Source organism: Psychrobacter sp. APC 3281 (assembly GCF_030407815.1).
Classification (GTDB): Bacteria; Pseudomonadota; Gammaproteobacteria; order Pseudomonadales; family Moraxellaceae; genus Psychrobacter.
Window position 1 is genome coordinate 57,672 of record NZ_JASDCS010000003.1, and the last position, 57,671, is coordinate 115,342.

Sequence of the window (57,671 nt, forward strand, 5' to 3'; positions counted from 1 at the left end):
ACGCCAGATTGACCCGCGAAGATCACCAGCTTTTTATCTATATAGCGTTTTAGCTCATCAAGGCCTTCTTGCTCATCGCTATCAGCGATATTTTCAGGACAATCGACCGAAGTTAGAACACTTTCATAGCCAAGCGCGGCATACTGTGCCAATAACTCATTGGTGTCCACGCCGTTCTCTTCTGCCAATAAGTCGGCTTTGTTGAGTACTAATAATGGTTTGACACCTGCATGATGGCATACCACGAGATAGCGATCGATCAGCGTTGGTGCGGCGGCAGGCAGTGGCGCAAAAACAATCGCCAAAATATCGACGTTGGCGGCAACAGGTTTGAGCTTATGATAGCGGTCAGGACGAGAAACCAGCGATGTACGCGGTTTGACCGCTTCGATACGACCAAAGCCAGTATTAGAGTCGGCATTCCAACGTACTTGATCACCAGCAGCGAGCATCGGTAGATTGGTACGTACATGACAGCGCCAGATATCATTTAACTCAAGCGTTTGCCAAAACGGCTCAGGATCATCAGGGGCAATCTCTGGCTGCTCAGGTATAACAGCAGGCAGGCTAGTGACTTGTACTTCTAGTTGCTTACCGTAATGCGCCATGACCACGCCATCCATCAAACTGTCATCAATACTATCTTGATTAGACAGTTGCTGCTTGTCGATGCGACGAATCTGTTGTTTAGTCAGTTTGCGTTGCCGGATTAATGCCATGGGTTTTTGACCTATTATAAAAATATTGCTAAGTGTAGCGTGAAAATTTGCTAACATACAGCCTAAAGCGTCTGCGGCAGACAGTGGTTTTGTAATATTTTGGCTGCTTGCTAGATTTTTTGAATCAATCAGTGCATTACAATGCTGCCTGAATATGAGTATTCAACCGCAATACGTTTTTCAAATTATGTTTAAAACTGTCCCAAAATTTAATGACCATAGGATATTGTATGACTACCGGTGACCATCCCAATAAGATTAAAATCAAAAATCAAGGCAAAAAAGGGCTGGTGTGGATTGATTTAGAAATGACCGGACTTGATACCTTAAATGATGAGATTATCGAGATTGCTACTGTCGTTACTGACGAAGATTTGAATGTACTTGCTGAAGGGCCTGTATTTGCGATCAAGGTATCGGATCAAGTCTTAAACAAAATGGATGACTGGAATACCAAGCAGCATGGTCAATCAGGGTTGGTCGATCGTGTACGTCGTAGTACGGTGACATTGGCAGAAGCCGAAGCTGAGACTATCAAGTTCCTAAACAAGTGGGTTGATAGTGGTAAGTCGCCAATGTGTGGTAACTCTATTTGCCAAGATCGTCGATTTATGGCGCGCCAAATGCCAGAGCTTGAGCGATTCTTCCATTATCGTAATCTTGATGTGTCGTCAATTAAAGAGCTTTGTTTCCGCTGGCGTCCTGATATCTTAAAGAATTTCGAAAAAGGTGGCAGTCATTTAGCCTTAGACGATATTCGTGACTCTATCCGTGAGCTAAAGCACTATCGTCAACATTTCTTTAAGTTAATACCTTAAATAGCTAGCAAGAGATAAGCTATTTAAAAGTGTAGTAAAAGAATTGTAGTAAAAAAACAAAAGGGTCTGTTGATATTTCAACAGACCCTTTTTATTTTTAAGCTAGATTCAACGATCAAGTCAAACAAGCATTGTAAACTCAAACAATCCAAACTCAGCATCATTACTGCTTAAATCGTTACTACTAAAACCGTCATTTGAACGCTGGTCATCTGTTACTGCGCCAATCACAGCACTGACTTTCGGCTGGCGAGTGTCTTTATCTAACAATCGCCAGTCGCCAAGCACGTAGCGCTTTTTATCATCAGTCGCCTGATGAATGTCTGGACGATGGGTATGTCCGTGCAACAATGCATCGCTACTAGTAATGGCTTGACGTACGGCTTTATCATTCACGTCCATGATATGCGCAGCTTTGTTCGCATTATTCTGTTGGCTTCTTTTACGCATGTTGTCTGCAATTGCCAAGCGTTTTTCTAATGACTTATTGAGCAGATACCACTGAGTTAAACGGTTACGCATAATTTTGCGAAAGAACTGATATTTTTTATCATCAGTACAGAGTGCGTCACCGTGTTCTAAGCGGTAATTCTGCTGACCAATAGACAAAGTATATGGCTCGTTGATTAGCTCACCGCCGAACAGATTACAAAACGGCTGACCCAACAAGAAGTCACGATTACCGTGCATGACCAATATCTCACAGCCATTGATACGTAGCTGCTTGAGTTTAGCTATGAGCGGAGTTAGCCAATGTTTTTTCTGCTCATCTCCTGACTCCTTCTCTTTCGATAGGGACAGATACGTATCATCACCTAGCCACACCTCAAACCAATCACCCAATATAAAGAGGCGTTTGAGCGCTGGCAGGGCGAGACAGTCATCTAATAGCGCCAAAAAAGCCTGCACTAAGGCAGGCTCCTGAGGCGATAAATGCAAATCGCTAATCAATACTTGCCGCACTTGATGAGGGCGGGTCGTGATTAAGTGATCAAAACTTTGCATTTATCTTGGTCCTTGTGACTTATCGTATGGCGAGCATGATTTAATAAACTCTACTAGAAAATGCTCGCTCATTCACAGCTATCGCTAAGTAACTATTACTGACTAGCAGCTATTGAATGACTATTACTGAGTAATGATGGTTGCTGAGTTGATAACAACTGGCTCTTTTGGCACATCAGCATGCATACCGAAACGACCCGTTGGTACGCTGCGCATTTTCTCGATAACGTCCATACCGCTTGTTACTTTACCAAATACGGTGTAACCCCAACCTTGCATGTTTTTGCCAGAGTGGTTTAGGAAGTCGTTGTCTTTTACGTTGATGAAGAACTGGCTAGTCGCTGAATGCGGATCTTGGGTACGCGCCATTGCGATAGTACCTTTGTCATTTTTTAGACCATTGTCCGCTTCGTTTTCGATAGGCGCATTGGTTGGTTTTTCATTCATCTCAGCGTCCATTCCGCCGCCTTGAATCATGAAACCATCAATGATGCGATGGAAAATTGTACCGTCATACTGACCAGATTTTACGTAGTTTAAAAAGTTTTCTACGGTTTTCGGTGCTTTTTCTTCGTTGAGTTCGATAACGATCGCACCCATATTGGTTTCAAGTTCTACTACTGGTGGCATGTCTACCATGAGATATTCCTTTTTGATTGCAGCGCCTTAAATAGCACTATTGTGAGTGGTGGTTAAAAAGTTACGGGTAGTCTAACGGCTTTTTTATCCCGTGTCATGTATCAGGCTGTTAATGCGTTTGCGAAACCTGATAGAATAACGCAACTTTACCCATTTTTGACAAATTTTGATAATGCGGTCGCACTATCTAAGTTTTTATATTCTCGCTTTATTTTAATACTTTAGTTTAAACGTTTCGTGATGCGTGATGGCACGCACCATGAACTGACAATTTGCGTTAGGAGCAATGCCCGATGAGTGATCACTCAAGCAACAATGCACAAAAAGATGAACCAAAAAACGATTTTATTCGTAATATCATTCGTGACGATGTCAATGCGCAAAAATATCAGCAAATTGTAACGCGCTTTCCGCCTGAGCCAAATGGCTACCTGCATTTAGGCCATGTGAAATCTATCTGCTTAAACTTTGGTGTGGCCAAAGAGTTTGGCGGTGTGTGCAACCTACGTTTTGATGACACTAACCCAACTGCTGAAAAGCAAGATTACATCGACAATATTAAAAACGATGTGCAGTGGTTAGGTTTTGAGTGGGCAGGCGAGGCACATCATGCCTCAGGTTATTTCGATCAGCTACATGCATGGGCAATCCAGTTGATTGAGCAAGGCGACGCTTATGTTGATTTGCAAACCCCTGAGCAAATCAAAGAAAACCGTGGTTCATTCAATGAAGCGGGAACGCCTTCACCATATCGTGATGCCAGTGTTGAAGAAAACCTAGCGCTTTTCAACGATATGAAAGACGGTAAATACGCTGAAGGAAAGGCTATTTTGCGCGCCAAGATTGATATGGCCAGCCCAAATATGAACCTGCGTGATCCTGTTATCTATCGCGTGATGCATCAAGCGCATCATCAGACTGGTGATAAATGGTGCATTTATCCAATGTATGACTTTGCTCATCCACTCTCGGATGCGTTAGAAGGAATTACCCATTCATTATGTACGCTTGAGTTTGAAGATCATCGTCCATTCTATGATTGGGTCATCGAAAAAATCGGCTTTGACGTACCGCCACATCAGTACGAGTTTAGCCGCTTAAACGTTGATCATACATTGACCAGTAAGCGTAAGCTAAAGCAACTGGTAGATGAAGGTATCGTCAGTGGTTGGAATGATCCCCGTATGCCAACCGTCGCTGGCATGCGTCGCCGTGGTTATACGCCAGAGGGCTTGCGCGATTTTTGTGAGCGTGTGGGGGTGACCAAAGCGGATAGTGTGGTTGATTTCCGTTTGCTAGAGTTTAGTGTTCGTCAATCGTTAGAGACGACTACTGGTCGCGGTATGGCAGTCCTAAAGCCATTAAAAGTGACCATCACTAACTTTAGCGAAGCGGTCAGCAGCTGGGAGTCGCAAAAAGCCGATAGCGTTAATGCGCGTTTTGACGATGCGACTCAGACACTTTGGTTGACTCAGCCGAACCATCCTAACGTCGATATGGGTGAGCGTGAGATTCCATTTACCGAGACGCTATACATCGATCAAGGTGATTACGAGATTGAACCGCCTGCAGGCTATAAGCGCCTATCACCAGAAAAGCCAGAGATTCGTCTGCGTAACACCTATGTGTTAGCCGTCACTGAGCATATCACTGATGAAAGTGGCAATGTCGTTGAGCTAAAAGCGACGATTGACCCTGCTACTTTGGGCAACAACCCTGAAGGGCGCAAGGTCAAAGGTGTGATTCATTGGGTATCAGCCAGTCAAGGTGTACCAGCGACCGTGCGCATGTATGAGCAGCTATTCAGTGCTGAAGACCCAAGTAGCGTCGCTGATGTTCATCAAGCGCTAAATCCGAACTCGCTCACTGAGCTAAACGCAGTGGTTGAGCCGTCTTTGGTCAATGCAAATGCTGGTACGCGCTTCCAGTTTGAGCGTGAAGGTTACTTCATCTCTGATAGCGAAGATCACAGCACGGATAAGCCAGTATTCAACCAAATCGTTAGTTTGCGCGATAGCTATAAGCCAGCTTAATTTATACTGGCTTAGTATGTAAAAGTATCCTTATCCAAATGGATATTTTGAAATAATACTGAACAATAGTAGTTTGCAAGTTAGCCTATTTCTAGTACGCTAGGGATGGGCTTTTGTGTGTGCAGTTATAAAGTTAAGTATGATTATGGTGCGAATTTTGCTTATGGGATGCAGGGATGGTGGTTTAAGAAATAATTGATATATCTACTTAGGGTTAAATGGAATAACCGCATTACAATCCGTCACAAGACATTCATAACCAGTTTGTTAAGATAAAGTCAGTTTTTACGGATGTGCTTTATGTTATATTTGATAGCTGAGCACATCGATGATAATAATAGAGCGCGCGGCCAACGGGTCGATACAAGCGTTCATCAACATAGCTAAGGAATCAAGCATGGCACATTTACGTTTAGGCGATACCGCACCAAACTTTGACGCTGCGACCACAGAAGGCGATATTAATTTCCACGAGTGGGCAGGCGATCATTGGGTGGTTTTTTTCTCACATCCTTCAGATTATACGCCAGTATGTACCACTGAGCTTGGTCGTACCGCAGCACTAGGCGGTGAGTTCCAGAAGCGCAATGTTAAACCAATTGCGCTATCGGTTGATGGTTTAGAAGATCATAAAGGTTGGGTAAGTGACATTGAAGAAACCCAAGGTACTGCTGTCAATTTCCCTATCATTGCAGACCCTGAGCGCAAGGTTGCAGATCTTTATGACATGATTCATCCAAATGCTGACAATACAGCGACGGTCAGAAGTGTGTTTATTATTGATCCTAAGAAAAAAGTACGCTTAACACTGACTTATCCAGCCAGCTGTGGCCGTAACTTCGATGAAATTATCCGTGTTATTGATGCGATGCAATTGTCTGATGAATATAACGTAGCAACGCCTGTTGATTGGAAAGATGGCGACGACGTTATCATTCCTCCAAGCGTGAAAAACGAAGATATCGCTGCTAATTATCCTAAAGGTCATACCGAAATTAAGCCTTATTTACGTACCACACCTGCGCCTAACAAATAAGTTAAATGCATGTGGTATTGATAAGTGATTAAGAATTGCTCAAAAATTAAAAGCCCTATAACTGAATGTTATGGGGCTTTTTGTTATTCAAACTCTCATCAGAACAGCGAGCTCAATAAGGTTTTGCTATGATGAGCAGAGTAGGCTATAACTGTTATATAGCGTGTTGATATTCTGAGCCATACGCTATATGCAATAACCATAATAAAGCCTATCAGCGCTAAGTCGCTTTGAGTCCAACTTACAAGGAGTTTGCCATGAAAAAACTATACGTCACTCGTACTGCCCCCAATCCACGTAAAGCACTTATTCTATTAGCATCGAAAGGTATCGATGTCGATGATATAGATGATATCGATGTGATCGATATTGATTTTGCGGCAAATGAGCAAATGTCAGAAGCCTTTACGCAAATGAATCCGATGCAGACAGTCCCTGTCTTAACACTAGACGATGGCACCGTGCTCAATGACTCACAGGCGGTCTGCGAATATCTGGATCGCGTCTATGGTGAGCGTTCAGTTATGGGTAATGATGTGGTACAGCGTGCGCAGGTTTGTTCTATGCGCCGTGTTGCAGAGTTTGAAGTGATGTATAACTTGATGCTCGCGTTTCAGCACAGTCATCCATCTAAAGCACAACGTGTTGAGCAAGTGCCCGAGTTCGTCGCACCATCAATTGCTCGTGCGGTCAAAGCCATGGCATATTTCGAGACGATATTAGAAGGTCGTGAATACCTAGTAGGTGAGCAATTAAGTTTTGCGGATATCGTGCTATATCTAAGCTTGGATTTTGGTAAAGTATTGAAGATTAATCCTAATGAGCAAGGCGAAAACCTAGCTCGTTTTTATCAAAAGATGAATGAACGCTTTAGTATTAAAAATATGGCTAAAGCCAAACCTGCAAGTGTGAATGACTAAAAGGTTCTAGGGCGTGTCCTCAATTCAATCGATAGTTATCTAAATGGGTTAAAAATGGCTAAATCTTGCCAAATGGCGTCAAATAGCTGACTAATATCTCGATATTATCTGCGCTATTTTCCTTGTTTGACTGCCATTTATCTCATTTTCATCACCATTTTTAAAATGAGGATACGCCCTAGAAAAATAGTTTAAATCATAAAATCTATCTATTAACCTGTTTGGTAAATTGATCGCTATAAAGCAAAACAGCTAACCTCAATCGTTAGCTGTTTTTTTATGAAATATAATAAAAATCAACATTTCGTTACATAGGTTAATAGTGCCAAGGTTATAGTGGTTAATCTAGCTTAGTTATATCAATTATGTTTTTAAAACGTTTATTTAAGAAGAATGCTTTTAAATTATGACTTCTTTTGAATAGGTTTTTTAAAATATAGATGGTACGCGAGATAAGTTGTACAAGCTTACTAAGAGGTATGTAATATGGTAGGTAGCCGAAATAAGCCAACGTTAAAATTACTGCTATTACCCAGTATGATGGCAGTTAGTCTGATGCTAAGTGCGTGTCAAAAAGAAGCGGCGTCTAGTGAAAATGATACATCGCAGAATGCTGAATCTGGCGAGATGACAGACTTAGCCGTAAGTGAAGGTCTGGTATCTAGTATGAGCCCTACATCAGACGAATCTGAACCTGTTGAATTAACCGCTCAAGAAAAGCTGACGACCACCTTATCTCATCATCGTTGGACGTTAGTAAATGCTGTTGACGCCAATGAACAACCTATGGCTGAACTCGCGAATATCAACAGTCAGGTAACGCTGGCGTTTAACCAGTATCAAGGGCAAGACACGCTAAGCTATAGCGTAGGCTGTAATACGATTAGTGCTGGCTATCAGTTAAAGGGCCATACCTTAACTACTGAAGAGGGTATGAGTACGAAGATGTCTTGTGGCGAGCTAGATGTGGCAGAAAACACCTTGAATACGTTGATGCAGGGCAGTAGTGAGTTCAAAATTGATCAAGGCGATATTCCAGTATTAACGCAGTTTACTGACAATGATGTAACTCTGGTTTGGAATGGTAGGCTTACTGCGCAAGCAAAATATAACAGTAAGGGTGAAACAGTATTTTGGGCAGTAAACTCCGAAACAGTACCTTGCGAAGCAGGTAACTCTGAGCAGTGTCTACAAGTTAAGCCTATTACTTATAATGATCAGGGCATTAAAACTCACGAAGGACAGTGGCGAGTATTCGTTGGTGAAATCGATGGCTATCAGCATGATAGCAAACACGAAGAAGTATTGCGCTTACAACGCTATCCACTACATATCGATGAATTATCAGAGATCAGTGAACCAACTAAAGATGATACTGCTGATGAAAAGTATGCTTATATATTAGATGCTGTCATTGAAAGTGCAGTTGTAGAGTAGCTTACTGTAGTTTGAGCTTTGAAATACTCATAGTCATAAAAAAACACGTGTCTAATAGCGCGTGTTTTTTTATGGGGCGTCTAATTTGCTGTTTATCTATTTTGACGCTTTTCTGCTTCAACACCTCATTATCTTAACGCCTCGCTATTTTAACGCTGATCTTTAACGTAAGTTACCCAAATCTTCTTCCGTTAAACGCCAACGACCTTTCTTCTTAGAAGCACCGCGGCCACGCATGGCGCTATTCAATATCAGTTTGTTCATTGAATGGCTTGAGTGAGCATGACAGATGGCGCAGGCAAGACCATCGGCAGCATCTTGTTGCGGTACAACTTCTAACGCTAATATCCGGCACACCATCTCTTGTACTTGTTCTTTGGCCGCCGCTCCATAGCCACAGACGGCTTGTTTGATTTGCCGAGCCGTATATTCTGACACTTCTAAATCTAGTGCAACCATTGCTGCAATCGCTGCACCTCTCGCTTGCCCGAGCTTAAGTGCGGAGTCAGGGTTTTCTGCCATAAATACTTGCTCAATCGCTGTATAGATAGGCTCGTCAGCATATTTTAAATGATGCTGTGTGATACGGGTTAGTCCATTAAAGATACGCTTGAGGCGTTCAGGCATCTCTTTGGTATCTGTGCGAATCGTCCCTGCATCGATATAGGTCAGCTTGTCACCTGTCTGCTGTACTATCCCATAACCAGTCATGCGTGACCCTGGATCAATGCCTATAATAATTGCCATAATATTCCGTCTTGCTTACCTATCGTTTTATATTCAATACAATATAGATTGGATACGGAGTCAGACTCGCTCAGCATACTATTCGTAGTACTGTCTTCCGCCTTCCTTCTATCCAAATTATATCGTACCGACTATATGGCTTAAAAATTAGCCTTAAGTTTGATAGTATAGCAACCAATCCCCATATACATCATATGTTAGCCATTTTAATTTTCATGGCGCTCAATTTATTGGTTTTTATTTTATAGGACGACACTTTATGGGTCAGATAGTTGGTATAGCCATCGTTTGGTTTATTATCGAGATGCTACTGTGGTATTTGCTTGCTCAGTTTATGAGCGGCTGGTGGGTGTTTATGTGGTTTATTATCGCCGCGGTTATCGGTATCTCTTTGATGCGCAAAGGTATGGCTGCTCTTAATCCAATGGCACAGCAAATGAAAGCTGGTGGCATGATGAACCCTGCGATGCGTCCGCCAGAGACCACGATGATTAAGAGTATCGCGATGGCAGCTGCAGGTATTTTATTGCTTATTCCTGGGGTACTTAGTGATTTGATGGCGCTGTTGGTGGTATTGCCACCTGTGCAGAAAAAGCTAAAAGACTTGGCCAATAATTACGTCATGAATAATCAGCAGAAAATGATGGAAATGATGGCGAAGCAGATGGGTGGTCAAATGGGTGGTGGTCAAAATCCATTTGGCGGTGCTGGTGGTATGGGCGGTCAAAACCCGTTCGGTGGCGCAGGTGGCATGAATGGCCAGAATCCGTTTGGTCAACAGCAGCAAAACCCATTTGGTGACGTGTTTAAACAGCATACTACGGTTGATGGTACTGCCAAAAACATCCCTAAAGATGTAAAGAAAATTACCAAGTCTGCTAATGACGAATAACTATTCAGTTAAATCGTAAGCATAAAAAAAGCCCCTCTCGTCGATGACGAAAGGGGCTTTTTAGTGGTAGTAAATAAATTATAAGAAATATATTTACTAACCGAATGAAACAACCGAAGTGCCGCTGTAAGATGGTGACCCATGAACCGTGAAGTTCAGGGCGGATGCGTCATCATCTCTGCAGGTTTCCTGATACACCGCAAGCGGTGCAGGCATACACAATGAGACAATAGGTACCACATCCTGGTAAAGCATTATCGGCTCAGGGAATAAACATCTACTAGCCAACACTTCAGAATAGTTTTATCTTAACCAATGAAAAGAGTGATTGCAAGTCTGAATTACAGATTGATACGTAGCTTGGTTGGTTGGCCGCACTTATATTGTCTTATCTAGAAAAAACGTCATAAGATAACCCTATAAAATTATTCATAAACTCACGAAAAATGCTCAGTTTTTCAGCTATTTCAAGATGTGTGTTAATATAGAGGGCTTTATATTCCCTTACACAGCATTATAGGCGTTCATTCACTCGAGGAGCGGTAATATATGACCAGTACCCAACAAGCATCAGACTCTATTGATAATAATAAAACACAGCTTAGCAATAACCAAGACGGTGCACAGAATAAAAAAATACCGCATGTCTTGATGATATTGGACGGCTTTGGTCATCGTGAAGAAGATAAAGATAACGCCATCGCTGCCGCTAATATGCCAAATTTAGACAAGATTTATCAGCAATATCCTCATGGGCTGATTTCAGCTTCAGGGGAAGATGTTGGTTTGCCAGATGGTCAGTTTGGTAATTCAGAAGTTGGTCACATGAATTTAGGGGCGGGGCGTGTTCTTTATCAGGACTCAACACGTATCTCAAGTGAACTTGCCAATCGTGAATTCTATAAAAATGAAGCATTGGTCAATGCCGTAAAAGCGGCTAATGAGCGTGGCGGTAACGTCCATATTATGGGCTTGCTCTCTGATGGCGGCGTCCACTCACATCAAGACCATATCGAAGGCATGTGTCATTCAGCATTGGTCCATGGTGCCAAGAATGTCTTTATTCATTGTTTCTTAGATGGCCGTGATACCCCGCCTAAATCTGCTGATAAGTACATCAATCGTCTGCGCGACTATATTGATAAATTGAATGCTCATTACGAAGGTGGCCGCGTACAGATTGCAAGTATCATCGGTCGCTACTATGCAATGGATCGTGACAATCGTTGGGATAGAGTGCAAAAAGCTTATGAGCTGATTACTGAAGGGAAAGCTGATCGTCTATCGACACGGGCAGATGGCGCTGTTCAAGCTGCTTATAAAGCGCGTGAGACCGATGAGTTTGTCAGTCCAACGACTGTAATTGGACGTGATGAAGTGCCATATACTGTCAATGATAACGACGCACTTATTTTTATGAATTTCCGTGCTGACCGTGCTCGTGAGCTTGCCCAAGCATTTGTTCTGCCAGATCATGAGTTTTCTGGATTTGCACGTCAAAAGCAGCCAAAACTGGCGGCATTTGTGATGCTAACTAAGTATTCAGATGTCCTAGCTGACAATCCAAAAACCAGCATTGCTTACTACCCAACATCTTTGGCCAATACATTGGGAGAGTACTTGCAGGATCAAGGAAAAACCCAGCTGCGTATTGCTGAAACTGAAAAATATGCGCATGTGACGTTTTTCTTTAGTGGCGGCCGCGAAGAAGAGTATCAGGGTGAGACCCGCATTTTAGTACCATCTCCAGACGTTGCAACTTATGATTTACAGCCTGAGATGAGCGCGCCTGAAGTCACTGATAAATTAGTAGAAGCGATTGAGTCTGGTAAGTATGATGTATTGGTGGTCAATTATGCCAATGGTGATATGGTTGGACACACAGGTATATTTGATGCAGCGGTAAAAGCGGTAGAAGCTCTGGATGTATGCGTTGGCCGTATCGAGTCAGCAGTGCGAGCAGCTGGTGGTGATATGCTTATCACAGCCGATCATGGTAACTGTGAGCAGATGCAAGACTATGAAAGCGGACAAGTACATACACAGCATACGACAGAGCATGTGCCATTGATTTATGTGGGCGAGCAAAAGCTGCAAGTGCGCCGCGGCGGCAAACTTAGTGATGTGGCGCCGACTATTTTATCATTGATGAATGTCGATGCCCCTGCTGAGATGACAGGTGAGAGCTTATTGGTTCCAGCAGTCTAAGCCAGTCGAGTTAAACCACAGTACTTGAATGACTGTGGTTTATACTGACTTGACAGCTGTACCAGAAGATATCAAAAAGGAAAGGATAACCTATTATCCTTTCCTTTTTTTGTGATACATTTTACTTAATTTACTTGCAATACTATGCTAGTTCGAAATATACGTTTGGTGCTATCTTATAAGTCGCTATATAACGATAAATTCGTCTTCTCTATTATTCAAATGAGTTTTTTTATGCAGCCTATTTCTTTTGCACGTTCTTTTTTATCCAAAGGGTTAAGTAAATCAGTAGGGAAGGCATCAGTCGCGTCCAAGATTTTGCAGCCTGCAATTTTAATAGGTGTGCTTGGTTGTGCGATTAGCGTAAATGCACAAGCCGCAGTGGGAGCTTCTACAAATAATGATAATCCTACGAATGGTCTACAGCTCATCAGTTTGAATGCAGATGAGATAGCGGATGAAAACGACGCTGATAATTTATCTAACATTGCTGATATGCTAGATGTCGCTGATGAGCCAGATGACTCGATAGATAGTGTGCCAGATGAAAGCGCGCTAACGGATGATGCCGATGATATTGATACGGAGATTCCAGCAGAAGTTGCACAAGTATCGCTAAATGCTATCTCTCCTGAGACGCTAAAGACATTTGTGGCTGTTGTAGATTTAATACGTCGTCAATACGTCGATGCGGTCAATGATGAAGAGTTATTTAGCAATGCGATGAGCGGTATGCTGACCAAACTTGATAGCCATGCTGAGTTTTTGGACGCAGAAGCTTATGAGAATCTGCGTGCTTTCACTGAGGGCGACGTTGGTGATATTGGTATTAAGGTTAATTACCAGCCAGAGGCGGGGTATTGGGTCGTGACAGAAGTTATCGACGACTCACCTGCAGACAAAAAAGGCATCGCAGTTGGTGATTATTTGCATCAGGTTGATGAGTTCAAGCTAGACGAAGGACGACAGGTCAATGATGTTGAGCAGCTTTTGACAGGTATTGCCGGTACGCAGGTAGATATTATCACTTCCAAAGCTGGTCGCCGTAAGCACACAACGACGTTGCAGCGTAATAATAGTCATCCGCAGATTATCGAGACCAAACTGGTTGATGGCATTGCCATTGTTAAATTACCGGCGTTTCAAAACAATAGCCGTGAGAAACTACTAGAAGGTTTAATCAACCTAAACGCTCCGATATCAGGCATTTTACTAGATATGCGTGATAATCCAGGTGGCGTACTGACATCAGCAGTGAGCGTGGCCAGTTTATTTATGGATGATACTGATGTGGTGCAGGTGCAAGCACGTCAAAATAAATCACGGGTACTATCGACCCAAGGTGATGCGATACTTAAGCCTTTGCCTTTAGTGGTATTGCAAAACCGCTATTCAGCATCAGCAGCAGAGGTGCTTGCCAGTAGTTTACAAGCACAAAAACGCGCTACTATTATCGGTGAAGTTAGCTATGGCAAGGGCTCAGTACAATCAGTCATACCGTTAAACGATGAGCAAGCCGTCAAATTGACTGTGGCCAATTATATGACGGTAGCAGGCAAACAAATAGACGAGATCGGCGTAGAACCTGATGTGACTTTATCAGGCAGCGAGAACACGTGGGAGCAGCAAGCATTAGAAATAGTAAAGGCGCGCGCGCTTGATTCGGGTATTCGCTTTGTTAGAAAAAATGCTACGAAAGAATAGAATTTCGTAGCAATTAATTAACAGCACATACCATTCAACGCTTAAAAATATTTGATGATGACGTTCAAAAGAAACTAGTCGAACGCATCTTCAGAAATTTCGAGCTTTTTCATACGGTAGCGTAAAGAGCGAAAAGTAGTTCCTAATAACTCAGCTGCTTGGGTTTTGTTCCAGCCAGTTTGTTTGAGTGCCGTGATAATCAGCTGCTTTTCTTGTTCCTGCAAATAATGCTCTAACCCTTGAGGCGGTAGTTGACCGTCGAACAATTCTGATAAACCTGATATGTCTTTAGAGGTTTCTTGTTGGACGTTGGAGTCAAGGAGCGACTCTTTGTCATGAGTACTTGCTACGTTGGTTGACGAACTGTCATTACTAGCTGACGAATGCTGCACCATTGAGGGGTAGTGGTTGGTATTAGTACGATAAGGATGTAAATTGGTTGCCCTTTGCTCAACCTGCGTCGCTATATTGCGACTAGATTGAATGACTTGCTCACCGTCTTTTGTAGATTGGTCTGTAGATTGAACGTCTATTTGATTTTCTACGTTACGGGGAGGTGGCTCAGAGCTATCGATAGCTGAGCTATGATTTTGCTCTTGTGTATTTATAAGCTCAGGTTCAAGGTCAGGAAGACCTAAATGACTAACGTCAATGTATGAGGTTTCAGCTAACGTAACTGCACGCTCCAATAAGTTGCGTAGTTCACGGACATTACCCGCAAAATCGTGGCGCTGTAAGCGTTCGCAGGCTTCCATCGTCAATGACGGCGGCGACTCTAATTGCCAGTCATCAGCGATCATAGCTAAAAAGTGGTCTGCTAATACAGGAATGTCATCACGGCGTGCATTAAGTGTTGGAAGCTTTAGCTCAATGACATTGATGCGATAATACAAATCTTGTCGAAATGCACCATCTTGTACCAATTGGCTCAGGTCTTTGTGAGTAGCAGACAAAATGCGGATGTCTACAGGCACTTCTTTTGTATCACCAATTGCCCTTACTGTTTTTTCTTGAATGGCACGTAACAATTTAACCTGCATGGCTAAAGGTAAGTCCGCCACTTCATCTAAAAATAACGTGCCGCCATTGGCTTGCTGGAATAACCCTTGTTTATCAGCGACAGCCCCTGTAAAGCTGCCTTTTTTATGACCAAAAAACTCCGACTCCATTAACTCCGATGGTATCGCACCGCAGTTCACTGGTACAAAGCTGCCATCACGCCGTGGACTTAAATCATGGATCAATCTGGCGACTACTTCTTTACCTGTGCCAGAAGCGCCCGATAAAAACACAGGTGCCTGTGAGCGTGCTAGCTTTAAAATAGTATTTTTGAGGGGATGCATGACAGCAGAATTACCAATCAATCTACTATCTAGCATTTTTTGTTCAGGAGAGCATTCCGGTGCGGCCTGTACTTCGTTGTCTTGATGAATAACTTTTATGGCATTCTCTACCAGTTGGCGCAAACGTGGTAGTTCTAGCGGTTTATTGACAAAATCAAAGGCACCGAGTTTTAATGCCTCAATAGCTAAATCCATGCTGCCATGAGCCGTAATCACCGCTATTGGAATATTAGAGCTATTGCTAATTTCTTTTACCAGCTCAAGTCCCGAGCCATCTGGCAGTTTTAAATCCGTCAGACAGAAATCGTAGTCATTGTCTTGCCAAAATGTTCTTGCTTGCGACAATGTATAAGCCACATCACTTTTGATACCCATTTTAGTCAGGGTAATTTGCATCAATCGACATAAATCTACTTCATCATCGACGACTAGCGCAGTTGTTGTCATACATCATCTCATTGTATTTTATGGCTATAAAATCAATAGCTGGGTCTAAATGGGCGTAATAGCTTTCAAAAGGTAAATTTAGGTAAGATTTTCTTCGATAGTTTGAAATTTATTATCAGATTTAATAGAAGGTACAATTAATCGAAAGCATGTTTTCTCATGTTCAGGAATATAGAGTAAACGTGCTTGATTGGCTTCACAAAATGCTTGTGATAAATAGAGCCCCAGTCCTGTACCAGCTTTATCTGTTGTAAAAAATGGATCGAACAAAAGTTCTAAATTTCCAGCACTAACACCATCACCATTATCTAATATATCGATTATAACATCGTTGTCTGCGCAGTAAATGTCGATTTCTACATAAGCATGAGGATGAGCATAGCTGCTATAACGCAGACCATTGTTGATTAAGTTGATCAATATCTGCTCTAACTGATGAGTATCAAATGATATGATGGGTTTGGTTTTTATTCGTAGAAAAATGTCGTGTCCTTGAAAGTAATTCTCCAAAAACGATGGCATCCATTCAGCTAACTCGAGCACCTGCTGGGTAGCCGTCTGCTGACGAGACAGCTTTAAAATATCTTCGATGATACGGTTTACACGTTTTGTCTGTGAAAATATCATTTCATAAAGCTCATGGTTGCCGGTCATGGCAGCATTCGATTCACTTGTTAATGCACAGTCATCTTCCATTTGTTCTGCAACATCCTCCATTAATAGCTGGCTGGCTTGCGATATCGCTGCTAATGGGTTTCTGATTTCATGAGCAATACTGGCAGTCAGTTGCCCTAAAGAAGCCAGTTTTAATTGTTGAGCACTGGCTTGCTCACGGCGTAAGTCTTCTAATATGACAAGCTTACTATCGTCTTTTAGTGGAATAATTTGTACACGTAATTTGCCAAATATTGAGGCATTTGCCACAGCTGGCACGTCGTAGGTAAAAGCGCGTGACTGCCCAGATGCTACCGACAAGCAGGCATGAAACAGCTGGAAATGCTGTTCATTGAGTTGCTGCTCAAAATTAGAGAGAAGTGCTTTGTTCTGAGTGTCTTTTGTATCGTCAAGGGTATTCTGTGCTGTGTTAGGCGTGACAGGCGAAAGGCTCAGCAACTGATGTGCGGCAAGATTTGCTAAGACAATATGTTGCTTATCAATAACAATGACACCATTCACCATCTGCGTGATAACCTCTTGGTTGATCACGTTGAGTCGCTCGACTTCCTTAGCATGGTTTGCCGCGACCTTTTCAAGCTGTACCAATCGCTGAGAGATAGACCAACTCAAACCACCCACTGCTAAAAAGCTCGCTGACATCAGTAGCGCATCACCTAGATTAGCTAGACTCATGCTATTAGCAATAGCGTAGAAAAATTGCTGATAAATAACGAGAATGATGGCAAGTAAAGTAATAACTAATGCTTGTGAGCCATGTAGCAGCATAAAGCTAGCTGCGACAACCACCATATATAGCATGGTTAACTGCAAATCAGGGTTGCCTGTCGTGTAGAGCAGTAGACTTAATATAATAACGTCCAACGCCAGTCCGAATGCCAGTTGGCGGCGCATATGTTTTCTAACAACATAAAATAATCCAAGCAGTATCAAGCTTAGCAGTACATAGAAGCTCAGAATAGTTTGTTGTAAAAAACTTGGTAAAGACGCGCTATCACCAGTACGAGCAGAGATATATAGCATGAGCATAGAGAACAGGCTAACGACGAAGCGATAGCTGCTATAGATCAGCCCCAACTTACGCAACTGCGGCAGAGGAAGCGTATCGTCATGATGTACATAACGAGTAATGGCAGAGCTCAGATTGGTAGCAGGGTTCATAAACTGGCCGTAATAAAATAAACGCTAAAATGGTTTATGGTTGAATCAGACCATGACGAATGGCCAAATGAGTCAATTTAACATCACTATCAACCCCAACTTTTTCATAAATACGATAGCGATACGTATTAATGGTCTTGACGCTAACAAACAATTGATCAGCTATTTGCTGAGGGCTTTGACAATTAACAACCATCATGGCCACTTGTTTTTCTCTGTCACTTAATAAGTCAAAAGGTGAGTTTGCATTATCAGATAACAAAACATCTGCTAACTGTTCAGCGACATCTTGGCTGAAGTAACGACCTCCTTGATAAATCTTTTTGACCGCACGTATCATTTCATCAAGCGGCGTGCCTTTGGTAATGTAACCATTAACACCTGCTTTGATCAGCATTGAGGGATAGGGCTGTGCAGACATACTACTGACCGCCAAAATCTTGATACCCATATCAAGTTGTATCAGACGTTTGGTTGCTTCAAGCCCGCCAATATTCGGCATGTTGACGTCTAGTAAAATCACATCAGGATGTAATTGTTTGGCTTGTTTGATAGCCATATCACCGCTGTCTGCTTCACCTACCACTTCAATATCGGGGCTGTCTGACAACATACGGCTAATACCCATCCGTACCAAATCATGATCATCTACTACTAATACTTTAATCATAACCATACTCTTTATTGATTGTCAGAATGAACGCTTTATTAGGTTCAAATAGTATAAAAAACGAATATATTCCAACTATTATTCTTATTTTTGTATATTTAAAATACCGCTGATTAATATAACAAAATACGAGTAATCATAACATTCGAAGTTAAATTATATTGCTGCAGTGTGAATTGATGTTTCTGTAATATAAATTGGTTGTAGCAAAGTTTGAATGAAGCCAAAAAAAACTACTAAATCAGTTTGATAGATTAAACTTAAATGTAAACCATGATACACTAAAAATACAAAAGCTCTATGTGAGTACTTACAAACACATCTATAAACGCTACGTACGTTTTTGGCGTCAGACAATATGTAACTGGCGTAATAGCGACAGCAGGAGGCATAATGAAGCAACTACCATTAACCAAACAGCAATTGATCGCTGCTATGATTTCATTGAGTTTGGGCAGTGTTGCACAAGCCGCACTTACAATTAATGGTAGCACTGACACTGCCTCTAGTGCACGCCTGAGTTGGGGCGGCGCTGATAGCTTGTCTGAAGCTCGCAACATTATGTACAAGTCTAATGGCTCTGCTATTAAGAAAGTCGATAATGGCTACGGCACTACCAACATCACGAATACTAATAGTTTTGCTAGTAGTAATAACACCAATAGTGCCCGCTACAATACAACTTATCGTGGGGCTTTCGGTAGTAGCGATATGATTCCGATTAGTACTGATTCACGTAGTGTTGCGGTGATCGATGCTGAAACTGGCGAATCTATCTACGAAAAAGATGCTGATATCGCGCGCCCAATGGCTAGTATTACCAAGGTTATGACGGCTATGGTCGTGTTGGATGCTGGTCTTGATATGCGTGAAGAAATCACGCTTGATCCAGAGGATTTTGTTGGTCCAAAGCGTGCAAGCTCGCGTTTGAAATCAGGTGATCGTTTAAACCGCGCTGAGATGCTATTAATGGCATTGATGAAGTCTGAAAATCCAGCAGCGAAGAGTCTAGCGCGTAATTACCCAGGTGGCTATGATGCCTTTATGCGTGCGATGAATCGTAAAGCGCAAGACTTAGGTATGAATACGGCGTTTTTCGGTGATCCAACTGGACTTGATAAGCGCAACGTAGCTTCTTCAAAAGATTTGGTCAAGATGGTACGTGCTGCTGGTAACTATGATGTGATTCGTCGTTTTTCTACCACTAAGAGCTATGACTTTTTTGTCTCAAATTACTCAAGTGGTAACCGAACCTATAAAGCCAGTAATACCAGTACGTTGGTCCGTGACGGTAGCTATCCAATCGGGATTTCTAAGACAGGCTTTATCAATGAAGCCGGACGTTGTGTTGTAATGGAAACTCGGGTCAATAACCGTCCTGCGATTATCGTTATCTTAGGGGCAAACAGCTCAGCAACACGTTGGGGCGATGCTAAAAATATCTTAAATAGTTTGGCTACACGCCGTACAGTGTAAGCTATCGGTTCTAAATGTATAAAAAAGCTGTTATATCATATAACAGCTTTTTTATTGTGTTGAATTTAAGAATTAAGGATACACGCTATGGGTTATTCACCATTCTCCTCAGTTATGCCTAAGCTATATTTGTTGACCAACGATGATGAATTTAAGCTGTTGTATCAAAAGCTAGAAGCAGCCTTATCGACAGGATTGATTGCACTATTACAAATTCGTCGTAAGCAAATTCTTAATCTGCCTGATGGAGCTTTGAAGCTTTTTAATGAGGCGCAAAAAATCGTCGAATTAGCTAAAACGTATAGCGTGCCAGTTGTTATTAATGATGACGTGAAGTTAGCTGAAAGACTTGGCGTAGGAGTACATCTTGGACAAACAGACGGCAGTATCGGTGATGCTCTACAGTCTCTATCACCGCATCAAATCATCGGTCGTACCTGCCATGGTGATGTAGCGCTGATTAAAGAAGCAAAAAATGACGGTGCAAGTTATGCTGCGATGGGTGCAGTATTTACTTCTACAACTAAGCCAAATGCTAATATTATTTCACGTCAGCAGCTTGAGGAAGGGTGTCAGCAAGGCATACCAATCTGTGTAATAGGCGGGCTAACCGCAGAAAATGTCTCAGAGCTGGTAAATTTGCCCATTGCGCTTGTGGCAGTAGTCGGGGATATCATGGACTTGCCAGTAGCAGACATAGCTCAGCGCTGTCACGAATGGCAGCAGACATTTTCTAAATGGAAAATACCTACTTGAAGTACTCTTCTTAGAGAGGTTTCGGAGTAGCAATAGTCTTACAATAGAATATTAATATGACAGCGCTACTCAGCGTGTTCCATACATAAGGTGGCATAGGGTAGCGCTTCTAAGCGTTGCTCTTCGATTGGCTCGCCGCAGACTTCGCACTCGCCATAAGTACCATTTTCAATTCGACTCAATGCATTTTCGACATAGATTAAGCTTTGACGCGCCTCGCTCATCAAATTTTTGCGCATGTCGTTTTGACGATAGGATATGGCCTGATCTTCCCAGTGCTCATTAAGATCATCTTGCGGGTTTTGAATGTGATCTTCAATTTTATTAATGCGAGACTCATACTCATCTTTTAGTTCTAATAGATTTTGCTTGGAAGTGTCTAAATTGATGCTCATTATTTTCTCCTAATGGATTATTTTTATTGTCAATGTTTCTATCATAAAGAGCTTGACTGCTGAGTACCACCACGAAATGTTACGGTTTATTGACTATGCTTAAAGCTAGCAACTGCAATTGTTGCCATCGAATAACGGTCTGAGAATTTAGACTAAATATTTTAAACGTGCTGAGATTTGTGTCAGGTTGCTTGTGAGACTGCGCTAGAAAACTGGTAGAATACACCGCCGCTGAATTCTGCTTACTTGATCGATCCATCAGAGTGGTTTGATAAGTGTAAGAGCCAAGCGTTAAAAAACATTAAAAATTAATAAAGCTGATAGTGACTATATAGCACGGGTATAAAATAGCTTGGCTATATGGCAGGCGAGCGAGAATGCTACAAAATAGTAGATTGATCGAGCTTAGCACTGAATCCGATTTATATAGAGCTGACTATAACGGTCACATCAGTAACGACAGTAATCGCAAATTAACAGATATATTGATGCATAGGAGCAGGTAATGAATTTTTTGCGTATGAGTGAGTTGAACTTAACGGATAAAGTGGTCTTGATTCGAGAAGATTTAAATGTGCCTATTAAAGGCGGTAAGGTCACAAGCGATGCGCGTTTGCAGGCCAGTATTCCTACCATCAAGATGGCGCTCGAAAAAGGCGCTGCGGTAATTGTTTGCTCACATTTAGGCCGCCCAACAGAAGGCAATCCTGAAGCTGTATATTCATTAGCACCAGTTGCTGACTATCTGACGGAAAAATTAAGCTCGCAACTATCGACGCCTGTACGTCTTAATAGCGATTATCTTACCCAAGGTGCCAATGTAAAATCTGGCGAAGTGGTTCTATTAGAAAATGTACGCTTCAATGACGGTGAAAAGAAAAACGATGCCACGCTAGCGAAAAAGTATGCTGATTTGTGCGATGTGTTTGTGATGGATGCTTTTGGTACAGCGCACCGTGCACAGGCATCAACAGAGGGTGTTACGCAAGCAATGCGTCAAGCAGACAAAACCGTTTGTGCAGGGCCATTGTTAGCCGCCGAACTTGATGCTCTAAGCTTAGCGCTTGAAACACCAGCACAGCCAATGCTTGCTATCGTTGGTGGGTCAAAAGTATCAACCAAATTAGAAGTGCTACACAGCTTGGCTGAAGTTTGCACGCAAATTATCGTTGGTGGCGGTATTGCCAATACTTTCTTGGCGGCACAAGGTCATAGTGTTGGCGCCTCATTGTATGAAGCAGATTTGCTCGATATTGCGCGTGACATTATGACCAAAACTGAAATCTTACTGCCTGAATACGTCGTAGTCGCTGATAAAGACGACATCGATTTCGCTGACTTTACTGGCTCATTGCAAAAAGCTACAGCAACGATCAAATCAGTTGATGCGATCGGTGACAATGACATGATATTGGACATCGCACCAGAAAGCGCACAACAGCTTGCCGATGCTATTATCAATGCAAAAACCATCTTGTGGAATGGTCCAGTTGGTGTCTTCGAAGTCGATGCTTTCGGGCAAGGCACACAGATATTAGCTACTGCTGTAAGAGACAGCGATGGTTTTTCTATCGCGGGCGGCGGTGATACGTTAGCAGCTATTGATAAATATCAAGTTGCTGATGGTGTGAGCTATATGTCAACGGGTGGTGGGGCGTTTTTGGAGTTTGTAGAAGGCAAAGTGCTTCCGGCAGTCGCTGCGCTGCAAATAGATGCCTAACTAGTTAACGATACTCTGTAGCTTAGTAACATTAGACGTACAACTAACTTTAAATAACTAAGGTAGTCTGTAAAAATAATATTTTGGCTGTTGATTTGCTTGTTTTTATTGACATAAGTAAGCGCAATAGCCATCGATTATTATTAAGCAGTAATTATTTATTTATATACTGAAAATTATTATTGCATGTCTGATTCGCACTCTATAAAATAGCGCGACCATGTATTTTGACATGCATTATTTACGAGAGGTTTATTATGTTAAAACGTCATTTATTACTTGCTAGCGTACTTGCTGGCACCTTTGCAATCACTGCATGTAGCCAACAAACAGAAGAAAACACTGAAGCTGCTGTTGAGTCTGCTGGCGATGATGCTGCTGCAAATGTTGATGCTGCTGCCGCTGAAACAGACGCTGCTGCTGCTGAAGCTGAAGCTGCTGCTCAAGACGCTGGTACAGAAGTTGCCGAAGGCGCTGACACTGCTGGTGCAGCTGCGACAGACGCTCTAGAAAACACTGGCGATGCTATTGCTGAAAGCACTAACACAGCGGTTGAAAATACTGCTGAAGCTGTTGCTGATGGCGCTAACGCTGTCGCTGATGGTGCAAATGATGTTGCAGTTGATGCAGAGCAACAGTACTAAGCTACGCGATAACTAAGTACTATTAACTAAGCACTATAATGACTGATTTGCTAGGATGCTATCGATTGATAGATAATCATTGGTAAATAATATCTAAAAATGGTCATTGCTTTATAAGCCTCAAAATACTAGAAAAGCCTTGGTGATTGCCAAGGCTTTTTGCGTTGTATGACATTGTGGTAGTTTATAAAGTGACAGTTTATAAAAATTAAACTGGTATCAAGAGACGGTATAGACTGACAAATAGTCGGTCAACCGCTACGAAGACAGAACAATTTTTGCTATAATCACCGCGTGGTAATCATATCCAACACCATTCAAACTCTTACTAGCCTGTGTACGGTCAGTATGGTCGAATATACAGTGAAATGATTGCTATCAAGCTGTTTTTTAAAATACTATTCAAAATCTAATCAGAGAGCGTCTTATGGCCCTAATATCCTTACGTCAACTTCTAGATCATGCCGCTGAACACAGCTATGGTGTTCCTGCCTTTAACGTCAATAACTTAGAGCAAATGCGTGCAATCATGATGGCTGCGGATGCTTGTGATTCACCTGTTATTGTTCAAGCCAGTGCAGGCGCACGTAACTATGCAGGGTCAGCATTTTTGCGTCATTTAATTATCGCTGCGATCGAAGAATGGCCACATATTCCAGTAGTAATGCATCAAGATCACGGTATGTCGCCAGCTATCTGCCAACGCTCAATCCAGTTAGGTTTTTCATCAGTGATGATGGACGGCTCACTTGGTGAAGATGGCAAAACGCCAATGGACTACGACTACAACGCTAGCGTCACGCGCGAAGTTGTCAAGATGGCTCACGCTTGCGGTGTCTCTGTAGAGGGCGAAATCGGTTGTTTAGGTAGTCTTGAAACTGGTATGGCTGGTGAAGAAGACGGTTCTGGCGCTGAAGGCGTATTGGATCATGAGCAGCTTTTGACCAGTGCTGATGAAGCTGAGCAGTTTGTAAAAGATACCAATGTCGATGCGTTAGCAATTGCTATCGGTACTAGTCATGGTGCCTATAAGTTCACACGTCCACCGACAGGCGATATCTTGTCTATTGAGCGCGTAAAAGAGATTCATGCCCGTATTCCTAACACGCATTTGGTCATGCATGGTTCTTCATCAGTGCCACAAGAATGGCTAAAAGTTATTAATGAAAACGGCGGTGATATCGGCGAAACTTATGGCGTGCCAGTTGAGCAAATCGTTGAAGCGATTAAGCATGGTGTGCGTAAAGTAAACATCGATACGGATTTACGTCTGGCATCAACTGGCGCTATCCGCGAATTCCTTGCAAAAAATCCAAGTGAATTTGATCCACGCAAATACTTCAAAGCGTCTATGGTAGCGATGTCAGATATCTGTACCAATCGTTTTGAAGCGTTCGGCTCTGCAGGTCAAGCACATAAAATTCGTCCAACCAGTCTTGAAGGTATGGTGAACTTTTACCAATAAGACTGTGTTGTAGAACGTAGTTGTTGATCATGAAGTAGCAGCTGATTTTATAATATGCCACATAAGAGGTCGTAAATAATGATTGGATTGATTACCGGACAGGTGCAGTACTTGATGGCACCGACGGCTTGTATCATGACGACCTCTGGTGTGGGTTATGATATCGAACTGCCATTGCCTTCATTTTGTCAGTTACAGCTGAATGAGCAGGCTAGCATCTGGACACATTTCCATGTTCGCGAAGATGCTCAGTTGCTATACGGCTTTATCGATCGAAAAGAACGTGATGTCTTTCGCCAGTTAATTAAAATTAATGGTGTTGGAGCAAAAATGGCCTTGGCTATGCTGTCTGCAATGTCAGCAGCTGAGCTGAAAATGCACGTCGAGCAAGAGTCGGAAACGGCATTAACTCGTATTCCTGGCATCGGTAAAAAGACGGCGCAACGTTTATTAATTGAGCTAAAAGACAAGCTAAAGAATATCGACGTTGATAGTGGTGCGTTTGAATTGACGCCTCAGGAAACTACGATTTCTCACGAAGGTAGTATCATCGCTGAAGTAGAAGGCGCGTTGATTAGCTTGGGTTACAAAGAAAAAGAAGCTCAGCTAGCGATTAAAGCTGCTAAGAGTAAAGGAGATACTTTTGCTGATACTCAAGGCTTGTTAAAAGCTACTTTGCAACAGCTATCTGGCTTTTAATTCATAGTAACTAGCCGTCTATCGATGACAACTACATAATGTATCAAATTAATAAGCGACATTGAATGTCGCTTATTTTCGTTTTAGTGCTCGCTTAATAAGGTTTTACATGACTTATGCGCAGCGTTTGGTTATGCTATTTGTTAACTAATTTTTAATATAATGATAAATTCTATGACGCAAGATCGTTTAATTAATCCGCTAGAAGGCGCAAGTGATGCTCCTGATGCCAATATCCGACCAGCATTATTGGCCGAGTATATTGGTCAGCCGGTGGTGCGTGAGCAGATGGAAGTGTTCATCGGTGCTGCTCGTGGCCGTGACGAAGCGCTAGATCACACACTTATATTTGGTCCACCGGGTCTGGGCAAGACGACCCTCGCCAATATTATCGCTCGTGAAATGGGTGGCAATTTGCGTTCTACTTCAGGGCCTGTACTTGAGCGCCCAGGAGATTTGGCAGCCATGCTGACCAACCTAGAAGCGGGTGATGTGTTGTTTATTGATGAAATTCACCGTCTAAGCTCGGTTATTGAAGAGATTCTTTATCCAGCAATGGAAGATTTCCAATTAGATATTATGATTGGTGAAGGGCCTGCTGCGCGTTCTATCAAGCTTGACTTGCCACCGTTTACCTTGGTAGCAGCGACGACTAGAGCAGGGCTACTGACGTCACCACTACGTGACCGTTTTGGAATTGTACAGCGCCTCGAATTTTATAATATCGCAGACCTAACGACGATTGTCAGTCGCGCAGCACGTCTAATGCGTGTACCAATGAGTGAAGACGGGGCGGTAGAGATTGCACGCCGTGCACGCGGTACACCAAGGATTGCTAACCGCCTATTACGCCGCGTACGTGACTATGCCGAGGTAAGAGGCGATGGTAGTATTAATGGTGCGATTGCTGGTAGCGCGTTAGATATGTTGGCAGTGGATAGACGCGGTCTTGATCATCTAGACAGACGCTATATCGAAATATTGCATGAGCGCTTTGACGGTGGTCCTGCGGGTGTTGAAGCAGTGGCAGCAGCGATGGCTGAAGATCGTGGTACGCTTGAAGATGTGATTGAGCCGTATCTGATTCAACAAGGTTATGTGCTGCGTACTGCTCGTGGCCGCGTACTGACACAGATGGCAATCGATCAGATGTTATAGTATTCAATATTCAGTACAAAAAATGCGCCTGCTTTTGATTGAAAGTAGGCGCATTTTTTTGGCGATTGCTTTGGTTTTAGTATGGTCTTAGTTTTTCTAATAGTATTAGGAAACAGATAAAGCCTCAGGCCATATTTTCCCTGGATTAAGGATGTTTTTAGGGTCGAGGGCTGCCTTGATAGCCTCCATAAGTATCAGCGCATTACCATGTTCTTGCTGCATATATTTTTGTTTACCTTGTCCGATCCCGTGTTCACCCGTACAAGTACCATCCATCTCGATAGCCCGCGTGGCGAGACGACCTATAATACCCTCAGCAGTAGCTACCTCTTCAGGATTATTGGTATCGACCAATAATAAAACATGAAAGTTACCGTCGCCTACATGCCCCACAATCGGCCCAATCATCCCTGATGCTTCAATATCTTTTGCAGTGGCACTGACACATTCTGCCAAGCGCGAAATAGGTACGCAAGCATCAGTCGATAGGGCGCTTGTCTCAGGGCGTAACGCACAGCTAGCATGATAAGCATTGTGTCTTGCCTGCCAGAGACGTTTACGCTCAGCTTCATTGGTATCCCAAGCAAAATCACGACCATCAAATTCTTCGATGATATCGGTAAAGAGCTTGGCTTGCTCAGCAACACCTGCTTCTGTGCCATGGAATTCGACAAATAACGTTGGTGTCTCAGTTAGACTGAGGTCGTCATATTGATTGCATGCTTTTATTTGCATCGCGTCAAGTAGTTCAATACGAGCAATAGGTAAGCACATCTGAATAGTCAGCATCACTGCTTGACAAGCATCTTCTATGGTCGAAAAATGACAAATGCCACTACCTATGCATTCGCTAATACCAAACAGTTTCAGCGTGATTTCAGTGACAATTCCCAGTGTCCCTTCCGAGCCGATCATCAAGCGTGTTAGATCATAGCCTGCGGCAGATTTTTTGGCTCGTGTGCCTGTTCTTACGATATCGCCACTTGCGGTCACGACTTCTAGTGCGAGTACCACATCTTTCATGGTACCGTAGCGTACCGCATTGGTGCCCGACGCACGAGTGGCGACCATACCACCGATACTGGCATTGGCGCCGGGATCTATCGGAAAAAACAGCCCTGTATCGCGCAGATAATGGTTTAGTTGCTCACGCGTCACGCCAGGCTGAACGGTAACGGTCAAATCTTCATTATGAACCTGCAAAATGGCATTCATTGCGTGCATGTCGATGCATAACCCACCATAAGGTGCATTGAGCTGGCCTTCCAAAGATGAACCGATACCAAAAGCAATCACTGGCATCTCATACTGATTACAAATCTCGACCGCCGCTGCTACTTCCTGTTTGTCCTGTACCGTTAATACTGCATCTGGTGGCTGATTGGTGAGCCACGTCATTGTATGGCCATGCTGCTCACGCACTGTAGCGTTCAAACTCAGTTGTTTGCCAAAACGTTCCTGTAAGGCTGTAATAGCCAAGCTATGGTCTGGCTTGATAGTATTATGAGTCTGTGACAATGGTAGTGATGACATGATGAATCCTATAGATAATGCGACTATTTAGCATTAAAGCATATTCAATATCTATTTAATATGTGTCATTGACAGGAATTTTTCCTATTGTAATTAAGCTAGGATACGCCAAATGACCACCACAATAGCTAACAAATAAAAGAAAGGTGCAAACCAGCCTACTTGAGTCGCAATGCCAATATTGATTCCGAATCCTGCCAATGCCAACCAGTCGCGGCGACGGTCGTTGAGCATATCGGCGCGTATTTGTTGTATTTCACGCAGTTGGCTGTCTTGCCGTGAGCCTTGTGAGGCAAGGCTTTGTAGCCCTTGATCCAGTAGCTTTGGAATGTCGGTAGTAGACAAGAGTAGCTCAGGTAACTGTTGGCGCAGCTGTTGTAAGTTACGCATTGGGTCTAACTGTTCTTTAATCCAGCTACTCAAGATTGGTTTGGCAAGTGACCAGATATCAAGATCAGGATACAAGTCGCGACCGAGACCCTCTACATGTACCAAGGTTTTGAGTAATAGCATCAGCTGCGGCGGGATACTCATATGATGGCGACGAGCAATGTCTAAAATCTGCATCAGCACACCAGCAAAATCGATATCGTTGATTGATTTTTGTAGCATGGGGCCTACGGTACGCTTCATATCACGCATCAGCGCATGTTTATCAGCATTTGGTGGTATCCAACCTGCACGGCTAACGATGTCGACGACCGCGGTAAAGTTGTTATTCATGACTGCAAGTAACATACGTGCCACGATAAGCTGATCATCTTTTGACAGGGTACCCATGATGGCACAATCAAGCCCGATATAGCGTGGCTGATGACCCAAATCAACCGCTGCCATATCTGCATGTAATGTTTTGACAGGTGGCGTCTCAACAAACACATTGCCCGGATGCATATCAGCATGAAAAAAGTTATCCCGAAAGACTTGGGTGAAAAATATCGTCAAGCCTTTCTCTGCAAGCGCGGCACGGTCATAACCCAACTGATCAAACACCTCAACTTGTGAGATGGGAACGCCTTGGATACGCTCCATGACCATCACGTTTTTGGCAGCATCATATACTTCAGGCACATACATCAATGCTGAACCCAAAAAGTTATTGCGCATCTGGGTAGTGTTGTCCGCCTCAAGGGTCAAATCCAGCTCATTGAGCATTACTTGTCGATAGTCTTCGACAATATCTATAATATGGACGGCACGCGCCGCTTCGATACGAGCCGATGCCCAACTTGCCAGTTCTCGCAATAATTCAAAATCAGAGACAATCACAGTACGAATATCAGGACGCACGACTTTAACCACCACTTCACGCCCATCATGCAAGGCCGCAGTATGGACTTGGGCGATAGAGGCTGCCGCTAGTGGTTTAATATCAAATCGTGCAAACAATATATCGATGGACTGACCGAGGCCGTGTTTTGGATGCTCAATTTGAGCGACAGCAATATCAGCGTCGAAAGGTTTAACTTTATCCTGTAGCTGTACTAACTGAGCGATGATCTCAGGTGGTACCAAGTCGCGACGCGTTGAGAGTAATTGACCCAATTTGAGAAACAGTGTACCCATCTCTTCAAGTGCGTACTTGATCCCATTTGGCTGATGCTTTTTACCCCATGCTGCTGGATGCGTACGAATTAAGCGTGCTAAAGGTTGCAGTTGCGGCGCTTCTTCGACAGATAAATGGGTATCAAGGCGATAAGTTGCGGCGATACGCCAAAGCTCTAGTAGACGGGCGCGGTGAGATAATAGCATGGGATTGGGTACTCTGGACAAAAACGAAAATAGGGTAGGCGCTATGCGTCATTATAGACAATGCTATCAGTAATAGCGTGTGCTCATCATTGATAAGACGAGCTACTAATAAAACAAACTACTGGTGAAACGAGTTATTGAGGGAACGTGCTTGCTCTTCTTTGATAGCCGCAAGCTTGGCCTCTTCACGTTCAATATCAGCACGCAACTTTAGAATCTGCTGTTTGAGATCGTTTACTTCAGCGACCTCAATAGGGTCAGGCGCGCTATTGCCTGCCACATCATTGGCCCAATCGCTGACATCATCAAATGCACGTTTGGCACTATGACGCCAGCTACCTTTAAGCTGAGAGATAAGAAGATGTAATTGACTGGCCATTGGTTTGCCGATTAATGGCTCAAGCTGCCCAGCCAAATCAGGATCGAAGCCAGCCACCAGCTGTTTGAGCTGCATCAGTACTTTGTAATCGCCCGCGATTGGTAAGTTACCCTCCGCGCCGCGCATCAGATTGAGTAGCTGCGCTGGATTATCGACTGTGATGGTACAGTCCGGACGGCTATGACCAAAACGGGCACGCTCCATACTTGCTTTTTGGCGCTCATTCATCTGACCACTTGGCTCAAATACACTGTCTGTCGTGACTGGCTCAAAACGCAACCGTTCATGAGTGAACAACACGTCCAAATGAATGTCAGGCATGCCCATGTTGAGACGCAGTACTTTACCAGCAAGCGGCGCTAAACCTGCTTTGGTAATCTCATCACTAGCAATGGCAATGTTAATTAGCTTTTCGGCACCAGCTAATAGAAGGACAGTCAGCATAAGGCTCTCGCATCGTTAAGTGAGCGCCTTCGCATCAGCGCATCGTGTGTTCGTGTTGGGTTCAATATGGTCTGCTAAACGTAATGATCTTGCCTATCGTACTTTATCGTTACGCTTTAAAGCCGCGATGGACAGCCACGATGCCAGCAGTCAGGTTATGATAATCGCAGTTCTCAAAACCAGCTTGTTGCATCATCTGCTTGAGTGTCTGCTGATCAGGATGCATACGAATTGACTCAGCCAAGTACTGATAACTTTCAGCGTCATTAGCAATCAGCTTACCCATCACTGGCAATGCAGTAAATGAATACAAATCATAGGCTTTAGATAGTGGCTCAAATACTGGCTTTGAGAACTCCAAAATCAAGAGACGACCACCTGGCTTTAGGACGCGATACATAGACTTTAGCGCGGCATCTTTGTCAGTAACATTACGCAAACCGAAGCTAATGGTTATTAAATCAAAGCTTTCGTCATCAAATGGTGCCAATGTCTCAGCGTTTGCTAATACAAAATCGACATTATTACAGCCTGCATTGATTAGGCGCTCACGGCCGACTTCTAGCATCGCAGCATTGATATCAGATAGTACCACGTGGCCATTTCTACCAACTTCACGGCTAAATACTTTTGCCAAATCGCCTGTACCGCCAGCGATATCAAGGACATGCTGACCAGCACGCACGCCTGATAGGCTAATCGCATAGCGCTTCCATAGACGATGAATACCAAATGACATTAAGTCATTCATGATGTCATATTTTTTGGCGACAGAGGTGAATACATCAGCCACACGTGCTTGTTTTTCTGCTTTATTGACTGTCTTATAGCCGAAATGCGTCTGCTCATTGCCGTCTGTTTCAGGCGTGTGCGGATTATTGATGTCATCACGCTGATTGAACAGGGTTTGTTTTATGGTTTGCTCTGAAGTGTTTGTGCGAGTCGTTTTGTCGTTGTTTGGCATAGTAGTTTGTTGGCCTTGCGGCGTCCCAGTTGGTAAATCTTGAACTTTAGTAAAATCGCTATTGTCATCACTAGCAACGCTATTATTCTTGCTCGGCACGACATTGGTTGTTTGGTTACGTAATATCTGCGCGCTAATCTGTTGGTTATGAGCAATACTATCTTTTACCAGTTTATCTTGCAAATGACCATTAGTCATTGTGGCTTGATTAAAAGGAGCGCTGCTATCTTTTGAATTATCAGTCATCATATTGTCCTAGAATTTATTTTTACGATTGTCTTTATCGGAGAAAATCGTTAAATAGTAAGCGTCAACTGGCCATTTAGCATATTGAGCTTATGATACACCAAACGCTACTGGCTTACTGCCATTATCCGAATCATGCACCTGATCAACGATTGACAGTTCGCGCTTGCAGAATGGCTCGATAAAATCGCTGACGCTTTTCAGGGGCTTCATGGCCTTAAAGCCTGCATCAATAAAGTCATAAAGTGGTTGAAAGTTATGACGATAGGCTGTGCTCTTTGCTAGTGCGAAGGCTTTTTTGAGCATAAACGAATTTAGATGCTTGTCCGTGCGATAACAGACGTCTTTTAGATTAGCAATCTGAACTCGGCGCTCGGCTTCTTCATCAACAGCGCGGTAGGCGGCTAGCATATTCTCTTCGTTTACTGGCAAATCCTGAGCAAGTAGCCACTGAGCCAAATGCAAATCTAACTCAATAGCTAAAATTGCTGCTTGGATGCCCATACTACCAGCTTCTAGAGCTGATTCTTTGGCAAGACGTTCTAACTTTTTCGCTTTTGGAAGAATACGTACCAATTGTTTGGCTAGCATCTCGAACTCATCACCACCATATAGCTTCGTTAAAAAATAATCTGCCATTAGCTGGTTTTTGGGTTGTTCAAATAGTGCACGATGGGTGTGACGGATACGTACTTGTTGCCATGTTTGTACTTCGTTGAGCTTGGCTCTCAATACATCGTTTTCATGGTGAGGCAGAGCCCAAAAACGTGTCAAATGCTGTTGCAAGTCGGCTAAAGCGGTCATGGTAGTGAATCCTGTAGAAGTAAATAGGGTGATCAAATTTGAGTATGGTTTTTTTAAGTGTTGTCATTCAGGTTTATGAGCTTTTCAACAACTATTCTATCCTATACCCAAAATTGTGTTCACCTTAAAAGAAAATAATTAAGAATACAAATACCAATCTGTTACACAGCAATATTATTTACTCGATTGGCGCAGTGCTATGATTAAATGAGATAAAAATGAGCGATGAGATAGGGATATTAAGAGTTGTCCTATTAGGGCGTGTCTTCAATTCATTTTACAATGAACGATAGTACACGCCAGATAGAGCATTGACTTAAAATTACGAGCTAACTTCTCATAGCGAGTAGCGATACTACGAAAGTGCTTAAGCCTTGCAAACATATTTTCAACAAGGTGACGTAGTTTGTACAAATAGCTATCAAACTCTGAATTAGGCTGTTTGGCATTCTTCCTTTTAGGAATGACAGGTATCATATTATGGCTGCGAGCTTTGTCTCTAATAGCCTCTGAGTCATAGCCTTTATCAGCGATGAAGTAATCAGCTTGTCCAATCATCTCAATCAATTCACCTACAATTTGACTGTCGTGGACGTCACCCCCAGTGATTTTAAAATGGAGCGGATATCCATCGGCATCACAGGATAGGTGTATCTTTGTAGTTGCTCCGCCACGGCTTTGTCCAATTGCTCGCTCTTCACCACGCCGAGCTCCACTTGCATGCTGATGACAGCGAACATAGCTTCCGTCTGTGAATACCCATTCCGTATCAACTTCTGCTCAAAAGCCAAAAAAAAATCCGCCCATAAGCCAGTTTTCGACCAGCGGTTGAAACGACTATAGGCTGTTTTCCACGAACATAATTCTTCAGGTATGTCACGCCAAGGCGCCCCTGTGCGTAGTTTCCACAGTATGGCTTCCATGATCTCTCGGCTGTTTTGAGTTTGATAGCAGCCGTACTTTATCATCGTCGATTGCAATTGATCCCAAAGCGTATCTGTTAATGCTTTTCTTGCCATAACTTGTATTTCTCGCATCGACTCAATAGATGCGGTATTGTAACTATTATTTAGGGCTTATCCAATTGAAGACACGCCCTAATATCTATTCCATAAGTCACTTAACGGTAAAGCAGCCCAATAACAATAGCGAGTGTAATCATGTCTCAAAAAAATGATACTACTGAACCAAAAGCACCACAAGCGGTAAGTACACAATTTAGCGAGCAAGTTGTGGAGCAGCGTCTAAAGCCTAATCCTTTAAGTCAGTTTTCACTGGATGAAGATTCGCTTAGACTGGCATTGGTGACGGCTCAGTATGCTTTAAAAGCCACTCGCCAGCAAACGCCTCCGACCCTCAATAAGCCAACAGGTCTGTTAGTACTAGTTAATGGGATGGAGCAGGCAGGTAAAGGTACAGCCGTTAAGCAGTTACGGCAATGGGTAGATCCAAGGCTGCTTAAAGTTGAGGCCACTATTGGTCATTCGCCATTGAACTATCAACCTATTTGGCAAGCACATACTAGCGCCATGCCGCGTCATGGTGACGTCATGGTATATTTCGGCAATTGGTATGCTGATTTATTATACAACGTCATGCGACTGGCGACATCAGATAGTGAGAACCTTGAAGCATTATCAAATGATAAAGGTCAAACAGATAAAAATTCGCTTCCTATTGCTCAGTGGCAAGACTATCTACAGCAGCAGTTAGACACGCTAAAAGCATTTGAAAAAGATCTCATTGCCAATCAAACCAAATTATTAAAATGTTGGTTTCATGTTGATATCGAAACGTTGCACAGTCGCTTAAAGGATGATGAAGCAGATCCGCAGTTTTTGTATCAAATTGACTGGAATAATAAACAAGTCATTGAGAAGTTTAATGAGGTGGCTGCGACCTTGCTGCGTCAACAGGATGACTGGGTCATCATCGATGGTGATGATAAGTTAGAGGCCGCTGATAACTTTTGTCATTTGGCGCTACACGCTATGCAAACCGCGCTGGCGAGTAGTCAGACAGATACCAATGATAATGGCAACGACAATGACAAGGAAACGTCAGAAAACGATTCCCAGTCCAAGACACTGAAACTTAACTCAGATACTAAACAAAAACAGTTTGAACCTGCACCGATACCTAAGCAACTGACGTCTATTAAAGATAAAAAAATCAGTAAGTCCGACTATCGTGAGGCGTTGGCGGAGAAGCAAGCAAGGCTCGCTGAATTGTTACGCGCACGCCAAGGTCGGCATGTTGTGTTTGCTTTTGAAGGAATGGACGCTGCGGGAAAGGGCGGTGCGATCAAAAGGTTGGTCGCACCGCTAGATCCTCGCGAGTATCAAATCTATAATATTGGCGCGCCGATGCTGTATGAGACTCAGCATCCTTACTTGTGGCGATTCTGGACGAGATTGCCTGACGAGCAAACCAATCGTATTAGCCGTATCGCTATTTTCGATCGTACTTGGTATGGGCGCGTGTTGGTTGAACGTATCGAAGGATTTGCGTCTCCTAATGAATGGCAACGAGCATATGATGAAATTAATCGTTTCGAGACAGATTTGGCAGCAGCAGGAACGTTGGTTATCAAATATTGGTTAGCGATTGATAAAAAAGAGCAGCTTAAACGGTTTGAAGATCGTCAAGAAACACCGCATAAGCAATTTAAACTGACGGATGATGACTGGCGTAACCGTGACAAATGGTCAGACTATGTGCAGTCTGCAGCAGATATGCTGGCACGCACGGATACAACGACAGCGCCATGGTGTGTTATTGCGACCAATGAAAAACGTCAAGCGCGTTTAGATGTGTTAGATCATGCTATAGAGCAGTTGTCGGCAATCACCAAAAGCAAGTAGTTGTTAGAAATGCCTAAAGTTTAAGGACTCTTATAGGTTTATATAATTGTATTTTCCACGTATTTCCTAAGTAGGATGGCTCGAAACATATTCGAGTTATCCTGTCTTTTACAGAGTGTGGTCTTGTCCGTATACACTAGCAGTTACAAATCTCGCAATATCATCATGCATTATGTGCTCATATTTAATATAATAGAGCGCAAAACAGCTTCTGCTAAATAATAGTTTTAATTTAGCAATCAACGTGTTTTAGTTGTTTAGCATAGATAACTTAATAATTACGACAAAAATTGTTACAATAGCTGTTAGTAGTACCACAAATATCGCTAAGAAATATATAAGCCGCAAGATGCTGTAATCAGACGATTTAGCAATATCACTTGCGGCTTTGTGACATGTTGAAGGATGTATTATTCACTTTCGCTCTAGTCGGTTTAAGACCTTCTAATCGCATGTTGTATATTTTATATATGCTACTTCGTTAGATGCCGTAACAAGTACTGTGAGTAGCAGCGCAATATTATCAACCTCATATAATTTTAATCAGCTTACGCAGGACGTACTAACGTATGGGTATTAGCAGCAGTTCTACAGAGTCAGTCAAGCCAGTTGGCTCTATGAGAATCAATCTATTTTTTGCCATTTTACTGATTGCGATGACTTCCTACTTTTTGTGGTGGGGTTTAGATTACACCATGCGTCAGCAAACGACGCTATTCATCGTGGCGACCGCTTTTGGTGTCTTTATGGCATTCAATATCGGTGGTAACGATGTCGCCAACTCCTTTGGTACTTCGGTGGGTGCAGGGACGTTGACTATCCCGCAAGCATTGGGTATTGCCGCGATATTTGAAGTATCGGGGGCAGTCCTTGCAGGCGGGGAGGTGACTGATACGATTCGAAGCGGTATCGTCGATCTAGATGGTCTATCAGTGACGCCCAATCAGTTCATTTATGTCATGCTCTCCGCATTGGTTGCAGCAGCATTTTGGCTGTTATTTGCAACCAAAAAAGGTCTGCCTGTTTCGACCACGCACTCCATTATTGGCGGTGTGATTGGTAGCTCCATTGTTTTAGGTATCACGTTAGGTGGTACGGACATGGCGCTCTCAACGGTAGACTGGGGAACAGTTGGAACTATCGCTATTTCTTGGGTGCTGTCACCGCTACTAGGTGGCGTGTTGTCTTATCTTTTATATGGACAAATCAAGAAAAATATCATTGAATATAATGATAAAACCGAAGCTTATATTGCGACGCTAAAAGGCAATAAAAAAGTCTTAAAGCAAAACCATAAAGAATTTTTGGATGGTTTGACAGAGTCTGAGCAATTGGCCTATACGTCAGCGATGTTACGCGATCAGGAAATCTATAAAGATGATGATTGTATCGTTGAAGATTTAGAAACTGATTACTACAAAAAGCTTTATGATATTGAGAATGAGCGTAGTAGCCTTGATACTCTAAAAGCACTTAAGCAATGGGTACCTATCATTGCTGCCGCAGGTGGTGCGGTGATGACTTCTCTAGTCGTCTTTAAAGGTCTAAAAAATGTTAATAGCGGCCTGACCACACTGCAGGGCTTCTTGATTATGGGTATGATAGCGGCGCTAGTATGGTTAGCGACCTATATCTATACCAAGAGTATTCGCGGTAAGCACAAAGAAGATTTGACCAAAGCGACGTTCATTATGTTTAGCTGGATGCAGGTCTTTACCGCGTCAGCTTTTGCCTTTAGTCATGGTTCAAACGATATCGCCAATGCGGTTGGTCCTTTTGCCGCCATTATGGATGTGATTCGTACTAATAGTATCGCTACTGAAGCTGCCGTGCCACCTGCTGTCATGCTGACTTTTGGTGTAGCATTAATCGTTGGTCTTTGGTTCATTGGTAAAGAAGTAATTCAAACCGTTGGTACCAATCTAGCGAAAATGCATCCAGCTTCAGGCTTCTCAGCTGAGTTAGCTGCTGCTGCTGTTGTAATGGGCGCATCGACTATGGGTCTGCCTGTATCAAGTACTCACACGCTAGTAGGTGCGGTACTGGGTATCGGTATCGTCAACAGAGATACGAACTGGAAGCTTATGAAGCCGATTGGTTTGGCTTGGATTGTGACGCTGCCTGCAGCGGCTACTATGTCAGCCATCAGTTATCTCGTATTGAGCAACATATTTTAATGCGCTGTTTTTATCAGTGAATTATCATAATTGAGTTTTAATAACTAGGGCGTGTCTTCATTTCAAAAATGGTGGTAAAAATGAGATAAATTGCCGTCAAACAAGAAAAATAGCGCAGATAATATCGGGATATTAACCAGCTATTTGACGATGTTTGGCAAGATTTAGCCATTTTTAGCCCATTTAGATGACTATCGGGTGAATTGAAGACACGCCCTAGGTTCAACGCAATAAAAAACGCTTATCAGCATCATGCCGATAAGCGTTTTTTTAATGATGTATGAAGATTTACTCGGTACCAAATTGCTTACGTTTCTTCGCAAAAAATATGTCCAATCTATCCATCGCATTTTCTAGGTCAAGTAAGTTAGGTAAGAACACCAGACGGAAATGGTCAGGTCTGTCCCAGTTAAACCCACTACCTTGAACCATCAATACGTTTTCTTCAACGAGCAAGTCCATCATAAAGTCCATATCATCGGTGATAGGGTAAACTTCTGGATCCATTTTTGGAAAACAGTAAAACGCGCCTTGAGGCATGGTACAAGAAATACCTTTAATAGCATTTAGACGTGAGACAGCCATTTCACGTTGCTTATATAGGCGACCCTTTTCAGAAGTCAGGTCTTGCATGCTCTGATGCCCACCCATCGCTGTTTGAATGGCATACTGTCCCTGCACGTTAGAACAAAGGCGCATGGATGCTAGCATATCTAAGCCTTCAATAAAGTCAGCTGCGTGCTGTTTGCGGCCTGATACCATCATCCAACCTGAGCGAAAACCTGCAATACGATGTGACTTTGACAAGCCATTGTAAGAGAGCACCAGCACGTCGTCAGTTAAGGTGCTCATTGGGGTATGGACATTATCATCATAGAGAATGCGATCGTAAATCTCATCAGCCATGATGATTAAATCATGCTCTTTAGCAACTTCGATAATTTGCTTTAATAGCTCATCACTATAAAGTGAACCTGTTGGGTTATTCGGGTTAATAACCACGATACCTTTCGTTTTGCTCGTAATTTTAGACTTAATATCTTCAATATCAGGGTGCCAGTTGTCTTCTTCATTGCAGCGATAGTGCACCGCAGTACCGCCAGCGAGATTAGCAGCAGCAGTCCAAAGCGGGTAGTCTGGCATCGGAATTAGGACTTCATCGCCATCATTCATCAATGCCTGCATGGTCATGACAATAAGCTCAGAAACCCCATTGCCCAAATACACATCACGCACATCAACAGCCGACAGCAACCCCTTTGATTGGTAATATTGCAAAATAGCTTTGCGCGCTGAGAAAATCCCCTGTGAGTCTGAATAGCCAGTTGCCTCGGATAGGTTCATAGCGACATCACGCAAAATCTCATGCGGGGCTTCTAAACCAAAAGGCGCTGGATTGCCCACGTTTAGTTTTAATATGCGTTTGCCTTCTGCTTCCATCTTATTAGCAGTCTGCAATAGAGGACCACGAATGTCATAGCAAACGTTTTGTAATTTATCAGATTTTTTTATGGTGTTCATAGCAGGACCGTTTTTCGGATTGGTTGTCGAATTGGTTTTTGATTTTTTACTAGCGGAATAAGGTGTCGTCGATTGAGCATCAGTTATTTTAATATCTGACTGGGTGTGGGAACTCGTATCTAGCTTTTGATATTCACTGCGCTCTATAGGTGATGGTGACTCGTCTGCATCAATAGCCTTATTGTTGAGGTCGCCGCGCAACAGATATCCTTCACTACAGCCCAAAATACGTGCGAGTGTAGGCAGCTTGGATGAGACAATGCCATTGGTACCGCGTTCCCAGTTTGAGATAGCACCACGGCTCACTTTTGCACCAGCGGCTGTCATGGCCTTTGCTAGCTGCTCAGCAGTAAATCCTTTGTCACGGCGTAACTGTACCAGTCGTTCCGCTTGCGTACTTTTGCTATTGTCGTCAGACATTGTTATTTGAGCCTTTGTTAATCAGTAAATATTCAGTGTAGAGATATATTAAGCATTTTATTTAAACACTAATGCAAGATATTATTGCATTGATAGTTAATTTGCAAATGATTTTACAATCGGTTTAATTAGTATTTGCAAGTATATCTTGCAATTAATACTTGGCTTATATTTTTATGGCTCTAAATCTCTTAAGTAGACTATAAAATGTATAGGTATCAAAATTACATCTTTACCCATCATTATCTAAAATTAATTTGGTATATTTAACTCAGTCAATCGCCTCAATCATGTTGTCTATCTCACAATATAAAGAGTGCTTTTCTTATATATGCCTTGAATAGTGTGCCGATAACCAACAGATAGAGCACGTCGTTCTCATAATCATATGGCGATAAAATAGTTACCGAGATTAGATAATAAATACTCGAATAAGGATAAATTATGCAAGACAATCAACTAAGCAAAGAAGAGATCAGCCAGTTGACTGAAGCTGACTGGAAAGAGCGTTTAACCGCTGATGAGTATCATATTATGCGTGAGAAGGGCACTGAACGCCCATTTACAGGTGTATATAATGATGCGACTGATGATGGCGTTTACCGTTGTAAAGGCTGCGGTGCAAGCTTATTTGACTCAAGCAATAAATTTGATGCGAGCTGTGGCTGGCCAAGTTTTGATCAAGGTATCGATAACAGCGCGATTGAAGAGCACGTCGATAACTCGCTAGGTATGACTCGTACTGAAGTCACTTGTAGCAACTGCGGCGCACATTTGGGCCATGTATTCCCTGATGGTCCTACTGAGACAACAGGCATGCGCTATTGCATCAACTCAGTATCTATCGATTTAGATAAGTCTGAGAAGTAAGTAGGCTAAGTAGTATTAGAAATGTGAAAGGGAAGTACAAGGTGCTTCCCTTTCAATAGTTTTATTAGGTGTATGATAGAAAAAGAAGTAGCGCATAAACACCCAAAACAATAAAAATCTCAATTTAAGGATAAATAATGAGCACAATTTATGATTTTATGGCTGAGCGCATGGATGGTAGCTCGCAAGCGTTTTCAGATTACCAAGATAAAGTATTATTAATCGTTAATACCGCAAGCAAATGTGGATTTACGCCGCAGTTTGAAGGGTTAGAGTCACTATATGAACAGTATAAGGATCAAGGACTGGTAGTTGTCGGTTTTCCTTGTAACCAATTTGGTAGCCAAGACCCAGGTAGCAATGACGAGATTGGTGCGTTTTGCCAAAAGAACTATGGTGTCAGCTTTCCGATGATGGCAAAGACTGATGTCAATGGTGCGAATGCTCATCCTATCTACGAATGGCTTAAAGAGCAAAAGGGTGGCGTGCTGACAGATGGTATCAAATGGAATTTCACCAAGTTTCTAGTCGATAGCAAAGGCCAAGTTATTGACCGCTACGCACCAACGACCAAGCCAGAAGCCATTAAAAGTGATATCGAGCAAGCGCTAGCCGATAAATAAGCATGAAGTCTAAAGATAGTGAATATTTCTAAAAATATAAAATCAATAAAAACATATGCTTGTCAGAATAGTGAATAAAATATTAAAGAAAGTGCTAAATACTGTTTGACACGCATCTGTAAATCTATATAATACACACCCACAGCAACGGAGCTTAGTGACAAACTTAAGAGCTCAGTTGATGTTGAATAAATTGCCTAGCAATTGTTCGAAGGGTGATTAGCTCAGTTGGTAGAGCGTCTGCCTTACACGCAGAATGTCGGCGGTTCGAATCCGTCATCACCCACCACTTCTTAGCAAGTGGCTAAACAAGCTAAGAGACCTAAGCAGCGGTAGTTCAGTTGGTTAGAATACCGGCCTGTCACGCCGGGGGTCGCGGGTTCGAGTCCCGTCCGCTGCGCCATATTTAAAACGAATTTAGACTTTCGAGTTTAAGCAAGTTTCGCCTCAAGCATTAGATTGTTTGAGGTTTTTTTGTGTCTGTTTTTTATGTATCTATGTTTTATGAGTTATAAGTCAGGTAAGGAAATACAGTAAGAGTCAGAATCTAGAATTAGAGCCTAGTACTATGACTTATATTCACTTAAGTCGTATCAATCAAAGGTCAGCTAAAACGACGACCCTTCTTTTATATCAGTCTTATACTGAGTAAAAGAAGGGTCGTCGTATTTATTTTAGGTATAGCATATCTTAGTTACAGCACTTTAAAATGCCTTTGCTTAAAACTCATTATCCAGAATCTATGACGCGTTTTAGATAGTTATAGATTTTAGCTAAGAGTAAAGACTTACTTATGCGTTGCTTGCCATGCGCCCATCGACCCTAGATAGATATCAATGTGCTCAAAACCTCGACTAGCAAGCCATCCTGCTGCTATTGTTGCCCGAGCACCACTAGCACACATCAAGGTATAGTGGTGACTCCTGTCAAGCTCATGCCAACGCTCATTCAGGTGACCAACATAGATATGCTGTGAGCCTTCTATCGCATTGGTATTCCTCTCATCGATATCGCGTACATCGAGCAATGTCCAGTTCTGAGCATTATTAAGACGACTCTCTACCTCGGTTGTATCGACCATAGGGGTTTGCTGCATCTGTTCCCCTTTGGCAGCGGCAGGGACGACACCTACATAGCCACCGACAATATTATCAAAAGCAATACGTACCAGATGCTCCATCGCAGTCGCAAGTTGCTCTTCATCAGAGGCAATCAGTGCCAAGCTTTGTCCTTCCTCGATAAACCATCCAGCAAACGCAGGTAGCATATTGACAGGTAAGCTCATAGAGCCGGGCAAGTGTCCTGACGCATATGCCATGGGTTCACGAATATCGATGAGATGATCAGCATCGCAGTCATTTAGCTGTTTGAGTGAAAGGTTACGCGGACGCATAACGACTGGAGGCGCTTCACCACCTTCCATATTAAGGCGCTTCATCAATCTGAAGTAGGGTGGCTGATAATGGTTTTCGCTCGTCTTGAGGTCAATAAACGTCTCACGATCGGTAGTCTGTAAACGTGGGTTGTTGATTCTTTCGTGACCGACGGTAGAAAACTCACGCTCCGCCATACCTGATCCGCAGACTGACCCTGCACCATGAGCTGGATAAATAATCGCCTGATCACCGAGCACTAAAATGTCTTGTAAAGAGTCATAAAGTAAACCTGCAACTTCTCTACGACGCTCAGGATAGAAGTCAGTACGACCGACATCACCTACGAATAGTGCATCTCCAGTAAAAACGCCAACTGCTTCCTTTAGATACGCCGTGTCAAACAGCGCATAAGCAAGATGATCATCGGTATGACCAGGCGTTTCTAAGACATGAATTTCTAATTGGCCAATTGGAAAACAATCACCATTACGTGCGGTCTCAGCATAGACAACAGGTTGTTCTGGATTAGGGCCATGCAAAACTGTTGCTCTTGTCATTGCAGCCAAGATAGGTGCGCCAGAAACCAAATCCTCATTGCGATGTGTCTCAAAAATATGAGTAATTTCAAGTCCTGCTGCGCGCGCTTTTTCTACATATATCGCGCAGTCACGACGTGGGTCAATTACCGCTGCTTGCCCGCCAGAGCCTACCAAGTAGGATAGGTGCGAAAGTCCAGGTGTTTTGATTTTCTCTAGTAGCATGGTCATTTCCTTATTGTTGTTTTAATCATAATAGTTATTTTAATCAGGTTTATTGGCAGTACAGAGCGAGAGCTACCAGCCAAATCTAGTTTTACTTTTGCATAAGCTTGTATTCAATTTAGCATGAACTTCTAAGCGTCATCAATATACAATAACATATATTAAACTTGTTATTTACATAAGGTCAAATGTAGAGGGTTTTAGGTTGAGAAGGTTAAGAAATGCTCATTTTTACCATTAGATTTTTTGGTTTTTTTATCTTTACGCATTTAATTGAAAGGCTAGGTGAGGCAACTTTACAAAGATTGTTTTTTAAGGTTGGTCTGCTCTAAGTTTCTATATAATGATGTTAATCAGTTAGAAAAATTGAGTAATAAAGTATGAAGAAAGAATATATTTGGTTATGCGATTCAGTATTAGATTGGTCTGCAACAATAGAGAGCTATAGTTATACGAACGAAGCAGATCGTCTGAGAGCGTACGATCTTTGGAATCATGCTGACTTAATTTTGACAAGGAATGCAAATGAGTTTAATCGAGTAGATGTTGTTTCTAACTTAAAGCGTTGTCTCAATCAAAGACTAAAGTTCATAGAACACGTATATTCGCTCAAAAAAATTGCTTTATCTGATTCACCAAAAGGATATCTAGAATACTTAGAGTCTTTAGGCTTAGTTCGACCTTATTTGTTAAAACAAATGATGATTATTAGAAATGACATTGGACATAATGATGCTCTACCGCCCAATATTGAACGTTGTCGAGAATTGTTGGATTTAACTTGGTATTTCTTAAAATCTACGGATAATTTTATTTTTTGGTATAAAAATAATTTTACATTGAGTTATTTAACAGATGAGGGCGAGGAAACTCAATATTGGTTAAATCTTAGTATTAATTTTAAGTTAGATCATTCAATAAAAATTAATGGTTGGATTCCTAAAGTGTTACTCAGCGAGGAGGAAAAGCAGGGCTATACGTTAATTGAATTAAAGGATTTTGTTTCTAAGGAAACACGCTGGGGAGGAACTGAAAAGCATATGGATAAACTAGATAACGATTTTTGGGTAAATGGTAGCCTCAAACCATCAGAGAAAGTCAGACTCAAAGTGGTTAAGCATTGTCTTCACGCGAACATGTAATATACCTACTTGAGCATACGTAGTAATTAAGCGCATATTGGTAGTTATTAGCATCAACTACTTAGAAAATATATTTATCGTCGCATTTTTACTAAGTTTTGACACTTAGAATAAGCGACAAAATTGTTCAAAAAACATTGAATTATTTTAATATGTCTGTATTATTGGACATATGGAAATAACTAATGCTATTGCAAGCTTTGCTGCGCTCTCTCAAGATACTCGTTTAAAAGCTTTTAAGCTGCTCGTCAGCCACGAGCCTGAAGGCCTACCTGCGGGCGAAATAGCCCGTCAGCTCTCTGTTCCTCATAACACAATGTCAGCCCACCTATCGGTGCTGGCACGAGCAGGGTGGGTAGTCTCACAGCGTCATAGCCGACAAATTATCTATCGTGCTTCGCTATCACATATGGATAACGTCATTCAGTTCCTGTTGCAAGATTGCTGTGCGGGACATCCGGAATTGTGTGCGTCACTCATGGATAGTTTAAGCGGCTGCAGAGTAAATGAGTCTGCTGAGCAAGGTAATGATTAAACCAATTATCAATTCAATAAATACATGAAATAGGTGTAAACACTATGAAGCCATTAATCTTTCATAATCCTAAATGCGGAACCTCTCGTAATACGCTTGCCATTATTAAAGCATCAGGTGAAGAGCCAGAAGTGGTGGAATACCTGAAAAATACACCAACCCGCGACCGTTTAGTTGAGCTATTGGCGCAAATGCAGATTTCGCCTAGAGAGCTATTAAGAAGCAAAGAAGCTATCAATGATGAGCTTGGTCTAAATAATCCTGAGTTGTCTGACGATCAAATTATCGATGCCATGATAGCGCATCCTATTTTAATCAACCGTCCTATCGTAGTGACTGATAAAGGCGCTGCTCTATGCCGTCCGTCAGAGCGTGTGTTTGAATTACTAGCCAATCCAGTAAGTAGCTTTACAAAAGAAGACGGCGAGGTTGTTACTCATGACAAACACTGAGGTTGACCAAACATTAGCCGTTGATCCTACTGTTTCGCTAGAATTTAGCTTAGACGATTTGCCCAATATTGATATAGATAATCTTCAGCCTATCGATATTGATTCTTTGGTTGCGCCAAATGACTCACGTCATCCGCCAAAAATACTAGTGCTATACGGTTCTGTCCGTGCGCGCTCGTTTTCTAGATTGGCCGCTGAAGAGTCTAGCCGATTGCTACGTTGGTATGGTTGTGAAGTAAAAATGTTTGATCCATCCGGCTTGCCGTTGCCTGACGATATAGACTCAGACCATCCCAAAGTACAAGAATTGCGGGAGCTGGCGCAGTGGTCAGAAGGCATGCTGTGGGTGAGTCCAGAGCGTCACGGCAGTATTACCAGTATCATGAAAGCGCAAATCGACTGGATACCGCTGTCACTAGGTGGCGTGCGTCCAACTCAAGGTAAAACCCTAGCACTGATGCAAGTCAGCGGCGGTAGTCAGAGCTTTAATACAGTTAATCAAATGCGTATTCTCGGGCGCTGGATGCGGATGATTACTATCCCCAACCAATCTTCGATACCCAAAGCGTTCTTAGAGTTCAACGACGACAATCGCATGGATATGTCTCCGTTATATCTGCGTCTTGTCGATGTCTGTGAGGAGCTAGTGAAGTTTACTTGGCTCACACGTGGACGTTCAGATTATCTCACTGATCGCTATTCAGAACGCGTCGAGAGTGCTGAAGAACTATCGAGCCGCGTCAATCAAAAATCGATCTAACCTCCTAATTGATCTAATCCCCTAATCGATCTAATTCCCTATATTAAATCGGCTGAATAAAATTAGCTTAAGTAAGGTCGTACAATGCTTGCATTTGCTATTTTTGTGGTCACTTTAGTCTTAGTTATATGGCAACCTAAAGGATTGGGTATCGGCTGGAGCGCTATGGGTGGTGCCTTAGTCGCGTTAGCGCTCGGCGTCGTGCAGTTATCAGATGTGGGTATCGTCTGGGATATTGTCTGGGATGCGACCTTTACTTTTGTGGCGCTGATTATCATCTCTCTTATCTTAGATCGAGCAGGGTTTTTTGGCTGGGCTGCATTACATGTGGCACGCCTTGGCAATGGGCAAGGGCGCTTATTGTTTCCGATGATTGTCGTGCTCGGCGCCTTTATTTCTGCCTTTTTTGCCAATGATGGTGCAGCGCTACTACTGACTCCGATCGTCATCGCTATCTTGCTACGTCTGAAATTTTCGCCACCATCAGCTCTGGCATTTATTATAGCGACTGGTTTTATCGCTGATACGGCAAGCTTGCCATTGGTCACCTCAAATTTAGTCAATATCGTCAGTGCTAATTATTTTGATATTGGCTTTGGTCGTTATGCGGCGGTGATGGTACCGGTCAATATAGTGTCTGTATTAGCGACGCTACTGGTATTGTGGGTTGTCTATGCACGTCATATTCCAAAAACTTACTCGACTAGCGAGCTAGGCGCTCCAGAGTCTGCTATTACCGATCCATTGGTATTCCGAGCTGCTTTTCCACTATTAGGTTTGCTACTGGTCGCCTATTTTGCGACTGAGTCGTTAGGACTGCCTATTTCACTAGTTACAGGTATCGCCGCTGTCGCGCTTATGGCAATCGCTGGTCGTATATGGCAAGGCGGTCGTGGTGCGGTGGTCTCTGTGAGCGATGTAGTACGCAAGGCGCCTTGGCAAATCGTACTATTCTCAATCGGCATGTATTTGGTGGTATATGGTCTGGGCAATGCAGGGCTTACTGCATATGGTGCGCAAGTACTCAACTGGTTGGGTCAACAAGGCGCAGTCATTGCTACGGTTGGAACTGGGTTCTTGTCCGCCATCGTTGCTTCTGTTATGAATAATATGCCAGCAACCTTAGTTGGCGCGCTTGCGATTGACCAAGCACAAGTGCCTGCAGCAACACGAGAGCTAATGATTTATGCCAATGTCATTGGTAATGATTTGGGACCTAAATTTACGCCGATTGGTAGTCTTGCTACTTTGCTATGGTTACATGTGTTGGCAGAGAAGGACTACAAAATAAGCTGGGGACAGTACATAAAGATTGGTCTATTGATCACGCCACCTGTGTTGTTAGTGACATTGTTGGCATTGGTGTTATGGTTGCCAATGTTGCCAAGCTAAGCTAGCCAATAGATAACTTGCTATAGTAATATCCTATCGTGACAATGATATTCATTTTTAAATATCATTGTCATAATCAAGTATGAGACAAAGTAGTGATTAGCGCTTATCAAATTGGCAAAATAGATAACCAATATGAGGGTCTGTTAAACATTCAAATATTAGGACTGCTGATCGCGAAAATCGCATCAAACTAGGCGTAAACCGACGATAATGTCGAGACCTTAACTAGGCTTGCAACAACGTTTGAGGTGATTTTAGCATCAGCCTTGAGAACGGATCGAGTAAAGCACTGCTTTGCCCGTTTGCAAGACGAGAGCTGTGCTCGAGTGGAGGACAGGGCTATTTTTTGCCAATATATGGCGAAATTGTCTAACCTAGAACGACTAGGCGTCAAAAATCTCACTGCGTATTGTCTAAAAAATAGTCACTGCCAGTACCACATTTGAATGTTCAACAGACCCTAAATGATACGCATAAAAAAACCCTCATCAAATTGATGAGGGTTTTGGCAAATGCCATAATTGAATCAAAGTTGACTCAAGAAATTTACTACTAAAATGTGGCTCTCCAACCTGGGCTCGAACCAGGGACACACGGATTAACAGTCCGTTGCTCTACCAACTGAGCTATTGGAGAATAGGCTGTAAGGAACTAATCGCTTACAACGAGCCTTAGAAGTCTCTAACGAGTTCTTGCTAAGTGGGGCGTATTCTAGCAAAGTTAAAAAATACGTCAAGCCTTTTTTTGCATAATTAGTAAAAATTGTCATTTTAATGATGAGATAGCGTGTTTTTCCTAGTTACGCTCAATACTCGCGTAAAAAAAGACGCCCTATAGAGTGTATAGGGCGTCTTTTTTATGAACAGCGGTAAGACTCGTTGCTCTTTATGATTTATTCAGCAACGTCTAAATCAGCCACTGCTTTTTCGATACGCGATAGTGCATCTTTCAATGTCGCTTCATCAGTAGCGTACGAGATACGCATATAGCCGCCAAGACCGAACGCATCACCAGGTACGACTGCCACGCCTACTTTGTCCAATAACCATGCTGAGAATTCAGTACATGACGACAGGCCAGCCGCTTTGATGAGCGGTACGATATTTGGATACACATAAAATGCGCCATCAGGACGCAAGCAAGTAATGCCTTTAATGGCATTTAGACCATCTACGACTAGGTCACAGCGTTTCTCAAAAGCGGCTATCATCGGCTCTAGTACGCTCTGATCACCACTGATAGCGACTTCGGCAGCTACTTGGCTGATTGATGTTGGGCATGAAGTAGACTGTGACTGTACCTTTTTCATCGCGCCGATTAGCTTAGCAGGGCCACCCGCATAACCGATACGCCAGCCTGTCATCGCATACGCTTTAGACACACCGTTCAAGATGATGGCGCGATCTTTTAGCTCAGGTGCCGCGTTTAAGATATTGTAGAACTTATCGCCTGTCCAGCGAATGTGCTCGTACATATCGTCTGAAGCTACATAGACTTGTGGATGTTTTTTCAATACTTCAGCGATGGCCTTTAGCTCATCTAATGTATAAATCATACCTGTTGGGTTAGATGGGCTGTTTAATACCAACAATTTAGTTTTATCAGTAATCGCTTCTTCTAGCTGCTCAGGAGTAATTTTGAAATCTTGCTCCGCTGGGCATTTGACGATGACTGGCACGCCTTCTGCGATGATAACCATGTCAGGATAGCTGACCCAATATGGTGCTGGGATGATGACTTCGTCACCAGGATTGATAAATGCTTGGGCAAGGTTAAAGAACGACTGCTTACCGCCGACCGATACTAGGATTTCGTTTGGCTCATAGCTGATGTCGTTGTCGCGCTTAAACTTCTCGATGATGGCTGTTTTTAGCTCTGGCGTACCATCGACAGCTGTATATTTAGTAAAGCCATCATTGATTGCATCGATTGCTGCTTTTTTGATGTGTTCAGGAGTATCAAAATCAGGTTCACCAGCGCCCAAACCGATAATATCTTTACCAGCTGCTTTTAGCTCTTTGGCTTTATTGGTAATCGCTAGCGTAGGTGATGGTTGGATGTTGTTGACGCGGTCAGACAGTTGCAACTCGCTCATGAGAGATCCTTTTTTATATGAGGGTGGGGTTGGTGGAAATCTGATATTAATTATATAACGTTTTCATTGCTATCAGGACAAGATGTCAGATAGTTTAAGAAAAGATAGCGTCATCTTACCGTGATACGGCGCTCATTCGATTATAGATGATGCTTCGGCAAACGACGCGATTGCTAATTTTTGCATTGTAGCATGCTGATATTGAGCTGTCTTATGACGCTAGTAACAGAATATTGTGTTGTTGCTTGTGATAGCAGGGTACTTGTGGAAATGACAAATAACACGCTGAGCTTAAGCTTAAGCCCATATGATTGCGAAGACACAACAATAAACCTGTAGCCGACCACTATAATTATTTAGATTTGTTAAATAAAATGGCTTATAGCTTAATGAAATGCGACCAATGATATCTGCGAAGAATAACAATAATAGCTAGCTGTTATCAAAAATCTAAATTTTTATTAAGCAATCAGTTTCAGAGCATTAATTCTATATTATGAAAATACTTAAAAAGATAAGAATACTCAAAAAGGATATTTACGATGACAGATTCTACTGAAAAATTACATATTCTCATTACTGGGGCGACGTCAGGCATTGGTAAGCAGTTGGCAAAAGACTATCTGCTAGCAGATCATCATGTATATGCAGTTGGCCGTGACGACGAAGCGTTGGCTGAACTTCAGGCGTTAGGCGCAGAAACGATTGATTTAGACCTCATGGATCGAGAAAAGGTCATCGAAGCTTTTGAAAAAATCGACAATGTCGATCTAGCAATTTGCGGCGCTGGTATGTGCGAGTACTTAGATATGCCGAACTTTGATAGCAGTGTGTTTATGAAAGTCATGTCGGTAAACATGGGTACGTTGTCTCATGCGATAGAGGGAGTGCTGCCAAAGCTAATCGCTTCAAAAGGTCGCTTGGTCGGTATCGGTTCAGCGTCTGCTTATGTGCCTTTTGCGCGCGCTGAGGCCTATGGTAGCTCAAAAGCTGCTATCCATTATCTAATGAAAACCCTACAGATTAGCCTTGCTCCGCATGATGTGTCAGTTAGCTTAGTCGTACCTGGTTTTGTCGAAACACCGATGACCAAACAGAATGACTTTCCGATGCCGTTTATCCAGACGCCAGCGCAGGCCAGTCAAGCCATACGTGACGGTATCGAAAGCGGGCATGAGGTGATTGAATTCCCAAAAAAACTAACCATGCCTTTAAAAGCATTGGGTACGCTGCCTGATTTGGTCTGGCAGCAAGTTAGTGAAAAACTTAATAAAAAATAATCTACTATTAAAAATAATCTACTATCAATAGAACTCTTAGCCATCATATCGACAGAAAAATATAGAAGGGAATGCTTTTATGCCGTTTACTCGTTTCAAGCGTGCAAGTAATCAAAAGATTGCTACCGATGCTACAACAGGTTCTGACCATCAGACTGCCCAAAAACGTATCGCTATCATCGGCTCAGGTGTGTCAGGACTGACATGTGCCCATTATCTAGGTACGCAACATGATGTGACGGTATTTGAAGCCAATGATTATATCGGCGGGCATGTAAACACGGTTGACGTGGCTTTACAAGACGGTAAAAAAGCAAAGAGTAGCAATGTAGAGAGTAGTGCGATAGATACAGGATTTATTGTTTTTAACGAGCGCACATACCCGAACTTCTTTCGTTTGCTTCATGAGTTGCAAGTGCCGTTTCAAGCAACGGACATGAGTTTTTCTGTCAAAAATACTGCACGTCATTTTGAATACAATGGTCATACGCTCAACACTTTACTGTCACAGCGAAAGAACGTACTCAATCCTAAGTTCTGGCAATTTATCAAAGATATTCTGCAGTTTAATAAGCATATCAAACAGCTACGCCAAGATTATGATAGCGCGCGTACCCAAGGACAAGATGTCAGTAGCTTTGCAGAGCAAACGCTCGGTGGTTATTTGACGCAAAAGAAATATGGTCAGCTATTTACCGATAACTATTTACTGCCAATGGTCTCGGCTATTTGGTCAACCAGTTTAGATGAAGTACAAGAATTTCCACTAGTGTTTTTTGCACAATTCTTTGACAACCACGGGTTGCTCGACGTGGTCAATCGTCCGCAGTGGTTTACGATAAAAGGCGGTTCAAAGCAGTACGTCAACAAACTGATTCCACGCTTTATCAAAGTGGGTGGCAAGATACGAGTCAATAGCCCAGTACAGTCTGTGGTTCGTGATGGTGAGCAAGTGACTTTGACAGTACAGAATGCTTTAACAGTGCAGGATAAAGGTAACGCTGACATCCGTAGCGAAAATCTTGTATTCGATGAAGTTATATTTGCTTGTCATGCAGATACTGCGCTAAAGATTCTAAAGGATGCGAGCACCGATGAATCTGAAGTATTAGGTCATTTCCGCTTTACCAAAAACACGGCTGTACTGCACACCGATACCAGTGTTTTACCTAAGAAATCACTGGCATGGGCAAGCTGGAATTATCTTATTGATGAAAAAACTTCAGACAATGTGCCAGACAAGAATCAAGCTGGCGTAAATACACAAGCACCTGAAAAACCAGTGCTAACGTATCATATGAATATCTTGCAGCGTCTGACCAAGAAGCATAATTATTTGGTTACGCTTAACCATGAGGTAGATGATAAGCAAATCGTCAAAAGCATTGACTATAGCCATCCAGTGTTCGATCTAAAAATGATCGAGGCGCAAACCAAATGGTCAAGCATCTCTGGCGCTGGGTTGCACACGCATTTTTGCGGAGCCTATTGGTTTAATGGCTTTCATGAAGATGGCGTACGCAGCGGTCTACGTGTGTGTCAGGCGCTCGGCCATGATATCGATATAAAAGATGAGGTTGATCCAGCGCATTTGCCTGACGCTGATAGCGCACATACGCAGTTTCGTTATAAAGACTTGCCGATAAAGGCTGACATAAAGGCACGCAAACTTGATAAGCGTCAGGTTATCACTGCGACTACTAATCAGGAGTTGGTTGAGTATGCTGAGCGCTTACAGAGTGCGGCTGATGATAGTTCCCAAAATAAAAAACGTGGTTTATTTGCTCGCCGTAAAGCCAAATAGCCTTGTGAGCAATATTGCAAATTGTTCTATCATAATATGCCGTTACCGAAGAGAGTGTATATGACCGTGTCTACCAAACCTACTAATGATATGTCACGTCATGAGTTAGCTTGTGATAATACTGCTTTACCGCATCAATTGCTTGAGGGCACGACATGGCATAGCCGGTTGCTTCCTAGTGTGAATAAGTTTGTCTATCCGTATCGCTATTGGGGCGTCAATATTAGTGCACTGGCGGCAGGGCAAGAACTTCCTGAAATTAGTACGGCAGCATTTGATGAGAGTAAGTTTTTAGAAAAATTACCATTACGTAAAATATTGCCGAAAAAGCTGCTAGCGAAAGGTCTACCTCTATTTTCAGCAAAGAAAAAGGCGCTACAACAATTCTGTCCTGATGATTATTTACAGCATACTGACCTACAGAGTACTAATAGCCTAAGCGATGATAGAAAACCTGATAGTAACGGACAGTCTATTGCAGCACTAGAAAAACGTCTAAGCCAAGCATTTGAAAAACATGCAGGGAGCGCGCCTGAAGGCGATATGCTGGGACTGCTTGTCTGCCGTAATGCGGGCATGTACTTTAGCCCAGTCAATTTTTACTTAGGATTTGATGCGCAGCAGACGCCAACTCATCTGCTGGCTGAAGTGTCTAATACGCCTTGGGACAAGCGTCATTACTACGGGTTTTTGTTAGAGGGAGAGGATACTGAATTCTGTCATGACAAGGATTTTCACGTATCACCTTTTAACCCTATCGATCAGCTGTATCGCTGGCAGGTAACGGTAAAACGTACAGAAATGGATGAGCAGCCTAACACTGGATTACAAGCACGTATTGCTATCAATATCAGCGATGAGCGCGGTGAAGTGCTAAAAACTGGTATAAAGATATCAGGGGTACCGATGACAGAGGATGCTGTTCGTCATAGCTTGCGAAAAAACCCTCTGATGAATATAACGTCATTAACCCGTATTTATTGGCATGCGTTCAAGCTCTATGCGATTAAAAAGGTGCCGTATATCAACTACGATGAAAAATTGGCCGACAGTCAACAGAAAGACGGACATCAGAAAAGTAGACAGTAGAAAAGTAATAGTCAAAAAAGATGTCTTATAGTTATAGCAGTTTTTAAATATCAACAATCCAAAAATCTCGTCAATGTAATACTAAAAATGAACCACTAAAAATAAAGCATTTAAACAAGGATAAATACACGATGCCAGCACGACCGACCGATCGAGCACCAGTCACAAAACTAGAAAAATTAACTGCTCGTGTGAGCAAAGTAGTTAATGAAAGTGCTGTACTACAGCCAGTCAGCAATAGTGTGAATCACTTAGCGAGAAAACTTATCTTTCGTGCGTTACAGCACGTTCAGTTTGGTAGCCTCACGCTGATTGAAACATTTGACGAGCAGGAACCTAAGACAAGTAGCTTTGGTAAAGTAGCTACTAATGACGCTAGTAGTTCAGCGGTTGGTCGCCATTCGCTACATGTGACGCTACAGATTCATGATAGCGCTGTTTATCGCCAGCTATTACTTGGCGGCTCTATCGCCCTAGCAGACAGTTATATTGATGGTGAGTGGGATACGGATGATCTAACAGGTTTGATTCGCTTGGCAGCTCGTAACTTAGCAGTGCTCAATAAACTTGAGAATCGTTTTGCAGGTATTAGTAAAGCATTTGAAAAAGCAAAGCATCAGCTGCGTAGCAATGACAAATCTGGCTCCAAATCCAATATCCTAGCCCATTATGATTTGGGCAATGACATGTATGAGCGGTTTTTGGACGATACCATGATGTATTCATCAGCAGTCTATCCTACGCCTGACGTGACGCTTAGCGATGCTCAGCAGCACAAACTGTCGCTTATATGCCAACGTTTACAGCTTAGTGCTGATGATAATGTGATCGAAATTGGTACAGGGTGGGGCGGTTTTGCTATCTTTGCGGCCAAGCACTACGGCTGCCATGTGACCACCACGACTATCTCTGATGCCCAGTATGATGAAGCAAAGCGACGAGTCGAGACGGCAGGTCTGTCTGACAAAATCACACTGCTCAAACAAGATTACCGCGAGCTAACAGGTCAATATGACAAGCTAGTCAGTATCGAGATGATTGAGGCGGTGGGCCATGAGTATTTACCGACTTTCTTTGCTAAGTGTAATAGCTTACTCAAGCCGACGGGTCTTATGGTATTACAGGCTATCACCTTTAATGATCAAAATTATCAAGACTATATCGACTCGGTTGATTTTATCCAAACGCACATTTTCCCAGGTGGTTGTCTGCTTTCAAACCAAGAACTGACGACACAATTCACTGAACAAACCGATATGGTCGTCAAGCAATTACATGATTATGGTTTTGATTATGCTTACACGCTGCGTGACTGGCGTGCTGCGTTTATGGCCCAGCGTACAGAGATTCAAGCGCTTGGCTATGACAATGCCTTTATCCGCCTATGGGAGTTTTACTTTTGCTATTGCGAAGGTGGGTTTTTGGAGCGCACGATCGGTGTGGTGCAAGTTACTGCGGTGAAGCCTAATAATATCGATACGCTGCATTTTTCTGATCTGCCATCTGCTGTCTTAAATCATGAAACGGTTTTGAACGATGAGACCGCCTTTAGTGAAGAAGATAGAACAGACACCGCGTCAGTATAAGTCTGATGATATAGATATGGTTTGTTCATAACATTCATAGGGTCTCATACTGTATGAACAGTTTGAGACCCATATGTTGAGAGGTTATACATTGAAAAGTTCTACATCGAAAGGTTGTATATTGAAAAGTTCTACGATGCTTGCAGGGCACGCTTATCACGCAGACCTGAATAGCGTGTGACCGCTAGTGCCATTAAAGAGATAACAGCACCGATCCAAGCTGTGTCTTGCAATGACATATTTTCAACCACGCTACCACCGATGATTGAGCCTAGTGCAATACCGATATTGAAGGCAGCAATGTTTAAGCCAGAAGCGACATCGACAGCGTTCGGCGTATATTTTTCAGCTTGCTTAACCACGTAGATTTGTAGGCCTGGTACATTACCAAAGGCAAAAGCACCCCATACCAAAATAGTTAGCACAGCAGCAATCTTGGATTGCATAGTAAAGGTAAATAGTAAAAGAATGATACTTAAGGCGCTAAATATAATGCTAAGCGCACTAATAGGGCCACGTTTATCTGCAAGTTTTCCGCCCCAGATATTACCAATAGCAACGGACACGCCATATACGAGCATGATAAGGCCGATAGCTGATGGCGCAAATTTGGTCTGCTGCTCTAAGATAGGTGCTAGGTAGGTAAATGCCGTAAACGTACCGCCATAACCAAGAATAGTCATTAAATAAACTAGCAGTAGTTGTGGTTTTACAATGACTTGTAATTGCTCTTTGAACGTTGCAGGGATAGATTTTTTTAGGTTTTTCGGTACTAATATTGCGCTACCAATTAAAGCGATTAAACCCAGTACTGAGACGACTAGAAACGTAGCGCGCCAACCGAAATGCTGTCCAATCCATGTGCCAAGGGGTACGCCAGTGACGAGAGCCACAGTAAGCCCAGTAAACATAATGGCAATTGCGCTGGCTTCTTTTTCTTTACTAACAAGGCTAGTAGCAATCATGGAACCAATAGAGAAAAACACACCATGCGCCAGACCGGTCAAGATACGGGCAAGTATTAAGGTTTCATAACTGGGTGCTTGCCAAGCCAGCAAGTTGCCGATGACAAACAGACCCATTAGGCTCATCAGTACTATTTTGCGGTTCCAGCGGCCAGTGAGTGCGGTAAGTATAGGGGCACCGATAGCAACACCAACAGCATATAGGCTAACGAGCAACCCTGCTGAAGGTAAGCTCACGCCCAGATCGGCGGCAATGGTTGGTACCAGACCAACGATGACAAATTCGGTTGTCCCAATTGCAAATGCGCTTAGAGTAAGCGCCCATAAAGCGAGTGGCATAACGACATCCTAATAATTAAATGATGCGCGTAGTTTGACCGATTTATAGTTTGCAAAAAACAGCATAAATGACAAAATACCTTTGTCAATTTTGTAAAGGTAATCATGATGATGGGACATGCTAAAACAGAAGACATAGAGATATTTTTGACGGTAGTAGACACGGGCAGCTTTACTGGCGCTGCCAACTTATTGAATCAGCAAGTAGCTAAGGTATCTCGTGCAGTGTCCAGACTCGAAGATACGCTGCAATGCACGCTGCTAAATAGAACGACACGGCGCTTGGAGCTGACGGAGGAAGGGCATGTCTTTATTAGATATGCGCGTGAGAGTTTAAATACGTTATATACCGGTGAAGAGGCGATTAAGCTGTTAAAAAAAGCGCCGAGTGGCCATCTACGAATTGACGCCGCAAGCCCGTTTGTCTTTCATCAATTGACGCCTTTGGTTGGTGATTTTGTGGCGCAATATCCACATATCACTCTCGACCTTACCTCGCATGACAATATTATTGATTTGCTTGAGCACAAGACGGATCTGGCTATCAGAATTGGCGACTTAAAAGACTCAAATTTGCATGCACGTCTATTAGGTAAAAGTAAGCTGCGGCTAGTAGCCAGTCCTGAATATTTATATCAGCATAATGAGGTGGCTCATATTGATGATTTAAGCACTCATAAGTTAATTGGCTTTAACGATGCGTCAAAACTAAATAGTTGGCCACTAAA

Annotated in this window: 46 protein-coding genes, 3 tRNA genes, 1 other RNA gene and 1 pseudogene (2 of these 51 cut by a window edge); 31 read left to right on the forward strand and 20 right to left on the reverse strand. The window is 42.7% G+C overall.

Annotated features, from left to right (window positions below; translation table 11 throughout):
- Positions 1-719, reverse strand: partial view of a ribosome small subunit-dependent GTPase A gene (gene rsgA / locus QL886_RS02720; RefSeq protein ID WP_290177567.1) — the 5' portion only. The gene continues 385 nt to the left of window position 1, outside the view; only the first 719 of its 1,104 coding nucleotides appear in the window; the start codon lies at positions 717-719; the stop codon falls past the left edge of the window.
- Between the two features lie 230 nt (positions 720-949).
- Here rsgA and orn point away from each other — a divergent pair, with 230 nt between their 5' ends.
- The gene (gene orn / locus QL886_RS02725) at positions 950-1,537 is read left to right on the forward strand and encodes an oligoribonuclease (RefSeq protein WP_057760984.1); all 588 of its coding nucleotides are present in this window, start codon (positions 950-952) and stop codon (positions 1,535-1,537) included.
- 120 nt (positions 1,538-1,657) lie between these two features.
- Here orn and QL886_RS02730 read toward each other — a convergent pair whose 3' ends face one another.
- Positions 1,658-2,542 carry a UDP-2,3-diacylglucosamine diphosphatase gene (locus QL886_RS02730; protein WP_290177568.1) on the reverse strand — a complete coding sequence of 295 codons (885 nt, stop codon included), beginning with the start codon at positions 2,540-2,542 and terminating at the stop codon, positions 1,658-1,660.
- A 123-nt stretch (positions 2,543-2,665) separates the two neighbouring features.
- Complete coding sequence (locus tag QL886_RS02735; RefSeq protein WP_057760980.1) at positions 2,666-3,181, reverse strand: peptidylprolyl isomerase; 516 nt, start codon at positions 3,179-3,181, stop codon at positions 2,666-2,668.
- A 293-nt stretch (positions 3,182-3,474) separates the two neighbouring features.
- Here QL886_RS02735 and QL886_RS02740 point away from each other — a divergent pair, with 293 nt between their 5' ends.
- The 4 genes from QL886_RS02740 to QL886_RS02755 all read left to right on the forward strand — a co-directional run bounded on the left by QL886_RS02740 (position 3,475) and on the right by QL886_RS02755 (position 8,607).
- Positions 3,475-5,214 (forward strand): glutamine--tRNA ligase/YqeY domain fusion protein, encoded by a 1,740-nt coding sequence (locus tag QL886_RS02740; protein WP_290177569.1) that lies wholly within the window; start codon positions 3,475-3,477, stop codon positions 5,212-5,214.
- A 397-nt stretch (positions 5,215-5,611) separates the two neighbouring features.
- Complete coding sequence (locus tag QL886_RS02745; protein ID WP_075107566.1) at positions 5,612-6,250, forward strand: peroxiredoxin; 639 nt, start codon at positions 5,612-5,614, stop codon at positions 6,248-6,250.
- A gap of 257 nt (positions 6,251-6,507) precedes the next feature.
- Positions 6,508-7,170: a glutathione S-transferase family protein gene (locus QL886_RS02750; RefSeq protein ID WP_290177570.1), complete on the forward strand. Its 663-nt coding sequence runs from the start codon at positions 6,508-6,510 to the stop codon at positions 7,168-7,170.
- Between the two features lie 486 nt (positions 7,171-7,656).
- The gene (locus QL886_RS02755) at positions 7,657-8,607 is read left to right on the forward strand and encodes an META domain-containing protein (RefSeq protein ID WP_290177571.1); all 951 of its coding nucleotides are present in this window, start codon (positions 7,657-7,659) and stop codon (positions 8,605-8,607) included.
- Between the two features lie 162 nt (positions 8,608-8,769).
- On the opposite strand, the gene ruvC is transcribed toward QL886_RS02755, so the two are convergent.
- Positions 8,770-9,354, reverse strand: a complete 585-nt coding sequence (gene ruvC / locus QL886_RS02760; RefSeq protein WP_057760973.1) for a crossover junction endodeoxyribonuclease RuvC — start codon at positions 9,352-9,354, stop codon at positions 8,770-8,772.
- Between the two features lie 259 nt (positions 9,355-9,613).
- Here ruvC and QL886_RS02765 point away from each other — a divergent pair, with 259 nt between their 5' ends.
- Positions 9,614-10,246, forward strand: a complete 633-nt coding sequence (locus QL886_RS02765; RefSeq protein WP_057760971.1) for an FxsA family protein — start codon at positions 9,614-9,616, stop codon at positions 10,244-10,246.
- 106 nt (positions 10,247-10,352) lie between these two features.
- Here the strand turns inward: QL886_RS02765 and ssrS are convergent.
- A non-coding RNA gene (gene ssrS / locus QL886_RS02770) (6S RNA) lies at positions 10,353-10,548 on the reverse strand.
- Positions 10,549-10,795: 247 nt separating this feature from the next.
- Between ssrS and gpmI the strand changes: the two genes are divergently transcribed.
- Positions 10,796-12,454 carry a 2,3-bisphosphoglycerate-independent phosphoglycerate mutase gene (gene gpmI / locus QL886_RS02775; RefSeq protein WP_165597015.1) on the forward strand — a complete coding sequence of 553 codons (1,659 nt, stop codon included), beginning with the start codon at positions 10,796-10,798 and terminating at the stop codon, positions 12,452-12,454.
- 234 nt (positions 12,455-12,688) lie between these two features.
- A complete protein-coding gene (locus QL886_RS02780) occupies positions 12,689-14,158 on the forward strand; it encodes a S41 family peptidase (protein ID WP_290177572.1) in 1,470 nt (489 codons plus the stop codon).
- A gap of 74 nt (positions 14,159-14,232) precedes the next feature.
- Here QL886_RS02780 and QL886_RS02785 read toward each other — a convergent pair whose 3' ends face one another.
- From QL886_RS02785 to QL886_RS02795, 3 genes are all read right to left on the reverse strand, one after another.
- The gene (locus QL886_RS02785) at positions 14,233-15,948 is read right to left on the reverse strand and encodes a sigma-54 dependent transcriptional regulator (RefSeq protein WP_290177573.1); all 1,716 of its coding nucleotides are present in this window, start codon (positions 15,946-15,948) and stop codon (positions 14,233-14,235) included.
- A 78-nt stretch (positions 15,949-16,026) separates the two neighbouring features.
- Positions 16,027-17,784 (reverse strand): ATP-binding protein, encoded by a 1,758-nt coding sequence (locus tag QL886_RS02790; RefSeq protein ID WP_290177574.1) that lies wholly within the window; start codon positions 17,782-17,784, stop codon positions 16,027-16,029.
- A 34-nt stretch (positions 17,785-17,818) separates the two neighbouring features.
- Entirely contained in the window at positions 17,819-18,454 is a 636-nt protein-coding gene (locus QL886_RS02795) for a response regulator (protein WP_101206382.1), read from the reverse strand.
- Between the two features lie 393 nt (positions 18,455-18,847).
- On the opposite strand from QL886_RS02795, the gene QL886_RS02800 reads away from it, so the two are divergent.
- A complete protein-coding gene (locus tag QL886_RS02800) occupies positions 18,848-19,930 on the forward strand; it encodes a serine hydrolase (RefSeq protein ID WP_057760963.1) in 1,083 nt (360 codons plus the stop codon).
- An 87-nt stretch (positions 19,931-20,017) separates the two neighbouring features.
- The gene (locus tag QL886_RS02805; protein WP_290177575.1) at positions 20,018-20,686 is read left to right on the forward strand and encodes a thiamine phosphate synthase; all 669 of its coding nucleotides are present in this window, start codon (positions 20,018-20,020) and stop codon (positions 20,684-20,686) included.
- 65 nt (positions 20,687-20,751) lie between these two features.
- Here the strand turns inward: QL886_RS02805 and QL886_RS02810 are convergent, their stop codons facing one another.
- Positions 20,752-21,081 carry a TraR/DksA C4-type zinc finger protein gene (locus tag QL886_RS02810; protein ID WP_102092925.1) on the reverse strand — a complete coding sequence of 110 codons (330 nt, stop codon included), beginning with the start codon at positions 21,079-21,081 and terminating at the stop codon, positions 20,752-20,754.
- A 505-nt stretch (positions 21,082-21,586) separates the two neighbouring features.
- Between QL886_RS02810 and QL886_RS02815 the strand changes: the two genes are divergently transcribed.
- The 5 genes from QL886_RS02815 (at position 21,587) to ruvB (ending at position 26,767) form a co-directional block, all read left to right on the forward strand.
- Positions 21,587-22,801: a phosphoglycerate kinase gene (locus QL886_RS02815; protein ID WP_290177576.1), complete on the forward strand. Its 1,215-nt coding sequence runs from the start codon at positions 21,587-21,589 to the stop codon at positions 22,799-22,801.
- A 257-nt stretch (positions 22,802-23,058) separates the two neighbouring features.
- On the forward strand, positions 23,059-23,445 hold the full coding sequence (locus QL886_RS02820) for a hypothetical protein (protein WP_114700364.1): 387 nt from the start codon (positions 23,059-23,061) through the stop codon (positions 23,443-23,445).
- A gap of 427 nt (positions 23,446-23,872) precedes the next feature.
- Positions 23,873-24,910: a class II fructose-bisphosphate aldolase gene (gene fba, locus QL886_RS02825; RefSeq protein WP_057760953.1), complete on the forward strand. Its 1,038-nt coding sequence runs from the start codon at positions 23,873-23,875 to the stop codon at positions 24,908-24,910.
- Positions 24,911-24,988: 78 nt separating this feature from the next.
- Entirely contained in the window at positions 24,989-25,609 is a 621-nt protein-coding gene (ruvA, locus tag QL886_RS02830) for a Holliday junction branch migration protein RuvA (protein WP_201548844.1), read from the forward strand.
- Positions 25,610-25,783: 174 nt separating this feature from the next.
- Positions 25,784-26,767: a Holliday junction branch migration DNA helicase RuvB gene (gene ruvB / locus QL886_RS02835; protein WP_057760949.1), complete on the forward strand. Its 984-nt coding sequence runs from the start codon at positions 25,784-25,786 to the stop codon at positions 26,765-26,767.
- A gap of 105 nt (positions 26,768-26,872) precedes the next feature.
- Here ruvB and QL886_RS02840 read toward each other — a convergent pair whose 3' ends face one another.
- From QL886_RS02840 to QL886_RS02865, 6 genes and pseudogenes are all read right to left on the reverse strand, one after another.
- Positions 26,873-28,300 carry an FAD-linked oxidase C-terminal domain-containing protein gene (locus tag QL886_RS02840; RefSeq protein WP_290177577.1) on the reverse strand — a complete coding sequence of 476 codons (1,428 nt, stop codon included), beginning with the start codon at positions 28,298-28,300 and terminating at the stop codon, positions 26,873-26,875.
- Positions 28,301-28,393: 93 nt separating this feature from the next.
- Positions 28,394-30,052, reverse strand: a complete 1,659-nt coding sequence (locus tag QL886_RS02845; RefSeq protein WP_058025896.1) for an AarF/UbiB family protein — start codon at positions 30,050-30,052, stop codon at positions 28,394-28,396.
- 118 nt (positions 30,053-30,170) lie between these two features.
- A complete protein-coding gene (locus QL886_RS02850; protein WP_290177578.1) occupies positions 30,171-30,875 on the reverse strand; it encodes a hypothetical protein in 705 nt (234 codons plus the stop codon).
- Positions 30,876-30,984: 109 nt separating this feature from the next.
- Entirely contained in the window at positions 30,985-32,037 is a 1,053-nt protein-coding gene (gene ubiE, locus QL886_RS02855; RefSeq protein ID WP_290177690.1) for a bifunctional demethylmenaquinone methyltransferase/2-methoxy-6-polyprenyl-1,4-benzoquinol methylase UbiE, read from the reverse strand.
- Positions 32,038-32,175: 138 nt separating this feature from the next.
- Positions 32,176-32,889: a hypothetical protein gene (locus QL886_RS02860; RefSeq protein ID WP_290177579.1), complete on the reverse strand. Its 714-nt coding sequence runs from the start codon at positions 32,887-32,889 to the stop codon at positions 32,176-32,178.
- Positions 32,890-33,156: 267 nt separating this feature from the next.
- Positions 33,157-33,908 (reverse strand): annotated as a pseudogene (locus QL886_RS02865) (IS5 family transposase).
- A gap of 141 nt (positions 33,909-34,049) precedes the next feature.
- On the opposite strand from QL886_RS02865, the gene QL886_RS02870 reads away from it, so the two are divergent.
- Complete coding sequence (locus QL886_RS02870; protein WP_290177580.1) at positions 34,050-35,753, forward strand: ATPase; 1,704 nt, start codon at positions 34,050-34,052, stop codon at positions 35,751-35,753.
- Positions 35,754-36,322: 569 nt separating this feature from the next.
- Complete coding sequence (locus QL886_RS02875; protein WP_101206393.1) at positions 36,323-37,930, forward strand: inorganic phosphate transporter; 1,608 nt, start codon at positions 36,323-36,325, stop codon at positions 37,928-37,930.
- Positions 37,931-38,218: 288 nt separating this feature from the next.
- On the opposite strand, the gene QL886_RS02880 is transcribed toward QL886_RS02875, so the two are convergent.
- Positions 38,219-39,871, reverse strand: coding sequence for an aminotransferase class I/II-fold pyridoxal phosphate-dependent enzyme (locus tag QL886_RS02880; RefSeq protein ID WP_290177581.1), 1,653 nt, complete (start codon positions 39,869-39,871; stop codon positions 38,219-38,221).
- Positions 39,872-40,315: 444 nt separating this feature from the next.
- On the opposite strand from QL886_RS02880, the gene msrB reads away from it, so the two are divergent.
- From msrB to QL886_RS02900, 4 genes are all read left to right on the forward strand, one after another.
- The gene (gene msrB / locus QL886_RS02885) at positions 40,316-40,741 is read left to right on the forward strand and encodes a peptide-methionine (R)-S-oxide reductase MsrB (RefSeq protein ID WP_057760931.1); all 426 of its coding nucleotides are present in this window, start codon (positions 40,316-40,318) and stop codon (positions 40,739-40,741) included.
- Between the two features lie 137 nt (positions 40,742-40,878).
- Positions 40,879-41,364, forward strand: a complete 486-nt coding sequence (locus tag QL886_RS02890) for a glutathione peroxidase (RefSeq protein ID WP_290177582.1) — start codon at positions 40,879-40,881, stop codon at positions 41,362-41,364.
- 213 nt (positions 41,365-41,577) lie between these two features.
- Positions 41,578-41,653, forward strand: a tRNA-Val gene (locus QL886_RS02895).
- Between the two features lie 37 nt (positions 41,654-41,690).
- Positions 41,691-41,767, forward strand: a tRNA-Asp gene (locus QL886_RS02900).
- 384 nt (positions 41,768-42,151) lie between these two features.
- Here the strand turns inward: QL886_RS02900 and QL886_RS02905 are convergent.
- Positions 42,152-43,501 (reverse strand): MBL fold metallo-hydrolase, encoded by a 1,350-nt coding sequence (locus tag QL886_RS02905; RefSeq protein ID WP_290177583.1) that lies wholly within the window; start codon positions 43,499-43,501, stop codon positions 42,152-42,154.
- Between the two features lie 380 nt (positions 43,502-43,881).
- On the opposite strand from QL886_RS02905, the gene QL886_RS02910 reads away from it, so the two are divergent.
- The 5 genes from QL886_RS02910 to QL886_RS02930 all read left to right on the forward strand — a co-directional run bounded on the left by QL886_RS02910 (position 43,882) and on the right by QL886_RS02930 (position 47,782).
- The gene (locus tag QL886_RS02910) at positions 43,882-44,643 is read left to right on the forward strand and encodes a hypothetical protein (protein ID WP_290177584.1); all 762 of its coding nucleotides are present in this window, start codon (positions 43,882-43,884) and stop codon (positions 44,641-44,643) included.
- A 172-nt stretch (positions 44,644-44,815) separates the two neighbouring features.
- Entirely contained in the window at positions 44,816-45,178 is a 363-nt protein-coding gene (locus tag QL886_RS02915) for a winged helix-turn-helix domain-containing protein (RefSeq protein WP_201579761.1), read from the forward strand.
- 44 nt (positions 45,179-45,222) lie between these two features.
- Positions 45,223-45,630: an arsenate reductase (glutaredoxin) gene (gene arsC, locus QL886_RS02920; protein ID WP_201579762.1), complete on the forward strand. Its 408-nt coding sequence runs from the start codon at positions 45,223-45,225 to the stop codon at positions 45,628-45,630.
- The gene (gene arsH / locus QL886_RS02925; protein ID WP_290177585.1) at positions 45,617-46,390 is read left to right on the forward strand and encodes an arsenical resistance protein ArsH; all 774 of its coding nucleotides are present in this window, start codon (positions 45,617-45,619) and stop codon (positions 46,388-46,390) included. The genes arsC and arsH overlap by 14 nt, the downstream gene beginning before the upstream one ends.
- 84 nt (positions 46,391-46,474) lie before the next feature.
- Positions 46,475-47,782 (forward strand): arsenic transporter, encoded by a 1,308-nt coding sequence (locus QL886_RS02930; protein WP_290177586.1) that lies wholly within the window; start codon positions 46,475-46,477, stop codon positions 47,780-47,782.
- A 563-nt stretch (positions 47,783-48,345) separates the two neighbouring features.
- On the opposite strand, the gene QL886_RS02935 is transcribed toward QL886_RS02930, so the two are convergent.
- Together QL886_RS02935 and QL886_RS02940 are read right to left on the reverse strand one after the other, a co-directional pair.
- Positions 48,346-48,421, reverse strand: a tRNA-Asn gene (locus QL886_RS02935).
- A 256-nt stretch (positions 48,422-48,677) separates the two neighbouring features.
- Complete coding sequence (locus QL886_RS02940) at positions 48,678-49,880, reverse strand: pyridoxal phosphate-dependent aminotransferase (RefSeq protein WP_290177587.1); 1,203 nt, start codon at positions 49,878-49,880, stop codon at positions 48,678-48,680.
- Positions 49,881-50,422: 542 nt separating this feature from the next.
- Between QL886_RS02940 and QL886_RS02945 the strand changes: the two genes are divergently transcribed.
- The 4 genes from QL886_RS02945 (at position 50,423) to QL886_RS02960 (ending at position 55,639) form a co-directional block, all read left to right on the forward strand.
- Positions 50,423-51,160 (forward strand): SDR family NAD(P)-dependent oxidoreductase, encoded by a 738-nt coding sequence (locus tag QL886_RS02945; protein ID WP_290177588.1) that lies wholly within the window; start codon positions 50,423-50,425, stop codon positions 51,158-51,160.
- A 79-nt stretch (positions 51,161-51,239) separates the two neighbouring features.
- A complete protein-coding gene (locus tag QL886_RS02950) occupies positions 51,240-52,964 on the forward strand; it encodes an FAD-dependent oxidoreductase (RefSeq protein ID WP_290177589.1) in 1,725 nt (574 codons plus the stop codon).
- Positions 52,965-53,024: 60 nt separating this feature from the next.
- Positions 53,025-54,053, forward strand: coding sequence for a DUF1365 family protein (locus QL886_RS02955; protein ID WP_290177590.1), 1,029 nt, complete (start codon positions 53,025-53,027; stop codon positions 54,051-54,053).
- Positions 54,054-54,184: 131 nt separating this feature from the next.
- The gene (locus QL886_RS02960; protein ID WP_290177591.1) at positions 54,185-55,639 is read left to right on the forward strand and encodes a cyclopropane-fatty-acyl-phospholipid synthase family protein; all 1,455 of its coding nucleotides are present in this window, start codon (positions 54,185-54,187) and stop codon (positions 55,637-55,639) included.
- A 131-nt stretch (positions 55,640-55,770) separates the two neighbouring features.
- On the opposite strand, the gene QL886_RS02965 is transcribed toward QL886_RS02960, so the two are convergent.
- Positions 55,771-56,943, reverse strand: coding sequence for an MFS transporter (locus QL886_RS02965; protein WP_290177592.1), 1,173 nt, complete (start codon positions 56,941-56,943; stop codon positions 55,771-55,773).
- A gap of 105 nt (positions 56,944-57,048) precedes the next feature.
- Between QL886_RS02965 and QL886_RS02970 the strand changes: the two genes are divergently transcribed.
- Positions 57,049-57,671, forward strand: the 5' portion of a protein-coding gene (locus tag QL886_RS02970) for a LysR family transcriptional regulator (RefSeq protein WP_290177593.1). The gene runs 268 nt beyond the window's last position; 623 of the gene's 891 nt are visible here — the first part of the coding sequence; it begins with the start codon at positions 57,049-57,051; its stop codon lies off the right edge, out of view.

Coding starts and splice junctions, on each gene's coding strand:
- QL886_RS02845 (WP_058025896.1), bottom strand. CDS start 30,052: ATGCTATTATCTCACCGCGCCCGTCTACTAGAGCTTTGGCGTATCGCC.
- arsC (WP_201579762.1), top strand. CDS start 45,223: ATGAAGCCATTAATCTTTCATAATCCTAAATGCGGAACCTCTCGTAAT.
- QL886_RS02955 (WP_290177590.1), top strand. CDS start 53,025: ATGACCGTGTCTACCAAACCTACTAATGATATGTCACGTCATGAGTTA.
- QL886_RS02910 (WP_290177584.1), top strand. CDS start 43,882: ATGAAGAAAGAATATATTTGGTTATGCGATTCAGTATTAGATTGGTCT.
- QL886_RS02840 (WP_290177577.1), bottom strand. CDS start 28,300: ATGTCATCACTACCATTGTCACAGACTCATAATACTATCAAGCCAGAC.
- QL886_RS02790 (WP_290177574.1), bottom strand. CDS start 17,784: ATGAACCCTGCTACCAATCTGAGCTCTGCCATTACTCGTTATGTACAT.
- orn (WP_057760984.1), top strand. CDS start 950: ATGACTACCGGTGACCATCCCAATAAGATTAAAATCAAAAATCAAGGC.
- QL886_RS02805 (WP_290177575.1), top strand. CDS start 20,018: ATGGGTTATTCACCATTCTCCTCAGTTATGCCTAAGCTATATTTGTTG.
- QL886_RS02940 (WP_290177587.1), bottom strand. CDS start 49,880: ATGAGCGAGTTGCAACTGTCTGACCGCGTCAACAACATCCAACCATCA.
- QL886_RS02880 (WP_290177581.1), bottom strand. CDS start 39,871: ATGTCTGACGACAATAGCAAAAGTACGCAAGCGGAACGACTGGTACAG.
- msrB (WP_057760931.1), top strand. CDS start 40,316: ATGCAAGACAATCAACTAAGCAAAGAAGAGATCAGCCAGTTGACTGAA.
- QL886_RS02780 (WP_290177572.1), top strand. CDS start 12,689: ATGCAGCCTATTTCTTTTGCACGTTCTTTTTTATCCAAAGGGTTAAGT.
- QL886_RS02785 (WP_290177573.1), bottom strand. CDS start 15,948: ATGACAACAACTGCGCTAGTCGTCGATGATGAAGTAGATTTATGTCGA.
- QL886_RS02965 (WP_290177592.1), bottom strand. CDS start 56,943: ATGCCACTCGCTTTATGGGCGCTTACTCTAAGCGCATTTGCAATTGGG.
- QL886_RS02815 (WP_290177576.1), top strand. CDS start 21,587: ATGAATTTTTTGCGTATGAGTGAGTTGAACTTAACGGATAAAGTGGTC.
- QL886_RS02930 (WP_290177586.1), top strand. CDS start 46,475: ATGCTTGCATTTGCTATTTTTGTGGTCACTTTAGTCTTAGTTATATGG.
- QL886_RS02960 (WP_290177591.1), top strand. CDS start 54,185: ATGCCAGCACGACCGACCGATCGAGCACCAGTCACAAAACTAGAAAAA.
- QL886_RS02870 (WP_290177580.1), top strand. CDS start 34,050: ATGTCTCAAAAAAATGATACTACTGAACCAAAAGCACCACAAGCGGTA.
- QL886_RS02750 (WP_290177570.1), top strand. CDS start 6,508: ATGAAAAAACTATACGTCACTCGTACTGCCCCCAATCCACGTAAAGCA.
- QL886_RS02745 (WP_075107566.1), top strand. CDS start 5,612: ATGGCACATTTACGTTTAGGCGATACCGCACCAAACTTTGACGCTGCG.
- QL886_RS02905 (WP_290177583.1), bottom strand. CDS start 43,501: ATGCTACTAGAGAAAATCAAAACACCTGGACTTTCGCACCTATCCTAC.
- QL886_RS02755 (WP_290177571.1), top strand. CDS start 7,657: ATGGTAGGTAGCCGAAATAAGCCAACGTTAAAATTACTGCTATTACCC.
- gpmI (WP_165597015.1), top strand. CDS start 10,796: ATGACCAGTACCCAACAAGCATCAGACTCTATTGATAATAATAAAACA.
- QL886_RS02950 (WP_290177589.1), top strand. CDS start 51,240: ATGCCGTTTACTCGTTTCAAGCGTGCAAGTAATCAAAAGATTGCTACC.
- QL886_RS02850 (WP_290177578.1), bottom strand. CDS start 30,875: ATGCTGACTGTCCTTCTATTAGCTGGTGCCGAAAAGCTAATTAACATT.
- QL886_RS02765 (WP_057760971.1), top strand. CDS start 9,614: ATGGGTCAGATAGTTGGTATAGCCATCGTTTGGTTTATTATCGAGATG.
- ruvA (WP_201548844.1), top strand. CDS start 24,989: ATGATTGGATTGATTACCGGACAGGTGCAGTACTTGATGGCACCGACG.
- QL886_RS02810 (WP_102092925.1), bottom strand. CDS start 21,081: ATGAGCATCAATTTAGACACTTCCAAGCAAAATCTATTAGAACTAAAA.
- QL886_RS02890 (WP_290177582.1), top strand. CDS start 40,879: ATGAGCACAATTTATGATTTTATGGCTGAGCGCATGGATGGTAGCTCG.
- ruvC (WP_057760973.1), bottom strand. CDS start 9,354: ATGGCAATTATTATAGGCATTGATCCAGGGTCACGCATGACTGGTTAT.
- ruvB (WP_057760949.1), top strand. CDS start 25,784: ATGACGCAAGATCGTTTAATTAATCCGCTAGAAGGCGCAAGTGATGCT.
- QL886_RS02735 (WP_057760980.1), bottom strand. CDS start 3,181: ATGGTAGACATGCCACCAGTAGTAGAACTTGAAACCAATATGGGTGCG.
- QL886_RS02730 (WP_290177568.1), bottom strand. CDS start 2,542: ATGCAAAGTTTTGATCACTTAATCACGACCCGCCCTCATCAAGTGCGG.
- arsH (WP_290177585.1), top strand. CDS start 45,617: ATGACAAACACTGAGGTTGACCAAACATTAGCCGTTGATCCTACTGTT.
- QL886_RS02915 (WP_201579761.1), top strand. CDS start 44,816: ATGGAAATAACTAATGCTATTGCAAGCTTTGCTGCGCTCTCTCAAGAT.
- QL886_RS02740 (WP_290177569.1), top strand. CDS start 3,475: ATGAGTGATCACTCAAGCAACAATGCACAAAAAGATGAACCAAAAAAC.
- ubiE (WP_290177690.1), bottom strand. CDS start 32,037: ATGACTAATGGTCATTTGCAAGATAAACTGGTAAAAGATAGTATTGCT.
- QL886_RS02875 (WP_101206393.1), top strand. CDS start 36,323: ATGGGTATTAGCAGCAGTTCTACAGAGTCAGTCAAGCCAGTTGGCTCT.
- QL886_RS02860 (WP_290177579.1), bottom strand. CDS start 32,889: ATGACCGCTTTAGCCGACTTGCAACAGCATTTGACACGTTTTTGGGCT.
- QL886_RS02945 (WP_290177588.1), top strand. CDS start 50,423: ATGACAGATTCTACTGAAAAATTACATATTCTCATTACTGGGGCGACG.
- QL886_RS02795 (WP_101206382.1), bottom strand. CDS start 18,454: ATGATTAAAGTATTAGTAGTAGATGATCATGATTTGGTACGGATGGGT.
- QL886_RS02800 (WP_057760963.1), top strand. CDS start 18,848: ATGAAGCAACTACCATTAACCAAACAGCAATTGATCGCTGCTATGATT.
- fba (WP_057760953.1), top strand. CDS start 23,873: ATGGCCCTAATATCCTTACGTCAACTTCTAGATCATGCCGCTGAACAC.
- QL886_RS02820 (WP_114700364.1), top strand. CDS start 23,059: ATGTTAAAACGTCATTTATTACTTGCTAGCGTACTTGCTGGCACCTTT.